At 70.6% G+C, this 55,121-nt stretch carries 56 protein-coding genes and 1 pseudogene (1 of these 57 running past the window's edge); 31 read left to right on the top strand and 26 right to left on the bottom strand.

Features of this window, described 5'->3' with window-relative positions:
* Window positions 1-60, bottom strand: the 5' end (the start) of a protein-coding gene (locus tag ACTIMO_RS14015; RefSeq protein WP_055769577.1) for a DUF3140 domain-containing protein. The gene continues 285 nt to the left of window position 1, outside the view; 60 of the gene's 345 nt are visible here — the first part of the coding sequence; the start codon lies at window positions 58-60; its stop codon lies beyond the left edge, outside the window.
* A 137-nt stretch (window positions 61-197) separates the two neighbouring features.
* Here ACTIMO_RS14015 and ACTIMO_RS14010 point away from each other — a divergent pair, with 137 nt between their 5' ends.
* Entirely contained in the window at window positions 198-737 is a 540-nt protein-coding gene (locus tag ACTIMO_RS14010) for a hypothetical protein (RefSeq protein WP_055769579.1), read from the top strand.
* 112 nt (window positions 738-849) lie between these two features.
* On the opposite strand, the gene ACTIMO_RS14005 is transcribed toward ACTIMO_RS14010, so the two are convergent.
* The 3 genes from ACTIMO_RS14005 to ACTIMO_RS13995 are packed head-to-tail and all read right to left on the bottom strand — an operon-like array spanning window position 850 to window position 3,981.
* A complete protein-coding gene (locus ACTIMO_RS14005) occupies window positions 850-1,986 on the bottom strand; it encodes an FAD-dependent oxidoreductase (RefSeq protein WP_448182785.1) in 1,137 nt (378 codons plus the stop codon).
* Complete coding sequence (locus tag ACTIMO_RS14000; RefSeq protein WP_448182784.1) at window positions 1,979-2,710, bottom strand: class I SAM-dependent methyltransferase; 732 nt, start codon at window positions 2,708-2,710, stop codon at window positions 1,979-1,981. Before ACTIMO_RS14000 ends, ACTIMO_RS14005 begins: the two co-directional genes overlap by 8 nt.
* Window positions 2,707-3,981: a type III polyketide synthase gene (locus tag ACTIMO_RS13995; protein ID WP_448182836.1), complete on the bottom strand. Its 1,275-nt coding sequence runs from the start codon at window positions 3,979-3,981 to the stop codon at window positions 2,707-2,709. Before ACTIMO_RS13995 ends, ACTIMO_RS14000 begins: the two co-directional genes overlap by 4 nt.
* 5 nt (window positions 3,982-3,986) lie before the next feature.
* On the opposite strand from ACTIMO_RS13995, the gene ACTIMO_RS13990 reads away from it, so the two are divergent.
* A complete protein-coding gene (locus tag ACTIMO_RS13990) occupies window positions 3,987-4,934 on the top strand; it encodes an SDR family oxidoreductase (RefSeq protein WP_448182783.1) in 948 nt (315 codons plus the stop codon).
* A gap of 122 nt (window positions 4,935-5,056) precedes the next feature.
* A complete protein-coding gene (locus ACTIMO_RS13985; protein WP_422391270.1) occupies window positions 5,057-5,731 on the top strand; it encodes a hypothetical protein in 675 nt (224 codons plus the stop codon).
* Window positions 5,732-5,838: 107 nt separating this feature from the next.
* Here ACTIMO_RS13985 and ACTIMO_RS13980 read toward each other — a convergent pair whose 3' ends face one another.
* Window positions 5,839-6,537: a transglycosylase family protein gene (locus tag ACTIMO_RS13980; protein WP_448182782.1), complete on the bottom strand. Its 699-nt coding sequence runs from the start codon at window positions 6,535-6,537 to the stop codon at window positions 5,839-5,841.
* 398 nt (window positions 6,538-6,935) lie between these two features.
* Complete coding sequence (gene fdhA / locus ACTIMO_RS13975; protein ID WP_055769592.1) at window positions 6,936-8,153, bottom strand: formaldehyde dehydrogenase, glutathione-independent; 1,218 nt, start codon at window positions 8,151-8,153, stop codon at window positions 6,936-6,938.
* Window positions 8,154-8,360: 207 nt separating this feature from the next.
* On the opposite strand from fdhA, the gene ACTIMO_RS13970 reads away from it, so the two are divergent.
* Window positions 8,361-9,152 carry an SDR family NAD(P)-dependent oxidoreductase gene (locus ACTIMO_RS13970; RefSeq protein WP_448182781.1) on the top strand — a complete coding sequence of 264 codons (792 nt, stop codon included), beginning with the start codon at window positions 8,361-8,363 and terminating at the stop codon, window positions 9,150-9,152.
* A 17-nt stretch (window positions 9,153-9,169) separates the two neighbouring features.
* Here ACTIMO_RS13970 and ACTIMO_RS13965 read toward each other — a convergent pair whose 3' ends face one another.
* Window positions 9,170-9,682 carry a hypothetical protein gene (locus ACTIMO_RS13965; protein WP_448182780.1) on the bottom strand — a complete coding sequence of 171 codons (513 nt, stop codon included), beginning with the start codon at window positions 9,680-9,682 and terminating at the stop codon, window positions 9,170-9,172.
* Window positions 9,683-9,907: 225 nt separating this feature from the next.
* Between ACTIMO_RS13965 and ACTIMO_RS13960 the strand changes: the two genes are divergently transcribed.
* From ACTIMO_RS13960 to ACTIMO_RS13925, 8 genes are all read left to right on the top strand, one after another.
* Window positions 9,908-10,171 (top strand): YegP family protein, encoded by a 264-nt coding sequence (locus ACTIMO_RS13960; RefSeq protein ID WP_235498725.1) that lies wholly within the window; start codon window positions 9,908-9,910, stop codon window positions 10,169-10,171.
* Window positions 10,172-10,323: 152 nt separating this feature from the next.
* Window positions 10,324-13,164, top strand: a complete 2,841-nt coding sequence (acnA, locus tag ACTIMO_RS13955) for an aconitate hydratase (RefSeq protein ID WP_422391273.1) — start codon at window positions 10,324-10,326, stop codon at window positions 13,162-13,164.
* A 113-nt stretch (window positions 13,165-13,277) separates the two neighbouring features.
* Window positions 13,278-13,943, top strand: coding sequence for a GntR family transcriptional regulator (locus tag ACTIMO_RS13950; protein ID WP_055769601.1), 666 nt, complete (start codon window positions 13,278-13,280; stop codon window positions 13,941-13,943).
* A gap of 2 nt (window positions 13,944-13,945) precedes the next feature.
* Window positions 13,946-14,989 carry a nucleoside hydrolase gene (locus ACTIMO_RS13945; RefSeq protein ID WP_448182779.1) on the top strand — a complete coding sequence of 348 codons (1,044 nt, stop codon included), beginning with the start codon at window positions 13,946-13,948 and terminating at the stop codon, window positions 14,987-14,989.
* A 173-nt stretch (window positions 14,990-15,162) separates the two neighbouring features.
* The gene (locus ACTIMO_RS13940) at window positions 15,163-16,002 is read left to right on the top strand and encodes an ECF transporter S component (protein WP_448182778.1); all 840 of its coding nucleotides are present in this window, start codon (window positions 15,163-15,165) and stop codon (window positions 16,000-16,002) included.
* A 2-nt stretch (window positions 16,003-16,004) separates the two neighbouring features.
* Window positions 16,005-16,760, top strand: coding sequence for an energy-coupling factor transporter transmembrane component T (locus ACTIMO_RS13935; protein WP_448182777.1), 756 nt, complete (start codon window positions 16,005-16,007; stop codon window positions 16,758-16,760).
* Window positions 16,761-16,765: 5 nt separating this feature from the next.
* Window positions 16,766-18,307: an ABC transporter ATP-binding protein gene (locus ACTIMO_RS13930; RefSeq protein WP_448182776.1), complete on the top strand. Its 1,542-nt coding sequence runs from the start codon at window positions 16,766-16,768 to the stop codon at window positions 18,305-18,307.
* Between the two features lie 54 nt (window positions 18,308-18,361).
* Window positions 18,362-19,222 carry an alpha/beta fold hydrolase gene (locus ACTIMO_RS13925; protein ID WP_422391276.1) on the top strand — a complete coding sequence of 287 codons (861 nt, stop codon included), beginning with the start codon at window positions 18,362-18,364 and terminating at the stop codon, window positions 19,220-19,222.
* An 18-nt stretch (window positions 19,223-19,240) separates the two neighbouring features.
* On the opposite strand, the gene ACTIMO_RS13920 is transcribed toward ACTIMO_RS13925, so the two are convergent.
* Window positions 19,241-22,540 carry a DEAD/DEAH box helicase gene (locus tag ACTIMO_RS13920; RefSeq protein ID WP_448182775.1) on the bottom strand — a complete coding sequence of 1,100 codons (3,300 nt, stop codon included), beginning with the start codon at window positions 22,538-22,540 and terminating at the stop codon, window positions 19,241-19,243.
* A 161-nt stretch (window positions 22,541-22,701) separates the two neighbouring features.
* Between ACTIMO_RS13920 and ACTIMO_RS13915 the strand changes: the two genes are divergently transcribed.
* Complete coding sequence (locus ACTIMO_RS13915; RefSeq protein WP_448182774.1) at window positions 22,702-24,003, top strand: cation:proton antiporter; 1,302 nt, start codon at window positions 22,702-22,704, stop codon at window positions 24,001-24,003.
* 1 nt (window position 24,004) lies between these two features.
* Here the strand turns inward: ACTIMO_RS13915 and ACTIMO_RS13910 are convergent, their stop codons facing one another.
* Complete coding sequence (locus ACTIMO_RS13910) at window positions 24,005-25,195, bottom strand: benzoate/H(+) symporter BenE family transporter (RefSeq protein ID WP_055769616.1); 1,191 nt, start codon at window positions 25,193-25,195, stop codon at window positions 24,005-24,007.
* An 85-nt stretch (window positions 25,196-25,280) separates the two neighbouring features.
* Here ACTIMO_RS13910 and ACTIMO_RS13905 point away from each other — a divergent pair, with 85 nt between their 5' ends.
* Window positions 25,281-25,832, top strand: coding sequence for a helix-turn-helix domain-containing protein (locus tag ACTIMO_RS13905; protein ID WP_055769618.1), 552 nt, complete (start codon window positions 25,281-25,283; stop codon window positions 25,830-25,832).
* A gap of 45 nt (window positions 25,833-25,877) precedes the next feature.
* Here the strand turns inward: ACTIMO_RS13905 and ACTIMO_RS13900 are convergent, their stop codons facing one another.
* Window positions 25,878-26,054, bottom strand: a complete 177-nt coding sequence (locus tag ACTIMO_RS13900) for a hypothetical protein (protein WP_235498926.1) — start codon at window positions 26,052-26,054, stop codon at window positions 25,878-25,880.
* A gap of 57 nt (window positions 26,055-26,111) precedes the next feature.
* Window positions 26,112-26,428: pseudogene (locus ACTIMO_RS13895) on the bottom strand (SDR family oxidoreductase); the annotation flags it as partial.
* Between the two features lie 275 nt (window positions 26,429-26,703).
* On the opposite strand from ACTIMO_RS13895, the gene ACTIMO_RS13890 reads away from it, so the two are divergent.
* Both ACTIMO_RS13890 and ACTIMO_RS13885 read left to right on the top strand, forming a co-directional pair.
* A complete protein-coding gene (locus ACTIMO_RS13890) occupies window positions 26,704-27,693 on the top strand; it encodes an LLM class flavin-dependent oxidoreductase (RefSeq protein ID WP_055769620.1) in 990 nt (329 codons plus the stop codon).
* A 222-nt stretch (window positions 27,694-27,915) separates the two neighbouring features.
* Window positions 27,916-28,119, top strand: a complete 204-nt coding sequence (locus tag ACTIMO_RS13885) for a cold-shock protein (RefSeq protein ID WP_026533290.1) — start codon at window positions 27,916-27,918, stop codon at window positions 28,117-28,119.
* Between the two features lie 103 nt (window positions 28,120-28,222).
* Here ACTIMO_RS13885 and ACTIMO_RS13880 read toward each other — a convergent pair whose 3' ends face one another.
* A complete protein-coding gene (locus tag ACTIMO_RS13880; protein ID WP_448182835.1) occupies window positions 28,223-31,852 on the bottom strand; it encodes a TM0106 family RecB-like putative nuclease in 3,630 nt (1,209 codons plus the stop codon).
* Between the two features lie 155 nt (window positions 31,853-32,007).
* On the opposite strand from ACTIMO_RS13880, the gene ACTIMO_RS13875 reads away from it, so the two are divergent.
* From ACTIMO_RS13875 to ACTIMO_RS13835, 9 genes are all read left to right on the top strand, one after another.
* On the top strand, window positions 32,008-32,481 hold the full coding sequence (locus ACTIMO_RS13875; RefSeq protein ID WP_055769630.1) for an Asp23/Gls24 family envelope stress response protein: 474 nt from the start codon (window positions 32,008-32,010) through the stop codon (window positions 32,479-32,481).
* A gap of 88 nt (window positions 32,482-32,569) precedes the next feature.
* Window positions 32,570-32,752, top strand: a complete 183-nt coding sequence (locus tag ACTIMO_RS13870) for a DUF2273 domain-containing protein (protein ID WP_055769632.1) — start codon at window positions 32,570-32,572, stop codon at window positions 32,750-32,752.
* A gap of 5 nt (window positions 32,753-32,757) precedes the next feature.
* Window positions 32,758-33,177 (top strand): Asp23/Gls24 family envelope stress response protein, encoded by a 420-nt coding sequence (locus tag ACTIMO_RS13865; protein ID WP_055769634.1) that lies wholly within the window; start codon window positions 32,758-32,760, stop codon window positions 33,175-33,177.
* Window positions 33,174-33,734: a DUF6286 domain-containing protein gene (locus ACTIMO_RS13860; RefSeq protein WP_448182773.1), complete on the top strand. Its 561-nt coding sequence runs from the start codon at window positions 33,174-33,176 to the stop codon at window positions 33,732-33,734. Before ACTIMO_RS13865 ends, ACTIMO_RS13860 begins: the two co-directional genes overlap by 4 nt.
* Window positions 33,735-33,791: 57 nt before the next feature.
* Complete coding sequence (locus ACTIMO_RS13855; protein WP_448182772.1) at window positions 33,792-34,397, top strand: hypothetical protein; 606 nt, start codon at window positions 33,792-33,794, stop codon at window positions 34,395-34,397.
* A 61-nt stretch (window positions 34,398-34,458) separates the two neighbouring features.
* A complete protein-coding gene (locus ACTIMO_RS13850; protein ID WP_055769639.1) occupies window positions 34,459-34,653 on the top strand; it encodes a CsbD family protein in 195 nt (64 codons plus the stop codon).
* A 117-nt stretch (window positions 34,654-34,770) separates the two neighbouring features.
* Window positions 34,771-35,229, top strand: coding sequence for a DUF3817 domain-containing protein (locus ACTIMO_RS13845; protein ID WP_422391281.1), 459 nt, complete (start codon window positions 34,771-34,773; stop codon window positions 35,227-35,229).
* Window positions 35,230-35,236: 7 nt separating this feature from the next.
* The gene (locus ACTIMO_RS13840; protein ID WP_422391282.1) at window positions 35,237-35,716 is read left to right on the top strand and encodes a 2-polyprenylphenol hydroxylase; all 480 of its coding nucleotides are present in this window, start codon (window positions 35,237-35,239) and stop codon (window positions 35,714-35,716) included.
* Entirely contained in the window at window positions 35,709-35,978 is a 270-nt protein-coding gene (locus ACTIMO_RS13835; protein ID WP_448182771.1) for a DUF3253 domain-containing protein, read from the top strand. The genes ACTIMO_RS13840 and ACTIMO_RS13835 overlap by 8 nt, the downstream gene beginning before the upstream one ends.
* 103 nt (window positions 35,979-36,081) lie before the next feature.
* Here the strand turns inward: ACTIMO_RS13835 and ACTIMO_RS13830 are convergent, their stop codons facing one another.
* From ACTIMO_RS13830 to ACTIMO_RS13810, 5 genes are all read right to left on the bottom strand, one after another.
* A complete protein-coding gene (locus tag ACTIMO_RS13830) occupies window positions 36,082-36,318 on the bottom strand; it encodes a hypothetical protein (RefSeq protein WP_448182770.1) in 237 nt (78 codons plus the stop codon).
* Window positions 36,319-36,441: 123 nt separating this feature from the next.
* Window positions 36,442-37,434: a glycoside hydrolase family 43 protein gene (locus ACTIMO_RS13825; RefSeq protein ID WP_448182769.1), complete on the bottom strand. Its 993-nt coding sequence runs from the start codon at window positions 37,432-37,434 to the stop codon at window positions 36,442-36,444.
* Window positions 37,431-38,321 (bottom strand): carbohydrate ABC transporter permease, encoded by an 891-nt coding sequence (locus ACTIMO_RS13820; protein WP_448182768.1) that lies wholly within the window; start codon window positions 38,319-38,321, stop codon window positions 37,431-37,433. Before ACTIMO_RS13820 ends, ACTIMO_RS13825 begins: the two co-directional genes overlap by 4 nt.
* Window positions 38,318-39,262 (bottom strand): carbohydrate ABC transporter permease, encoded by a 945-nt coding sequence (locus ACTIMO_RS13815; RefSeq protein WP_448182767.1) that lies wholly within the window; start codon window positions 39,260-39,262, stop codon window positions 38,318-38,320. The genes ACTIMO_RS13820 and ACTIMO_RS13815 overlap by 4 nt, the downstream gene beginning before the upstream one ends.
* 33 nt (window positions 39,263-39,295) lie before the next feature.
* Window positions 39,296-39,550, bottom strand: coding sequence for a hypothetical protein (locus tag ACTIMO_RS13810; RefSeq protein ID WP_448182766.1), 255 nt, complete (start codon window positions 39,548-39,550; stop codon window positions 39,296-39,298).
* On the opposite strand from ACTIMO_RS13810, the gene ACTIMO_RS13805 reads away from it, so the two are divergent.
* Window positions 39,549-41,309: a glycoside hydrolase family 2 protein gene (locus ACTIMO_RS13805; protein WP_448182765.1), complete on the top strand. Its 1,761-nt coding sequence runs from the start codon at window positions 39,549-39,551 to the stop codon at window positions 41,307-41,309. The genes ACTIMO_RS13810 and ACTIMO_RS13805 overlap by 2 nt on opposite strands.
* Window positions 41,306-42,172, top strand: a complete 867-nt coding sequence (locus ACTIMO_RS13800) for a phytanoyl-CoA dioxygenase family protein (RefSeq protein WP_448182764.1) — start codon at window positions 41,306-41,308, stop codon at window positions 42,170-42,172. The genes ACTIMO_RS13805 and ACTIMO_RS13800 overlap by 4 nt, the downstream gene beginning before the upstream one ends.
* 109 nt (window positions 42,173-42,281) lie before the next feature.
* On the opposite strand, the gene ACTIMO_RS13795 is transcribed toward ACTIMO_RS13800, so the two are convergent.
* Genes ACTIMO_RS13795 through ACTIMO_RS13785 form a run of 3 tightly spaced genes read right to left on the bottom strand, consistent with a single transcriptional unit; the run spans window position 42,282 to window position 44,435 of the window.
* On the bottom strand, window positions 42,282-43,310 hold the full coding sequence (locus ACTIMO_RS13795; protein WP_448182763.1) for an isopenicillin N synthase family dioxygenase: 1,029 nt from the start codon (window positions 43,308-43,310) through the stop codon (window positions 42,282-42,284).
* A 44-nt stretch (window positions 43,311-43,354) separates the two neighbouring features.
* Window positions 43,355-43,789 (bottom strand): YkvA family protein, encoded by a 435-nt coding sequence (locus tag ACTIMO_RS13790; RefSeq protein ID WP_448182762.1) that lies wholly within the window; start codon window positions 43,787-43,789, stop codon window positions 43,355-43,357.
* A 4-nt stretch (window positions 43,790-43,793) separates the two neighbouring features.
* On the bottom strand, window positions 43,794-44,435 hold the full coding sequence (locus tag ACTIMO_RS13785) for a TetR/AcrR family transcriptional regulator (protein WP_055769659.1): 642 nt from the start codon (window positions 44,433-44,435) through the stop codon (window positions 43,794-43,796).
* A gap of 66 nt (window positions 44,436-44,501) precedes the next feature.
* Between ACTIMO_RS13785 and ACTIMO_RS13780 the strand changes: the two genes are divergently transcribed.
* The 3 genes from ACTIMO_RS13780 to ACTIMO_RS13770 all read left to right on the top strand — a co-directional run bounded on the left by ACTIMO_RS13780 (window position 44,502) and on the right by ACTIMO_RS13770 (window position 48,149).
* Complete coding sequence (locus tag ACTIMO_RS13780; protein ID WP_448182761.1) at window positions 44,502-45,377, top strand: ATP-binding cassette domain-containing protein; 876 nt, start codon at window positions 44,502-44,504, stop codon at window positions 45,375-45,377.
* Between the two features lie 3 nt (window positions 45,378-45,380).
* Window positions 45,381-47,723 (top strand): YhgE/Pip family protein, encoded by a 2,343-nt coding sequence (locus tag ACTIMO_RS13775; RefSeq protein ID WP_448182760.1) that lies wholly within the window; start codon window positions 45,381-45,383, stop codon window positions 47,721-47,723.
* Window positions 47,724-47,828: 105 nt separating this feature from the next.
* Entirely contained in the window at window positions 47,829-48,149 is a 321-nt protein-coding gene (locus ACTIMO_RS13770) for a putative quinol monooxygenase (protein WP_448182759.1), read from the top strand.
* A gap of 10 nt (window positions 48,150-48,159) precedes the next feature.
* On the opposite strand, the gene ACTIMO_RS13765 is transcribed toward ACTIMO_RS13770, so the two are convergent.
* Together ACTIMO_RS13765 and ACTIMO_RS13760 are read right to left on the bottom strand one after the other, a co-directional pair.
* Window positions 48,160-48,714, bottom strand: coding sequence for a GNAT family N-acetyltransferase (locus tag ACTIMO_RS13765; RefSeq protein WP_448182758.1), 555 nt, complete (start codon window positions 48,712-48,714; stop codon window positions 48,160-48,162).
* Window positions 48,715-48,939: 225 nt separating this feature from the next.
* Complete coding sequence (locus ACTIMO_RS13760; RefSeq protein WP_448182757.1) at window positions 48,940-50,745, bottom strand: bifunctional metallophosphatase/5'-nucleotidase; 1,806 nt, start codon at window positions 50,743-50,745, stop codon at window positions 48,940-48,942.
* A gap of 160 nt (window positions 50,746-50,905) precedes the next feature.
* On the opposite strand from ACTIMO_RS13760, the gene ACTIMO_RS13755 reads away from it, so the two are divergent.
* Window positions 50,906-51,895 carry an alpha/beta hydrolase gene (locus ACTIMO_RS13755; RefSeq protein ID WP_448182756.1) on the top strand — a complete coding sequence of 330 codons (990 nt, stop codon included), beginning with the start codon at window positions 50,906-50,908 and terminating at the stop codon, window positions 51,893-51,895.
* A gap of 94 nt (window positions 51,896-51,989) precedes the next feature.
* On the opposite strand, the gene ACTIMO_RS13750 is transcribed toward ACTIMO_RS13755, so the two are convergent.
* The 4 genes from ACTIMO_RS13750 to ACTIMO_RS13735 all read right to left on the bottom strand — a co-directional run bounded on the left by ACTIMO_RS13750 (window position 51,990) and on the right by ACTIMO_RS13735 (window position 55,078).
* On the bottom strand, window positions 51,990-52,370 hold the full coding sequence (locus ACTIMO_RS13750; RefSeq protein ID WP_055769672.1) for a hypothetical protein: 381 nt from the start codon (window positions 52,368-52,370) through the stop codon (window positions 51,990-51,992).
* A 165-nt stretch (window positions 52,371-52,535) separates the two neighbouring features.
* Window positions 52,536-53,099, bottom strand: coding sequence for a dihydrofolate reductase family protein (locus ACTIMO_RS13745; RefSeq protein WP_448182755.1), 564 nt, complete (start codon window positions 53,097-53,099; stop codon window positions 52,536-52,538).
* A gap of 243 nt (window positions 53,100-53,342) precedes the next feature.
* Window positions 53,343-54,230, bottom strand: a complete 888-nt coding sequence (locus tag ACTIMO_RS13740; RefSeq protein ID WP_448182754.1) for an alpha/beta fold hydrolase — start codon at window positions 54,228-54,230, stop codon at window positions 53,343-53,345.
* Entirely contained in the window at window positions 54,227-55,078 is an 852-nt protein-coding gene (locus ACTIMO_RS13735) for an SDR family NAD(P)-dependent oxidoreductase (RefSeq protein ID WP_448182753.1), read from the bottom strand. Before ACTIMO_RS13735 ends, ACTIMO_RS13740 begins: the two co-directional genes overlap by 4 nt.
* Between the last annotated feature and the right edge of the window lie 43 nt (window positions 55,079-55,121).

The following is a 55,121-nucleotide window of genomic DNA, read 5'->3' as shown; positions in this document are numbered from 1 at the left end:
GTTCACCGCGTCCTTCCACTGCGGCCAGATCTCGTCCAGGTCATTCGCGTCGTCAGCCATCAGCAGTCCGCCTTCCGTAGCAGTTCCGGGAGAATGATCACACCCCGCCGTTATTCGGGAGCTTCCGATAGCTTATTCCTAAGCATGCTGATAAATGTAGAGGGTAGGTCGAACCAACACCGAAGGAGCTTCACATCATGGCAGGAAACCTTTTGGCACGATCCGCCCACGATCTCGGTGCCGCAGCCTGGTTCGGCGGGACCCTGATGGGCGCCGTCGGACTCAACGGTGCAACGGGCAAGGCGAAGGACCCCAAGGAGCGCACGCGCCTCTCCGCCCTCGGCTGGGCCAAGTGGACCCCGGTGCAGGTCGCCGCGTTCGCCGTGCACGCCGTCGGCGGCATCGGCCTGATCCTCGGCAACAAGGGCCGCGTCGCGTCGCAGGACTCGGTCGGATCCAACACGGTCTGGAAGTCGATCGTCACGCTCGCCGGCATGGCACTCTCGCTCTACTCCGGCATGCTCGGCAAGAAGGTCGGTGAACTGTCCGAGCAGGGCGGTGAGGGCGCGACCGAGCCCCGTCCCGGTGCCAGTGACGAACTGGCCAAGGCCCAGTCGCAGCTCAAGACCACCCAGTGGCTGCTGCCCCTGATCAGCGGCATCGTCGTGGTGATGGGTGCGAAGCAGGGCGAGATGCAGCGCCCCACGAACGTCAAGAAGGGCCTGCTGAAGAAGTAGTCCCGGACACCGGAAACCCCCGCACCTGGACGTCCACCCCGTGGTGGGCTCGTCGCTGGTGGCGGGGGTTTCGCCGTCTGGCAGCCGGTGATGCCTCCGGCCGCACGGGCGCCTACTGCATGGTGAAGGCGCGCGCCACGCCCGTGTGCACGGCGTCGTTCCGGATGAGGGCGGCGAGGACCGCATTCCGGGGGCGCAGGAGAGGCCTGGGCAGCGGACGCCCGAGGGCCATGTTGAGGTGTGCCTTCCGTCGGGCGAGCGCGGCCTGGGCGCGGCGCTCCTTCTCGTACTCCGCGAGCCGCGCGCCGACGTCGTCCCCGTCCCTCAGCGACGCCGCGATGATCGGGACGAGCCGCACCGCGTCGAGCCAGCCGAGATTCATGCCCTGCCCGCCGATGGGGGAGACCTCGTGTGCGGCATCTCCGACCAGGACCGTGCGGCCCGCGACGAAGCGCTCGGCCAGCCGGGACTGCACCTCGAAGGCGCTCAGCATCGAATGGGTCGTCGCGTCGACGGCCACACCCGTCCGGTCGCGGATCAGGGCCGTCAGATGCTCCGCCGTGGGACGATCCACCGGCGACCCGAGGCGCACCACCCAGCGCCGGATGCCTCCGGGCAGGGGGAAGGACTCGACGATCCCTCCCGTCTCGAGGTACAGCACGGCGTCGTGGCCGTCGTCCGTCCCGTCGAGGAAGTCCCCCATCACATAGCAGTCGGGGTAGCGGCGGGAGGGCGCGCGGATGCCTGCGCCGTCCCGGACGGAGCTGCGCGCCCCGTCCGCAGCGACGATGATTCTTGCCTCGAGCACGATGTCCTCGCCCTGGCTGCGGACGACCGTGCGCACGTGGTCGCCGTGGTCCCGCGAGGAGAGCACGGCGACGCCGCGTCGCACGGTACCGGGGAACTCCTCCTGGAGCCTGCGCTCGAGGATCTCCTCCGTGACGGCCTGCGGGACGGCCAGCACGTACTTCTCCTCGCCGGGCAGGGTCGAGAAGGAGACGGTCCCGACATGGCGACCGGCACTCCTGGCCACCCCGTCCCGGATGAGCACGCCCCGTGTCCGCAACTCCTCGGCGATCCCGCCGGCAGCGAGGGCGCGGAGGGCGGGAGGATGGATGCCGATGGCGCGGGAGTGGCTGCTGCGGTCCGCGCGCCGTTCGAGGACGACGGCGTCGAGCCCTGTCTGCCGGAGTAGCAGCGCCGTGTAGAGACCGACCGGTCCGCCTCCGACGACGATCACGTCATGCATGCCGCACCCCGGGGGTCGTGGCACGACGGTCGAGGACGAGCCGGTTGATGAAGGGGGCGGCGGTCCGCACGGTCCAGGCCGGCCGGTCCGCGACGGCCGCGCGCAGCTCCTCCGGCGTGTAGCTCCGGCGGATGGAGGTGAGCCCGTCCTGCCGGATGTAGGAGCCTGGCAGCGGGAGCGTGCCCACCGAGAAGAGGGCGTAGCCCACGGGATGCCGGGCGATGTCGCTGTGGATGGCCACGCGCCGCGCCAGCTGCTCGGTGTCGTCGATCAGGCCCCGGAACTGCGCCGGATCGAGGTGGTGCAGCACGTGGTTGGAGACGACGGCGTCGAAGACAGCGCCCTCGGCGACGAGTTCGTCGCTGAGGGCCCGGCGGAAGGACAGTCCGCGGATCGGCGGCCTCGACGTCGCATAGGCGTGCGCACGCGCGTCGGGATCGATGGCGGTCACCTCGAGGGGGATGCCGTCGAGCGCAGCCCAGCGCGCCAGCGCCCGGGGGACGTCACCTCCGCCGGAGCCGATGTCGAGCAGGGTGTTCGGCCGCTCCGTCGCGAAGGCGGGTCGCAGCACCTGCGTGTACGTGCGGCGCCAGCCGGAGACGGCCGCGTTGACGACACCGAACTGCGCGTAGGTCCGATCGAGAATGGCCGGATCGCAGTCGGGCCGGTCCATCTCCTCGATGGCGTGCGGGTCCCGCTCCGCGAGGAAGCCGCGACGGTTCATGCGCCCGCTTGGGTGAGGATCGGTTCCAGGTCGGCGGGGACGTCCGCGTCGTCGGGTGCGAGGCCCACCGAAGCGCCGTCGACCACGGCGCCCGTCCCCGCGTCGGAGCGGGTTGCGCCGATCCTCGTGAGGAGGGCCGTCTCGACGGTGAGTCCCGGACCGAAGGCCATGGAGCAGATGCGGTTGTTGCCGTCCGAGGCAGGCTTCTCGAGGATGTTCTTCAGGACGAACATCACCGTGGCGCTGCTCATGTTGCCGTAGTCACGCAGGGTCTCGCGCGCGGGGACGAGCTGCTGCTTCGACAGGCCGAGCTTCGCCTCCACCTTGTCGAGGATGCTGCGGCCGCCGGGGTGGATGGCCCAGTGCTCGATCTCCGCGTAGTCGAGCCCCTGCAGCGAGGCATCGCGCGCCAGCAGTGGCTCGAGGGCTCCGACGATGTGCTCGTCGATGATGTGCGGCACATAGGTGCCGAGCACCATCTCGAAGCCCTCGTCGCCGATGTTCCAGGCCATCGATTCCTCTCCGACGGGCGTGAGGACCGTCTCGAAGTGGTCGAGGGTGAGCGCCGGACCGTCGAGCGGGAGGTCCCGTGCGGAGATGATGGCGGCCGCCGCGCCGTCCGCGAAGAGGGAGGAGCCCACGATGGTGTCGGGGTTGTTGGAGGACCGCACATGCAGTGAGCACAGTTCCGCGGAGATCACCAGCACCACGGCCTCGGGATCCGCCTCGCAGAAGGCCTTGGCGGATCGGAGGGCAGGAAAGGCCGCGTAGCACCCCATGAAGCCGAGGTGGTAGCGCTGGACGGACGGCTTCAGGTCGAGGGCGCGGACCACCTTGTAGTCCGGCCCCGGTGCGAAGAACCCGGTGCAGGAGACGGTCACCACGTGGGTGACGTCCGACGCTTCGATCCCGGTGGCGGCGTCGAGCGCCTTCCGTGCGGCCTCGACGAAGAGTCTGGTCCCCTCTGTCGCGTAGACCTCGTTGCGGGTCTTGGTGCTGGGGCTGAGGATGCGGAGCTCCTCCCGGTCGAAGAACACCGGGTCCTCGAACGTCTCCTCCAGCGTGAGCTCCCTGACCGCGGTGTACCGGGTCTCGATCCCCGATGAGTCGAAGGCGGCCCCGACGAGGCGCTGTCCCAGCCGGGTGAGGCCGGGCTGGGCTGCGAAGACGTCGCGGACCTCGGGCTGCACCATGATCGTGTCGGGTACAGCGGTTTCAAGGGATCTCAGGATCACTGTCATAGGTCCATTACTAGAGGACTGACGCGACAAATTCAATGACAGTAGGCTTAGTGTTCACCTCGGCCACCATCGTCAGGAGCACCATGGGCAACGATCCGTCAGGCACCCTCGACCAGAAAGATCCGCGGGGCCCCGTCACGGACGCCTCCACGGAACTGCAGGAGTACCCCGGCTTCACGGAGCGCATGGATCCGCGCCCGGACCACGGGGAGGACAGCTACGCGGGGCACGGGCGCCTCGCCGGTCGCAGGGCCTTCATCACCGGCGGTGATTCCGGCATCGGGCGGGCCGTCGCGCTCGCCTTCGCCCGCGAGGGCGCCGACGTCGCGATCGGCTATCTGCCCGAGGAGGAGGAGGACGGCGCGAGTTGCCTCGACCTCATCCGCGCGGAGGGCCGGACCGCGCTCGCCGTTCCCGGTGACCTGCGCGACGAGGCCTACGCACCGTCCGCGATCGTTACCGTCCTGGCCGGCCTCGGGGGTCTCGACATCCTCGTGAACAATGCGGGCTTCCACATCGCGCAGCCGAACGGCCTGCCCGACATCGATGCCGACCAGCTGCGCCGGACGTTCGAGACCAACGTCTACGGCACCGTCTGGCTGACCCAGGCGGCGTTGCCGCACCTCACGGAGGGCGCCTCGATCATCAACACCACCTCGGTGCAGGGGTACCACCCGTCCACCAGCCTCATGGACTACGCGGCCACGAAGGCTGCGCTCAACAACCTGACCTTCAGCCTCGCCGGCCTGCTGGGGGAGCGCGGGATCCGGGTCAATGCGGTGGCGCCGGGTCCGGTCTGGACACCGCTGCAGCCCGCGACCACCACGAGCGAGAAACTCGAATCGTTCGGCGAGGGCACGCCGCTGGGCCGCATGGGCCAGCCGGCCGAACTCGCCGGAGCGTACGTGTTCCTCGCGTCCAACGACGCCCGTTACGTCTCCGGCGAGATCCTCGGGGTGACCGGGGGCAAGCCGCTCGCCTGACGTGAGCACCTCTGCGGGGAAAGCCCGGCCGGGACCAAGCCGGAGCCGCGTGTGCGCCGAATCACAGCTACCAGCGCCGGAGGCATGACGTCCGGCCTTCGGCTGACATGGATGGGTTGAGCGTGAAACTCCTGACTGCACCACCCCGCAGGCACCGCACGGCCCTGTTCGCCGTGGCCCTCACCGCGTCCCTGGCGCTCGCGGGCTGCGGGGGCGTCGAGGAGAATCCGCTGGGCGTCAATACGCCGACGGCGGGGCAGGCTGCCCCTGCGGACCAGGGCACGCCCGGCGACGGTGCGCAGGCCGCGCCCGTGCTGAACGACCTCGGGGACGACCCGCTCAACGTGGGGATCGACGGGGCGGAACTGTGCGGCGTGCAGCCCGACGACAGCCGCCTGAGGTACACGGTGATGCTCCACAACCCGACGCTCGAGACGTTCACGTTCGGGGAGATGAAGCTCGGTGATCCCCAGGGCCTGAACATCCTCTCGTCGATGGTGCAGACCGCGAACAGGGAGGGGCACCATCACCCGTCCCCGGACGGCGGGGCGCATGGGGAGCACACGGCGACCCCGGAGCCGACGGCCACGCAGGAGCCGATCGGGCCGCCCGTCCCTGCGGCCGGATACCGGTTCGAGCCCGATGCCCACGTCAACATCATCGTCACGGTCGAGCTCGCCGAGGGAGTCACCCACGGCAGCGCGGACAACATCCTCGTGGCCTTCTCCACCCCCGACCGCGACTACTCGGTGGCCCACAACCTCAAGATCGACGTCGACGCCAGCTCCTGCAGCTGACCTACGCCCGGAACGCGGAAAAGCCCCCGACTCCAGAGGAGCGGGGGCTTTCTCGTCGACCTGGGCCGGGCGTCCATGGCATGGACGCCCGGCGGCGGTCGGCCGGACTAGGCCGGGAGCTGCAGGACGTGACCGGTGAAGATCAGGTCCGCGTGGATGACCGTGTCGGTGTTTGCGGCGAAGAGTGCCTGCCAGCCGCCCTCGACGCCGAGCTTGTCGGCGATGGTGCTGAGGGTGTCACCGGACTGGATGGTGTAGGTCTCGCCGCTCAGGGCGACGGGAGCCGCGACCGGAGCCTGGGCAACGGGTGCCGCGACCGGTGCCTGGGCAACGGGTGCCTGGACGACCGGTGCCTGGGCAACGGGCGCCTGGGCAACAGGGGCCTGGACGACGGGCGCCTGCTGGAGCTGGACGGGGGCGGGGGCCGGAGCGGCCTGCGCCGGGATGCCGCCTGGGTTGGCTCCACTGTTCAGACCGAGCTGGGCCGAGCAGGAGGGCCATGCGCCCCAGCCCTGGCCTGCGAGGACATTCTCGGCGACGGCGATCTGCTGCTCGCGTGAGGCGTTCTGGGGTGCACCCTGGCCGCCGAAGGCTGCCCAGGTGGAGGGGGTGAACTGCAGTCCGCCGGAGAAACCGTTGCCGGTGTTGATGCCCCAGTTGCCGCCGCTCTCGCACTGCGCGAGCGCATCCCAGTCGCTGGCGGGGGCGGCGTTGGCTGCGCCGGCTGCTGCACCGAGGCCGAGGCCGGTGAGTGCTACTGCTGCGAGCCCACGACGGGCGCTGGTGCTGAAGGTTTGTGTATTCATGGGGTGACGATGCTCCGAAAGGCCACCCGCACTAGGTCCGTCCCCGGACTTCTTCGCGCCGCTGCTCACCTTGACTGTATAGAGGTCAGGTTCGGCAGCCGCCTGTTGAGCAACGAGCGGTGGAGGGGCGGCGCCGGGCATAGATCGCTGCTCGATTTTCGGCAGCTTTTTCGCTTCCCCGGACGGGGAACTCCCTCCACCGTAAAGTAATTTTCATTCGTTGCCAAACCGGTACGGCGTGGCGCTTGACATCGGTTCAAAATAAGGGAAAGAAGCTGGCCCTCATGAGGATCCTGTGCAACACTGTGGCCCCTCCATCGCCGCGGGGCAGGGGAGAGGCCCCGGATCCGTGATCCGGGGCCTCTCCGGAACCAGTGGGGACGGGACGTCCCGGCTGGTCAGGCCGCTACGTAGCCGTGAGGATCGAGGACGTACTTCGTGGCGGCCCCGGCGTCGAACTCCTCGTAGCCGCGGGGTGCCTCCTCGAGGCCGATCGGCTTGGCGTTGACGGCCTTCGCGATCGAGACGCGGTCATGCAGGATGGCCATCATGAGGCCCCGGTTGTACTTCATCACCGGGCACTGCCCCGTGGTGAAGGACAGGGACTTCGCCCAGCCCGTGCCGAGACTGATCGACAGCGAGCCCACCTTCGCGGCGTCGTCGACCGCACCCGGATCGCCGGTGACGTAGAGGCCGGGGATGCCGAGGGCGCCGCCCGCCGCGGTGACGTCCATGAGGGAGTTCAGGACCGTCGCGGGAGCCTCGGTGGACGACCCCGAGCCGTGTCCCCGTGCCTCGAAGCCCACGGCGTCCACGCCGCAGTCCACCTCCGGCACGCCGAGCAGCTGCTCGATCTGGTCCCGCGGGTCGCCCTTGGAGACGTCGACCGTCTCGCAGCCGAAGCTGCGGGCCTGTGCCAGCCGGTCCTCGTTGAGGTCACCGACGATCACGACGGCGGCGCCGAGGAGCTGCGCCGATGCCGCGGCAGCCAGCCCCACGGGCCCCGCCCCGGCGACGTAGACGGTGGAGCCGACGCCGACGCCCGCGGTGACGGCGCCGTGGAAGCCGGTGGGGAAGATGTCGGAGAGCATCGTCAGGTCGAGGATCTTCTCGAGTGCCTGGTCCCGGTCCGGGAACTTCAGCAGGTTCCAGTCCGCATACGGCACGAGGACGTACTCCGCCTGGCCGCCGACCCATCCGCCCATGTCCACGTAGCCGTAGGCGCTGCCCGGCCGGTCCGGGTTGACGTTGAGGCAGATACCGGTCTTCCGCTCCTTACAGTTGCGGCACCGGCCGCAGGCGATGTTGAAGGGGACCGAACAGATGTCGCCCTTCTTGATGAATTCGACATCACGGCCCACCTCGACCACCTCGCCCGTGATCTCGTGGCCCAGGACGAGGTCGGCGGGCGCCGTGGTGCGGCCGCGCACCATGTGCTGGTCCGATCCGCAGATATTGGTGGTGACGGTCTTGAGGATCACGCCGTGGTGCACCGAGCGTCCGACATTGGCCGGATTCACCCCCGGTCCGTCCTTCAGCTCGAATGTGGGGTAGTCGATGTCGATGACCTCGACCTTCCCTGGTCCCTTGTACGCAACAGCTCTGTTACCGCTCATGGAACATCCTTCTTCCGTGGTGTGCTCAGTGCACCCGGAACCCCGGGTGCCGGAACCGTTCGCCTCGCTGGGCCGCGCGGCACCCGGTAGTGCCGAACCTACACGTCGGGGGGTCGCACGGACGTTGCATGGGCCGGTGCGCTCCCCGGCCGGTGCGGCGGGCCGGCCCCCTTGTCCGCGCGGATCATCCGGGAGAGGGTGGGAGGCATGACCGACACCGTGCTCATCACCGGCGCCACCTCGGGGATCGGGGCCGAGTTCGCCCGTCAGTACGCGGCGCGCGGCTGCGCCCTCGTGCTCGTCGCGCGCGCCTCCGGCCCCCTCGAGGACAGCGCGCGTGAGCTCCGCACGCGATGGGGGGCCGACGTCGAGACGATCGCCGCCGACCTGCTCGACGACGACGGCCTGGCCCGGGTGCTGGCGCGGCTGGGGGCCGGGCGGCGGGATCCCGGCTCAGCCGAGGACGAGGCCCCTGGTCCCGTGTCCGTGCTGGTCAACAACGCCGGCTACGGACTGGTGCGCCCGTTCGCCGACAATCCGCTCGACGACGAGGTGCGCCACCTCCGCATCCACGTGGAAGTGCCGCTCGCCCTCGCCCATGCAGCGCTGCAGTCCATGCGCCCGCGGGGCGCGGGAACCATCATCACCGTCGCCAGCGTCGCCGGGTTCACGCCGAGGGGCACCTACGGCGCAGCGAAGGCCGCGATGATCAGCTTCAGCAGGTGGGCGAACCTGACCTACGGGCCCGAGGGGATCCGCGTCACGGCCGTCTGTCCAGGGTTCGTGCACACCCAGTTCCACCAGCGCATGGGCGCCGACAAGAGCAGCGTCCCCGGGCCCCTGTGGCTCGACGCCGGACTCGTGGTCCGCGAGGGGATCCGGGACGCGGAAGCCGGCAGGGCGGTCTCCGTCCCCAGCGCGCGCTACAAGGTCATCACCACCCTGGCGAAGGTGGCGCCGTCGTCCCTCGTCGCGCGGCTGGCGCAGCGAGGGCGGTAGCGCAGCCGACAGGCCGCTCAGCCCGCGGAGCCCCCGCTGTCCCAGCGATCGGGCTCGGCCGCCGCGTCCTCCGGGTGGCCGTCCTCGGCGGGGTCGTCCGGCGTGCCGTCGCCGTTGAACGCTGCCGGTACCGTCCCGGCGCTGTGCGTTCCCTGCTCGTCGCGGATACTCGCCGACCGATGCGCCGACCCACCCGCGGACGGGTCCAGCACCGCCTCGCGCCGGTCCGCGTCGGGTCGGCCGTCGTTGCCGCCGCCGTCGTAGCCGCTGCCGGCTGATCCTTCACCAGGTCCTTCACCAGGTCCTTCACCAGGTCCTTCACCAGGTCCTTCACCAGGTCCTTCACCGGATCCGGCGTCGTCGGCCTGCGTCGGTGCGCCGGTGCCGTTCCCCGGCTCGGTGATGCCCGTGGGGGACGGCGCCGCCGACTCCTTCTCGCGCGGCGGGACAGGGGCGGCAGGGCCGAGGGGATGCTCTGCGGGAAGGATTGCGCCGTCGGGGTGTCCGGCGGAACTGCTCGGCTCGGTCATGATGCTCCTTCTGCGGACCGCCCTTCGCCGGGGCGTCCGCCCGGGTCGTCGGAAGTGTGGGTGGCATCGGGAACACTACGTGAGGGAAGCCACCCTGTGCAGGAGTGTGTCGCCGATGTCCAGCCCCTGAGGTGCCGGGGATCCGGGCTCGAACCCGAACGGTCGGTAAGTATGCTGAGGAGTGGGGTTCGCAGAGTGGCGAGCCCCGTACAGGGAGGTAGGACGATGGCTGGGTACTTCAAGCTGGTTGATGCGCATGACGACGGGTACAGGGTGAAGCTGACGGCCCCTGACGGTACGCTCGTCGCGGTCTCCACCTTCTACGCCTCCAAGGAGGAGGCGATCGCGGGGATCGAACTCATCCGCGAGATCGCCGGCACGGGACCGATCGTGGATCACAGCAGGGACGAGTCACCCGATCAGGACGAACTCTTCCTCGGCCTCCAGGCGGCATCGCGGCGGAGCGACGCCGTCCCGCACGACGCCTGACGTCTTCCCCGGGACGCCTGCTGCCGTCCCGCACGGCGCCTGACGTGATGGGCGGGTGGGGCCGGGCGACACGGTGTACGACTGTATACATTGACGCCGGTCGTGGAATAGGATGGAGGTATTCCACCATCTCTCTGAAGGGAGCCGACGTCATGACGACTGCGGACTCATTCGGCGCGAAGGGCGTACTCGATGTCGCCGGCGCTGACTACGAAATTTTCAGGCTCAGTGCCGTCGAGGGCGCCGAGAACCTCCCGTTCAGCCTCAAGGTGCTTCTCGAGAACCTGCTCCGCACCGAGGACGGTGCGAACATCACCGCGGATCACGTCCGCGCCCTCGCGCAGTGGGATGCGGCAGCGGAGCCGAGCACCGAGATCCAGTTCACGCCCGCCCGCGTCATCATGCAGGACTTCACCGGCGTCCCCTGCGTCGTCGACCTGGCGACCATGCGCGAGGCCGTCGCCGATCTCGGGGGAGACCCGAAGCGGGTCAACCCGCTGGCTCCCGCCGAGATGGTCATCGACCACTCCGTGCAGATCGACGCCTTCGGCAACGCCGGCGCCCTCGAGCGCAACATGGAGATCGAGTACCAGCGCAACGGCGAGCGGTACCAGTTCCTCCGCTGGGGCCAGACGGCGTTCGACGACTTCAAGGTCGTCCCGCCGGGCATGGGGATCGTCCACCAGGTCAACCTGGAGTACCTGGCCCGCACGGTCATGACCCGCGAGATCGACGGCGTCCTCCGGGCGTACCCCGACACCTGCGTCGGCACCGACTCGCACACCACCATGGTCAACGGCCTCGGGGTACTCGGCTGGGGCGTCGGCGGGATCGAGGCCGAGGCAGCGATGCTCGGCCAGCCCGTCTCCATGCTCATCCCGCGCGTCGTCGGCTTCAGGCTCACCGGTGAGATCCCTGCTGGCGCCACCGCCACGGACGTGGTCCTCACCATCACCCAGATGCTGCGCAAGCACGGCGTGGTCGGCAAGTTCGTCGAGTTCTACGGCGAGGGCGTCGCGTCCGTGCCGCTCGCGAACCGCGCCACCATCGGCAACATGAGCCCGGAGTTCGGCTCCACCGCCGCCATGTTCCCCATCGACGACGTCACCCTCGACTACCTGCGCCTCACCGGCCGTCCGGCGGAGAACGTCGCGCTGGTGGAGGCCTACGCCAAGGAGCAGGGTCTCTGGCACGATCCCTCGCGCGAGATCCGTTTCTCCGAGTACCTCGAGCTGGACCTCTCCACGGTCGTGCCCTCGATCGCCGGACCGAAGCGCCCGCAGGACCGCGTGGAACTCTCGAAGTCGAAGGACCAGTTCCGTGAGGACCTGCGGAACTACTCCAACGATCCCGACCTGGCGTTCGCCCCAGGCGGTACGGTCGACGAGTCCTCGCAGGAGAGCTTCCCCGCGTCGGACTCGCCGAGCTTCACCCCGGGAACGACGTCGTCCGTCACCGACGAGAACGAGGAACCCCGCGAGACCGTCGGAGCGGGTGCCCCGTCGACCCGGCCGTCGAAGAAGGTCGCGGTCACCATGAAGGACGGCCGCGAGTTCGAGCTGGACCACGGCGCCGTCAGCATCGCGTCGATTACCTCCTGCACCAATACGTCCAACCCGTCGGTCATGCTCGCCGCCGCGGTGCTGGCGCGCAACGCCGTCGAGAAGGGCCTCGTGTCCAAGCCATGGGTGAAGACGTCCGTGGCCCCCGGGTCCAAGGTCGTCACCGACTACTACGAGAAGTCGGGCCTGATCCCGTACCTCGAGAAGCTCGGTTTCTTCACGGTGGGTTACGGCTGCGCCACGTGCATCGGCAACTCGGGTCCGCTCGAGGACGAGATCTCGCAGGCCATCCAGGACAACGACCTCGCCGTCACCGCCGTCCTGTCCGGTAACCGCAACTTCGAGGGCCGCATCAACCCGGACGTCAAGATGAACTACCTGGCGTCGCCGCCGCTGGTGGTCGCCTACGCCCTGGCCGGCACCATGGACTTCGACTTCGACAACGAGCCCCTCGGCCAGGACGAGTCCGGCACCGACGTGTTCCTGAAGGACATCTGGCCGAACCCGGTCGAGGTCCAGAAGGTGATCGACGAGTCGATCGACGAGGACATGTTCACCTCGAGCTACGCCACGATCTTCGAGGGCGACGAGCGCTGGCAGTCCCTGCCGACGCCGGCCGGCGACACCTTCGCCTGGGACCCCGAGTCCACGTACGTGCGGAAGCCCCCGTACTTCGAGGGCATGCAGCGCGAGGCGAGCCCGGTCGAGGACATCGCCGGCGCCCGCGTGCTCCTGAAGCTCGGTGACTCGGTCACCACCGACCACATCTCGCCGGCGGGTTCGTTCAAGTCGGACACCCCGGCCGGGCGCTACCTCACCGAGAAGGGCGTGCAGCGCAAGGATTTCAACTCCTACGGCTCCCGCCGAGGCAACCACGAGGTCATGATCCGCGGCACGTTCGCGAACATCCGCATCAAGAACCAGCTCCTCGACGGCGTCGAGGGCGGGTTCACGCGGGACTTCTCGCAGGCCGATGCGCCGCAGGCCGCCGTGTACGACGCCGCGGAGAACTACCGCGCCGCGGGTACGCCGCTCGTGGTCCTCGCCGGCAAGGAGTACGGCTCCGGTTCGTCGCGTGACTGGGCGGCCAAGGGCACCGCACTGCTCGGCGTCAAGGCCGTCATCGCCGAGAGCTACGAGCGCATCCACCGCTCCAACCTCATCGGCATGGGCGTGCTGCCCCTGCAGTACCCCGAGGGGCAGAACGCCGCATCGCTGGGGCTCACCGGCACGGAGACCTTCGCCGTCTCCGGTGTCACCGAGCTCAACGAGGGCCGCACGCCGGGCACGCTCCACGTGACCGCCACCCCGGCCGAGGGCGGCAGCGCCGTCGAGTTCGACGCCGTCCTGCGCATCGACACCCCGGGCGAGGCGGACTACTACCGCAACGGCGGCATCCTGCAGTACGTGCTGCGCCAGCTCGCGAGCTAGCGTCCGCGCGGCCCGGGCCGGGAGTCGTCCTCCCGGCCCGGGCCGTCCGCAGGGCCGCCGGTGTCCTCGGCCCCACTCCCATCCGAACCTTCCAGCCGACCCGAGGGGGCGCCATGGCCGAGTCCGTCGAACTGTCGGCGCGCGTGGACGGCGATGCCATCTTCCGGGTCCTCCGCAGCGAGATCCTCGCCGGCGTCCACCCACCGGGGACCGCCCTGCGAGAGGTGGTCATCTCGGAGCGCTTCGGCGTCTCCCGCACGCCCGTCCGTGAGGCCCTCAGCCGGCTACAGCACGAACGCCTGCTGGAGCGTGCCGCGCGGGGGCTGCAGGTTCCCCAGATCGATGCGCAGGAGGTCATCCAGATCTACGACCTGCGCGTCATGCTGGAGGAGGAGGCCGCCGGCCAGGCCGCCCTCAACCGCGGAGCGGCCGACCTCATGCGCCTGGAGGCGCTGCTGGAACGTGACCGCGCCGTCGTCGACCCGGACGACACCACCAAGGTGACCAACAACCTCGAATTCCACACCTCCCTCTGGTCCGCCGCACGCAACCCCATCCTCATGGACCTCCTGCAGCGGCTGTCCACGCACCTGATCCACACCCCCCGGTCCACGCTGTCGGTCGGCCACCGGTGGCAGGAGGTGCTGCTGGAGCACGAGGCGCTGATCAGTGCCATCGCGGAGCGCCGCAGCGACGACGCGCGGTCGATCGCCCGATCGCACATGGAGACCGCGCGGACCCTCCGGCTGCAGCTGCTGCGCACCACCGCGGCGGACTGACCGTGCCCGACCAGCGCCCTGACCGACAGCGCCTCCTGCTCGACGTCGACACCGGGATCGACGACGCCGTGGCGCTGATGTATCTCCTGGCCACCCCCGGTGTCTCGGTGGAGGCGATCACCTGCACCGCCGGCAACGTCGGCGCCCGCCAGGTGGCCCTCAACAACCTCGCGCTCCTCGAGCTCTGCGGGCACGCCGGTGTGGAGGTGGCCATCGGGAGCGAGGTGCCGCTGGAGATCCCCCTCGTCACCACCGAGGAGACGCACGGTGACCAGGGCATCGGGTACGCCGAACTGCCGCCGCCGCGCGGGCACATCTCCGGGCGGCACGCCGTCGACGTCTGGCTCGAGGCGGTGCGATGCCACCCCGGGCAGATCACGGGCGTGGTCACGGGGCCCCTGACCAACCTCGCCCTCGCCATCCGGGCGGAACCGCAGCTCCCGATGCTCCTGAAGGGGCTCGTGATCATGGGCGGCGCCTTCAACTACCCCGGCAACACGACGCCCGTGGCCGAATGGAACACCCACGTGGACCCGCATGCCGCGAAGGAGGTGTACGCCGCCTACGAGGGCCTTCCCGAGGCGAAGCTGCCGATCGTCTGCGCGCTCGAGACCACGGAGCGGATCGAGTGCACGCCCGCCCACGTCGACGCCGTCGCCCGGGCGGCCGGGGCCGGGCCGGAGGTGCTCGAAGCGGACGGACCCCCGGGCACACGCAGCCGCAGCGGCAACGCCGTCGTCGCCTGCCTGTCCGACGCCCTCAGGTTCTACATGGAGTTCCACCGGCTCTACGACCAGGGGTACGTGGCGCACCTGCACGATCTCTTCGCCGTCATGGTCGCGGCGGGTGAGGCCTCCTTCGAGGAGCGGCTCGTCACCGTCGACGTCGAGACTGAATCATCCCTGACCATCGGCCAGACGGTCGCGGACCTCGCGGGGATGTGGCGGCGTGCGCCGAATGCGCGGATCGTGACCGGCAACGATCCCGAGGCGGTGTTCGACCTGATGGTCCGGCGGCTCGCGGACCTGGCGAGGATGCACGGCTGACCCCCCTCGCAGGGCAACCGGCTCAGAGGCCCGCAGGAGCGCCCCGAGGACCCGGCAGCCCGGCGGGGAGCGCACACCGGCCGGTACACTGGGACCTGCCCGGCGCTGCTGCGCCGGCTGCGCCGAGGTGACATGAGGTGCTTCCCCCTCCTCCGTAGCGCCCAAGGATTATCGTGAGCTCATCCCTGACCCTCCCCGCCGATCGCACGACCGAGCGGCCCCGGCGCCTGCTCCTCGCGCTCGGCGGCGCCCTCATCGTCGCGACGTACCTCTTCCTCGTGATCGTCCAGCCGACGGAGATCGCCGGCGGGATGGGCAGCGCGGCGTCCCTCGTCTCGCTCTTCGGCTTCCTCGGCGGCGGCGCCCTCCTGGTCGGCGGGATCCTGCCGATGCTAACCACCAGCTCCCTCGTCATCATGCCGCTCGGCATCGCCCTGAACATCGCGATCGGCCAGGTGGCAGGGTCGCTCGGGCTGCAGATCTACCTGGACGCGATCGGCACGGTGCTCGTCGCCGTCCTCGCCGGTCCCGCAGCGGGTGCCGCGACCGGTGCGCTGAGCAACGCCGTCTGGGGGCTCTTCAATCCCTTCGCGCTGCCCTTCGCAGCGGGAGCCGCACTCATCGGCCTGCTCGCGGGACTGGCGGCCAAGCACGGCGCGTTCCGGCGTGTGTACCTGGCCCCCGTCGCCGGCCTGGTGGTCGGCGCGATCGGAGGCCTCGTGGCCGCTCCCGTCGCGGTCTTCATGTTCGGCGCGGCGGGCACCTTCGGCACCAATGCCATCATCGCCGTCTTCCGGTCCATGGGGGACAAGCTGCTGGTCGCCGCCACCAAGCAGGGACTGCTCTCCGACTCGCTCGACAAGATCGTGGTGTTCGTCGTCGTCGCCCTGATCGTCTACGCCCTGCCGCAGCGCGCCGTCCGGCAGTTCCCGTTCGCACGGACCCACCGCGTCCTGGGCGCCAGGAGCGGAAAGCGCGCCATGACGACGGCCGGAGCCGGCTCGGTCCGCTGACCATGCCGCGCCGCCGGATCCTCAATCCCCTGACCGAGCTGCTCGCAGCGGTCCTGCTGGTGGTGCTCGTCCTCGTGGTGAACCGGTGGGAGTTCTCCCTGGCGGTGCTGCTGCTCGTCGTCGTGCCCGCCGTCCTGACCTCCGGCAGGGTGCGGCAGATCGGCATCGCCGTCCTCCTGATCGCCGGTCCGCTGCTCCTCTCCTCGCTGCTCCTCCACGGCCTGTTCTTCCCCGAGGGGAGGACGGTCCTGCTCGACCTCGGCCCCGCACGCGTCACCCGGGAGGGACTGGCCTTCGCCGCCGTCATGGGACTGCGCATGAGCGTGTTCACCGGGGTGCTGCTGACGGCCGCCATGACACTCGACGTGCCCGAGCTCCTCGCCACCATGACGCACCGTCGGTGGAACCGGAAGCTCGTGTTCGTGGTGGGTTCCGCCGTCGGGCTCATCCCGCACGTCGCCCTCCGTGCCCAGCAGATCACGCGGGCACAGCAGGCTCGCGGCCTCGTTTTGGGGCGCGGCCCCGTGGCGCGGGTGCGGGCCCTGCTCACGGTGACCACGCCGCTCGTCATCGGCCTCCTCGTCGACGCCTCGGAGCGGAACCGCATGCTCGGGGCGCGCGGCTTCTCCTCGCCGGGCCCGCGCACGAGCTACCTGCCCGACACGGACACGCCCCGCCAGCGCGCCGCACGCCGTGCGATGGTCGTCGGCGTCGGCCTCTTCTCGGTGCTCTGGCTCGGATCCGGGGTGCTCGCGTGATCCGGGTGCAGAGCAGGTCCTTCGCCTACGACGACGGCGTGCCACTGCTCTCGGGCGTGACCGTCACGGTGGAGCCCGGGGAGTACCTCGTCGTTGCGGGCAGCTCCGGATCCGGCAAGACGACGCTCGCGCGCCTGCTCGCGGGCGCGGTGGGGTCCGATGCCGGCGCAGTCTTCCGCGGCTCCCTCACCCTCGACGGCGAGACCGTCCACTTCGAGGGTGGTCCCGCCGATCCGCGGATCGACCCGGCGGTGTGGAGTGCCTCGGTCGCGTTCGTCGCCCAGGGCGCGTGGGGCCAGCTGTCCATGATGTCGGCGACCGTGGGCGAGGAGATCGCCTTCGGGCCCTCCAACCGCGGCGTCCCGCACGAGCGGCTGCGTCGGGAGGTCGACGACGTGGCGGCGGCCCTGAAGCTGACCGAGCTCCTCGACCGCGACCCGCGACGGCTCTCGGGTGGACAGCTCCAGCGGACCATCATCGCGGCAGCGGTGGTCCAGCGACCCCGCGTACTGGTGCTCGACGAGCCGTTCCAGGGCCTCGACGCCGGGGCGGCCGCGGATGTGGCCGCGGCGATCGACGTCCTGCGCGCCGGCGGGACCGGGGTGGTGGTCTGCGCCCCGATGCTGCCACGGACCGCCCCCGAGGGCGCCCGGATCATCGCGCTCGACGGCGGACACGCCGTGTTCGACGGGCTGCTCGCCGAGGCGCGGTGGGCGGGCCTGCGGCGTTACGGCATCGGGACGGACGGGGACGCGCCGCGGATCGGCGCCGCCAGAATGCGCGGGGCACCGACCACCGCGGGACGCACCCTCGTCACGGTGGACGACGTCGTGGTCCGCTATCCGTCACCCGGCGAGCCAGGCGGACCTGGGCGCGGGGAGCGCCGCGGCCGCCGGCGCCCGCCGGGTCCCGGGCGCACCCCCGCCGTCCTCGACGGCGTCAGCCTCCAGGTCCGTGCGGGTGAGATCCTCGCCGTCCGCGGGTCGAACGGATCCGGCAAGACGACGCTCCTGCAGGTGCTCAACGGGCTCCGCCGCCCGGAGAGCGGGCGGGTCACCGTGGACGGGATGCCGATCCTGCGCCGGCCCACCGGCACCCTGGCCGGCGCGGTCGGCTATCTCTTCCAGGACACGGACCAGCAGCTGTTCGAGCGGACGGTCCTCCGCGAGGTGTCCTACGGGCCCAGGGCGGCGGGCCTGCGACGGGTCGATGCGCTCCGTCGTGCCGCCGACGCGCTGGAGGCCGTGGGGCTCTCCGCGGTCGCGGACATCCACCCGTACGAGCTGGCGTTCGTGCAGCGCCGGCTCGTGGCTCTCGCGTCCCTCATCGCCGCGGGCCCGTCCGTCTGGGTCCTGGACGAGCCGACGGGAGGCCTCGACGAATCCGCGCGGACGGGGCTCGCGGCCCTCCTGGTCCAGCACGCGCAGGGCGGCGGTGCGGTGGTGATGGCGACGCACGACGCCGCGTTCTCCGCCGCCGTCGCGCACCGCACCCTCCGGCTCGAGGCCGGCCTGATCCAGGAGGACAGGCCGGACCCGGGCTCCTGATCCGTCCGAGAACCGGCCGCCCCACGAGAGCCGGACTGTGCCTAGGGTGGACGGATGGACGTTCTGCAGGAGAGACACCGGACCATCAGGACGGCCGGGGCGGAGCTCGCGGTCTTCGAGTACGGGCTGGACCCGCAGGAGGGCGTGCCCTCCGTCCTCCTGGTCCACGGGTATCCCGACGACCACCGCGTGTTCCTCCCGGTCCTCCGGGAACTGGCCCGCACACACCACCTCATCGCCTTCGACACGCGGAACGCCGGCCGGTCCCGCCCCGTCGCGGACGGTGGCTTCACCCTGGCGGAGCTCGTCGACGACGTCTTCGCCGTCCTCGATGCGCTCGGGACGCCGTCGGGCATCCGGCTGGTCGGCCATGACTGGGGGTCCATCCAGGGCTGGGCCGTCGTGCAGGACGAACGCGCCGACGGTGTGGTCCTCGACTACACCAGCATCTCCGGGCCCGACCTCCGCCACTTCTCCCGCTGGCTCCGGAGCCGGTTCGCGCAGGCCGGGACGGTCCCGCAGGGTCTCGCCCAGGTGCTGCGCAGCTGGTACGTCGGCGCGTTCCAGCTCCCCGTCCTGCCCGAGCTGTTCTGGAAGCACGTGATGACGCGCCGCTACGAGCTCGCCGCGCGACGCACCGTGGGCGCGGACCCGGTGCGCGGACTCGCCCTCTACCGGACGAACATGGGCGGTGGGGCGCGGCCGCCCCGGCGCCGCCGCGTGACGCTTCCCGTGCACGTGGTCGTGCCGCTCGGCGACCCCTTCCTCTCCCCGCACCTGGTGGACGGTCTGGAGGACTGGGTGGAGGACCTCACGGTGACCACCGTGCCCGGTGGCCACTGGTGGATCGCCGCGCGGCCGCGCGCCTTCGCGGAACTTCTCGACCCCCGGCTGCGGAGGCAGGGCGAACCCTGACGGGTTCGGGTGGGAGGACTACGCCTCCAGCAGCCCCCGGATGTCCTCCGCGGTGAGCGCTGAACTGAACACGGCGTCGTCGTCCATCACCGAGGTGAAGAGCTTCGCCTTCTGCTCCTTGAGCTTCATGACCTTCTCCTCGATGGTGCCCTTGGACACCATGCGGTAGACCATGACGTTCTTGGTCTGGCCGATCCGGTGCGTGCGGTCCACGGCCTGCGCCTCGGACGCCGGGTTCCACCAGGGATCCAGCAGGAAGCAGTAGTCCGCCTCGGTGAGGTTCAGCCCGAACCCGCCGGCCTTGAGACTGATGAGGAAGACAGGCGCGTCCCCCTCCTTGAAGGAGTCGATGACCTCGCCGCGGCTGCGGGTGGAACCGTCGAGGTAGGCGTACGGGATACCGCGGGCGTCCAGCTGCTCGGCGGCCTTCTTCAGGTAGGACGTGAACTGGCTGAAGACGAGGGCGCGGTGCCCCTCGGCGATGATGTCGTCCAGGTTCTCGAAGAGGACCTCGAGCTTCGCGGACGGGACGCCCTCGTGCTCGGGATCCACCAGGGAAGCGTCGAGGCTGAGCATGCGGAGCAGCGTCAGCGACCGGAACACGATCATCCGGTTGCGGTTCATGTCCTCGATCAGGCCCAGGAGTTTCTGCCGCTCGCGCTGGAGGTACGTCTCGTAGATGTGCCGGTGCTCCGGGTGCAGCTCCACCTCCAGGACCTGCTCCTGCTTGGGCGGGAGGTCCGAGGCCACGGCCTCCTTGGTGCGCCGCATCATGAGGGGCCGGATGCGCTTGCGGAGCCGGACGAGCGGGCGGTTGTCGCCGATCTTCTCGATCGGCGTCCGGTAGTCCTCGGTGAACTTCCGCGGGGAGGGGAACAGCCCCGGTGCCACGATGTTGAACAGGGACCACAGCTCCATGAGGTTGTTCTCCATGGGCGTGCCGGTGATCGCGAGCTTGAAGGGGGCGTCGAAGTCCTTCGCCGCCTGGTGCACCTTGGACGCGCGGTTCTTGACGAACTGCGCCTCGTCCAGGACCAGGCCGGACCACGTGAGCTCCTGGTACGCGGGGAAGTCGAGCCGGAAGAGCGTGTAGGACGTGATGACGACGTCGGCGTCGCCGACCTGGTCGCGGATGGTCGAGCCGGAGGCGCCCTGCGTGTCGGTGATCGACACGACCTTCAGCCCCGGCGCGAACCGGTGCGTCTCGTTGGACCAGTTCGGGACCACGGAGGTGGGCGCGACGACGAGGAACGGCTCCGCCGGCGCGGTGCTCTCCTTCGCATGGACCATCAGGGCCAGTGCCTGGAGCGTCTTGCCGAGACCCATGTCGTCCGCGAGGACGCCACCGAGCTGGTGCCGCCACAGGAAGGCGAGCCAGCTGAAGCCCTCGGCCTGGTACGGGCGCATCTCGGCGACCAGGCCGGCGGGCGGCGGGGTCGCGGCGACGTCCTCGAGGGTGAGCAGGCCGCTCACGGCGTCGCGCCAGGACTGCGCCTGCTCCGTCTCCTCCGCGAGGTCCTCGAAGTCCGCCCAGAGCCCGGCCTGGTAGCGGCTGATCTGCAGGCCCGAGTCCGGGTCCCACTCGGCGAGGGACCGCGCCTCCTCGATCAGGTCACGCAGCTGGTCGAAGACGGGCTGCTCGAGGGAGAGGTAGGTGTTGTCGACGAGCTTCAGTTTCTTCCGGCCCTGCGCGAGGGCGCGGAACACCGAGTCGAAGGGGATGGTGCGGCCGCTCACCGTGACCATGACGCCGAGGTCGAACCAGTCGCGGTCGTCGGTCTCGACCGTGCTGATGCGCAGCGTCGGGGTCTCGGTCAGTTCGCGGTAGTCGGGCTTCTCGCCGACCACGTCCACGCGCATCCCCTCGACCTGCAGCAGCCGCGGCAGGGCCTCCTCCGCGAACTCGACGGCCTGCATGTCCTCGAGCCTCAGGTCCTTGAGGGGGAGGGCGCCCAGGGCGGCGCGTGCGGCGCCCGCGAGGGCGTCCTCGGCGTCGGCGTCGCGGTAGCCGTCGTCACTGCCGGGGCCGCCCCGGCGGAAGGGCCGGCGCTGCACGGCGTCGCCCAGCGGGTAGTCGAAGTGCCACCCGAGACTCACCGTCCCGTTGTCGCCGTAGGCGGTGGTCAGGACGAGCACGGGGGGCTGGATCTCAGGGAGGTCCACGGTGTCGTCGCTGCTGGCCACCTGGATGGACTGCCGGAGCTTCGGGTAGTACTCCTGCAGGAAGAGGGAGGTCTCCTCCTCCGGTACCACGACGGGCCGGCCGCGCTGCAGCAGCTCGATGTCCTTCGTCGTCAGGCGACGTGAGGTCGGGGCCAGCGTGATCGCGTCACCGGGGGAGACGGTGTAGATGCCGTGCGTGCTGATGACATGGGCCGTGTCGGAGGGGTGGGGCAGTCCGTCGATGTCGAGGGCCGGGCACAGCTGCAGGCCGCCCTCCTCCGTTCTCGTGGCGTCCAGCTTGAGGGTGGCCCGTCCGGCGAGCTCGATCGAGACCGACTTCTTCGAGCCGACGAAGGCGATGCCGAGACGCTGCGCCTCGTCCAGCAGCTGCCAGAGGAGCGGGTTGCTGAAGTCGTCGAGGTACAGCCAGGAGTCGTTGTTGCCGAAGTAGTTGACACCCGTGCCGCGGTGCAGCGCGGGGAACTGCGAGAACCAGCGGTGCTGGTCGGCGTCGAGCTTCAGTCCGTAGGTCTGGTAGCTGATGCTGCCCCAGGACAGGTTGTTCTTGATCCACTTGCCCTTGCCGTTCTGGCTGACCGGCCGGACACCGAGGCGCGTGTTGAGCATGCGCTGGCCCTGGCGCTCCGCGGCGGACCCCCAGCGCTGCACGGCCACCTCCGGTGTCCGGAGCTCGAACTGCAGGCCGAGCTGCGTCAGGGGGGCTGCGCCGCCCGGCGCGGCCTCGGTCTCGGCGTCGAGCAGGTCCGTGAGCGAGGCCTGCCAGCCCTCCGGTGGTCCGGGGCGGGACGCCGGGCGGGCGCCGAGCTCACGCTCGTGCTGCGCCAGGAGGTTCTCCGTGTTGCTCTGCAGCGCGGTGGCCGCCACGTGCTTGCAGTCGGCGCCGACGGGGCAGCTGCAGAAGTTCTCGAGCGGACGGAAGCGGCCGTCGCCCTTGACCCCCAGCCGCAGCTTCGTCCGGTAGTCGTTGGGCGCCGAGCCGCGCACCTTGCCGGTGAGCAGCTTCGCGTCGGCGTCCCAGGCGAGGGAACTGACGGCGCCGTCCTTCGCGTAGGTCTGCCCGCGCTGGAAGGCCGCGCCTCCCACGATCCGGATGATGTCGGTGACATCGACCATGGGGTGGGTGGAATTGGGCATAATTCCATGCTCTCACGTGGTGGTGACGCTCCCGGGCCACGAGGCATCCTGTTCACCAGGGGCAGGACCGGCGGTGCGTCGGGCGGCTCGACCGGAGCCGGCGCTGCCCTACTGTTGGCGAGGGGACTGATCATCAACGGGGTGGGCGGAAGAGGGCGTACGTGTTCGAGGCAGCGAGCATCATCTATGCAGCGGCAGGACTGGCGGTCCTCGCGGCAGCTCTCCTGCCACGGCTGCTCATGCGGGCCCCCGTCTCGATGCCGATGGTGTTCCTCGCCGCGGGGATCCTGGTCTTCAGTGTCGGCAAGGACCTCCCGAGCCCCGACCCCGTGGCCTACAGCGACGTCACGATCCACCTGAGCGAGGTCTGCGTCATCATCTCGCTGATGGGCGCCGGCCTGGCCCTCGACCGGAAGGTGGGATGGCGTCGCTGGTCCACGACCTGGCGACTCCTCGGCATCGCGATGCCCCTGTGCATCCTCGTCCTGACGCTCATGGGCCTGTGGCTGCTGGGCCTCGGGCTGGCCTCCGCGCTGCTGATCGCGGCGGCGCTCGCCCCGACCGATCCCGTCCTCGCCTCCGAGGTGCAGGTGGGGGAGCCCTCGGAATCCGAGGAGGACCTGGAGGCGGAGGACGAGGTGCGGTTCGGACTGACCTCCGAGGCCGGCCTCAACGACGGCCTCGCCTTCCCGTTCGTGTACCTCGCCATCCTGATGAGCACGGTGGGCATGTCGCCGGCCGCGTGGGGCGTGGAGTGGATCCTGCTCGACGTCCTCTGGCGCATGATCATCGGCTGTGCCTTCGGCTTCGGGATGGGCAAGCTGCTCGGCCGCATCTTCTTCCGCACGCCGATCAAGAGCGTCCGCCTGGCCAACTACTCCGAGGGGTTCGTCGCCCTCGCGGCGACCTTCCTCACCTACGGACTCACGGAGTCGGTGGAGGGCTACGGCTTCATCGCGGTCTTCGTGTGCGCCGTCACCCTCCGCGCCGGAGAGCAGACCCACGGCTACCACGGTGTGCTGCACAGCTACATCGAGCAGCTCGAACGCCTGCTCACCGTCGTGGTGCTGGTCCTGCTGGGCGGGGCCGTGGCGCGAGGCCTGTTCGAGGGCCTGCGACCGCTGGAAGTGGTGGTCGCCGTCGCGTTCATCCTGCTGGTGCGGCCCGTCACGGCGTGGATCAGCCTGGCCCGGGGCAAGACCGGCCCCTGGGAGCGCCGCACGCTCGCCTTCTTCGGGGTGCGCGGCATCGGGTCCGTCTACTACCTCAGCTACGCCCTCTCGAAGGGCGAGTTCGGCGCCGACGAGAGCACGCTGTGGCGCGTCGGGGGGCTCGTGATCGTCATCTCGATCGTCATCCACGGCATCACCGCCGCGCCCGTCATCAACGCCCTCGACCGCGCGCGGCAGCGCAAGGCACGGGAGCAGGGCGACGAGGCGCAGGCGCCGAACACCCCCGTCTGAGTCATCGCCGGGAGGCGGTGCGCTCCAGTGCGGCCCGGACCACGAGGCCCGCGAGGAGGGCCCAGAACGCGCCGCCGATGCCGAGGATCGAGAGGCCCGATGCGGCCAGCAGGAAGGTCACCGCGCCGCTCATCCGGCCGGTCGGGTCGCTGAACGAGGAGGTCACCGCCGTCGCCATGGTGCCGATCAGGGCGAGCCCCGCGACGGCCTCCACGAGTCCGGCCGGTGCGGCGCCCACGATCACGACGAGTGCCCCCGACACAGCTGCAAGGACCAGGTAGGTGATGCCGGCGGTGAGGGCCGCCACCCACCGGCGCCCGCGATCGGCCCCGGCCCCGTCCCCGGCCGAGAGCGCGGCGGACAGCGCGGCGAGATTCACGGCGTGCCCACCGAAGGGTGCGACGACGGCGGTCCCGACGCCGGTGACGGCGAGTGCGGGACGCCACGGCGCGCGGTAGCCGAAGGACGAGAGCACGGCGACGCCGGGCAGGTTCTGCGAGGCCATGGTCACGACGTACAGCGGCAGGGCGATGCCGATGATCGCGGCAGGGTCCAGCACCGGCACGGTGAACGCGAGGGACGGCACCAGGGATTCGGGCGCGATGACCACGCCGTCCCGCACGATCTGCACCCCGATCACCGCGAGGGCCGCGACGAGGGCCAGCGGTACCGCCCACTTCGGCGCGAGCGCCGAGGCGGCGAGCCACACGAGGATGACCGGCAGGACCAGCACCGGGATGGTGCCGATCGACCGGAACGGAGCCAGGCACAGGGGCAGCAGGACCCCGGCGAGCATCGCCTGCGCGAGGTGCTGCGGGATCCGCGCCACCAGCCTCCCGAGCCAGGGGACGGCGCCGGTCAGGGCGATCAGCGCGCCCGTCACGAGGAAGGCGCCGACGGCCGCCGGCCACCCGCCCGCCGGGACGGCCGCGCCCGCGAGCAGCGCCGCCCCGGGGGTGGACCAGGAGAGGGTGACCGGGATGCGGTAGCGGAGGCTGAGCAGCACGATGCCGAGGCCGACGACGGCGGTCAGTGCGAGGAGCCCGGACGCCGCCTGGGCGGGGCTCGCGCCCGTGGCCCTGAGCCCGGCGAGGACGACGGCGAACGACGAGGTGAAGCCGACGAGGGCCGTCACGATCCCGGCCAACACGGGTTCGCCGAGTCCGGACCTCACTGACGTCGCGGTGTGCACCCGGGCCTCCTGTCGCCGCACCGGGGCCTGGAAGGCCTGTCCGGCGGGTGTTCTGTATATGGAACAGCCAGCGTAGGATGCTAGCATGCCCGAGGACAACCCCCGCGCGGATGTGTCGCCCAGAGCGGCCGTGGCCCGCCGCATCACCGCCCTCCGCCAGGAGCGGGGCCTCTCCCTGACGGCGCTCGCGGCCCGGGCGGGGATCGGCAAGGGCACGCTCTCGGAACTCGAGGCCGGGACGCGCAACCCGACCCTGGAGACGCTCTACGCGCTGGCCGGACCGCTCGGGGTCCCCCTGACCGGCCTCGTGGGGGAGGAAGCCGGGCACAGCGTCTCCGACGGCGTCGTCGACGCACGCCTGCTCTCGGTCCGCACGCACGACGACGGCGGCACCACGGAGGTCTTCTGGCTCACCCTCTCGTCCGGCCGGACGAGGATCAGCCCACCGCACCGCAGCGGCACGGTGGAGCACCTCCGCCTCGTCCGCGGCTCCGCGTCGGCGGGGGAGAAGGGCTCGGAGCGGGAGATCGGGCCAGGAGTGTCGATCTCGTGGGCCGGGGACGTGGCGCACACCTACACGTCCCCGCACGGCGCGGAGGGCGTCCTGGTGATCGAGACGCCCGGCAGGACGGGATAGGAGCAGCGCCGGTGGCTAGGCGGTGCGCCTGCTCCGGACGCCGGGTCAGGCGATGCGCGCCTGCTCCAGGCGCCGCTGGATGACCTCGAGCTCGTCGCTGAGGGCCTGCAGGCGGGCGGTGTTCTGTTCGACGGCCAGCTCGCGGACCAGGAGGTCCTGGCGCGCGCGCAGTGCGGTCTCGTCCATCGGCTGGTCTGTGGTCGGCTGGTCGCTTGTCGGCATGGTTCCAGTCAAGCAGACGGCCCGCCCCTGGCGCCGAGATGGCCGGCGGTGCGGCTGGAGCGGTGTGACGTGCGCTCCCGTGATCCCGCCGTCCACCCTGAACCGGCCTGCCGTGACGAAGGATGCATCCTCCGCGGCGAGGAGCGCCCTCGCCGCGGCCGCTCGTCGGGCCAGTCGGGCTCGGCGAACCGGCCCAGCGGCACGTGCACGAGCCGGCGCTACGCCTTCTCGGCGTCACCCGCGAACAGCTCCCTCAGCAGCGGGATGTTGGCCGGCCCGGGGCACAGCGCGTCGACGCGGATGCCCTGCCGGGCGAATCCGACGCCCGGTTCCCGGCTCACGGACAGCACGCCGCCCTTCGATGCGGAGTAGGAGACCGAGTCCTTCCCCTGAGCCTGGAGGGGGGATGGCGTCGTTGCAGCAGTGTCGTTGCAGCAGTGTCGTTGCAGCGGGAGTAAACGCTCGTGAGGTCGACCTCCTGCACACGGCGCGGACGAGAGCGCGGTCGGAGGCACGGACGGCACGCTCCTCCAGGCCCCCACGCGCCCCGCGTGCGCTGCATCGTGGAAATAGATGTGCCCGGGCAACCGTTCCCTTCACAGGCCCATGGCTCCCATCGTCCTGGGCGGCACGCATCGAGAGGCACTCCATGACCATTCCCCTGTCCATCCTGGACCTCGCCCAGGTCGCCGAAGGCTCGACGCCGGCGGAGACGTTCGCGTCGAGCGTCCTCCTCGCGCAGCACGCCGAGGCGTGGGGCTATCGCCGCGTCTGGTACGCCGAGCACCACAACATGGGGAGCATCGCCTCCTCGGCGACGAGCGTCCTGATCGCCCACGTGGCGGCGCACACCTCGACCATCCGGCTCGGGTCGGGCGGCGTCATGCTGCCCAACCACTCGCCGCTGACCATCGCGGAGCAGTTCGGGACCCTCGAGAGCCTCCACCCGGGGCGGATCGACCTGGGGCTCGGGCGTGCACCCGGGAGCGACCAGAACACGGCGCGGGCCCTCCGCCGGGACCCCCTGTCCGCGGACAGCTTTCCCCAGGACGTCCTGGAGCTGCAGGGCTACCTCACGGGTGACACGCGCGTTCCCGGAGTGCAGGCGACACCCGGCCGTGGGACCGACGTGCCGCTGTACATCCTCGGGTCCTCGCTCTTCGGGGCGCGGCTCGCGGCCGCCCTCGGCTTGCCGTTCGCTTTCGCATCGCACTTCGCCCCGCAGGCGCTGCTGGATGCTGCCGCGATCTACCGCAGGGAGTTCAAGCCCTCCGCGCAGGCGGAGAAGCCCCACTTCATCGCGGGGGTCAACGTCATCGCCGCGGACAACCAGGGGGATGCCCACCATGAGTTCCACGAGGCGATGCTGCGTCGGGTCACGCTCCTGCTCGGCCGCGGCCAGACCTTCACGCGCGAGGAGTCGGAGGCGATCCTCGCGTCCCCGGGTGGACAGCAGATGAGCGAGATGGCCCGCTACAGCGCCGTCGGGACACCCGGGGTGGTCCGGGACTACCTGGAGCAGTTCTCCGCGCGGGTGGAGGCCGACGAACTCATCGTCGCCACGCAGGCGGGCACCACCGAGACGTGGTTGCGGTCCTTCGAACTGCTCGCCGGAGCCATGCATCCGGTGGCGGTCTAGGCCTACCAGAAGGTCCCGAAAACAGAAACCTTCAGCTCCCTGCTTGCCAGAACCCTACAAGGTTTGGTTAAGTGGGTCTCGGTTGTAGTGTTGCGCATTTGTATTTCGCGCGGTTTAGCCCTCGCGGGACAAGCCGCGTCTCTGAAAAAGCGGACAAGCACGCCGCGACTGGGGCGTTCCGAAAGTCGGAGCGCGTCTGAATTTCAGAAGGATAAAACAAAAATGGCAACAGGTACCGTGAAGTGGTTCAACGCTGAAAAGGGCTTTGGATTCATTGCTCCCGACGACGGAAGCGCAGATGTGTTCGCACACTTCTCCGCCATCAACGCAAGCGGCTACCGCTCGCTTGATGAGAACCAGAAGGTCAGCTTCGACACCGAGCAGGGCCCCAAGGGTCCCCAGGCGTCGAACATCCAGCCCCTCTAAGGCTCGGATCTTCCACTAGATCTTTTCGCGAGAAGCAGGTCGGACCCCGGTCCGGCCTGCTTCTTCGTTAACGCCCTCTCCGTCGACCGCCGGTCGTGGCGACCTACCGTCGATCCGCGGGTCCGGCCGCTCCGTCGCACAGGCCGATGAACGCACCGAGCTCCTCCAGGGCGGCGGGGGTCGAGGGCATGTGGTGGGTCAGCCGGGGTGAGCGCACGATCACGGCTCGCCACTGTCCGCGCGAGACCGCCACGTTGATCCTGTTCCGGTTCAGCAGGAAACCGATGCCCCGCGGTGCCTCGGCGGCGGACGACGCGGCCATGCTGACGATCACCACCACGGCCTGCTGACCCTGGAACCGATCCACCGTCCCCACCCTCACCCGCGGGTACCCGGCAGCGGCCAGCGCCCCGTGGACGAGCTGCACCTGTGCGTTGTAGGCGGCGACCACCAGGAGGTCTGCCTGGCCCATCGGCCGGGCCGGTGCCCCGGCGTCAGCGACCCACGGCAGGCCGAGGTGCAGCTCGACCTGACGGACGACCTCCGCCGCCTCCTCGGGGGAGGACGTCGCATGATCCGTGTGCTCGACCAGTACACACCCGACTCCCGGCGCCACTCCGCCGAGCAGCCGCGACCCCGCCGCCGGCGCCGTGGAGAGCCGGCCCTCGTAGGCGAAGGTGGAGACCGCACGGCACAGAGCCGGGTGCATCCGCCAGGTGTCCGCGAGGAAGTAGCCGAGATCGGCGGGCAGGGTGGCGTGTCCGTCGGAGAGCCAGCCGAGCGCCGATTCGTCGACCGGCTCGGGGTGGGTTCCCTGGGTGACCTGCGGAAGCTGCTGCGGATCCCCGAGGAGCAGCAGCCGCCGGGCTGCCTGCGCGACCGCCATCGTGTTCGCCAGCGAGAACTGCCCGGCCTCGTCGATGACGAGGAGATCGAGCGATCCGGGCGGCACATTCTTCCCGGTCATGGTCCAGGCCGTCCCCCCGATGAGGCACCCGCCGTCACCGGACACCAGGCGTGCCACGTCCGTGTCCGAGCGCTGCCCCCACGGGAGGTCGGCATCCATGTCCTTCGGCTTCTTCGCCACACGCCCGGGCGGGACGCCGGCGTCGACGGCGCGGCAGAGCAGGTTCTCGACGACCGCATGGGACTGCGCGACGACGCCGATCTTCCAGCCGTCCGCCACCAGCCGGGAGATCACGTCCGCACCGACATGCGTCTTGCCCGTCCCGGGCGGCCCCTGGACGGCGAGGTAGGACTCCGACAGGCGCAGCAGGGCCGCCGTGATCGCCTCGGCGTAGCCGCCGTCCCCGGGGCGGACGGCGGGCAGAGCGCCGCCGTCGAGGAGCCGGGGCGGCACGCGACGCAGAAGGTCCAGGGCGGGTCCGGCGGGGATGTCGGGCAGGGCGCGGCCCACGTGGGCGGCCAGGTCGAGCAGAGCTGCCTGGATGGACCCCGTCATGATCGGTTGGTCCGGTGCCAGGGCCACCGGCAGCTCACTGCGCTCCGGTGCACCGCGCCTCAGTTTCTCCCGGACGGTAGCCGTGGTCAGGCCGGTTCCGTCCTCGGCGAGGTCCACCACCTCGACCCCGAACCACCCGCCACGGCCGGGACCAGTGCTGTCCGTGCTGTCGGCGTCCTCGGGGACTGGGGCGTCGTAGAGGGTGAAGTACGAGCCCCCGGCCCGGAAGTCCGCGCCCGCCTCGAGCCGTGCGGTGACCGACAGGGTGCGCACGGGGTTGGACCGGGCCGTGGGCTTCTCCCAGTCGCTGATCACGTCGACGGTGCGGAAGGGCATCACCTCCCTGGACTGCTCCCACTCCGAGGTCGGTGCTCCGAGGCGGTCGAAGTGGGCCCACCAGAACTGCTTCCGCTCACGCCGGTGATAGCCGACGGCGGCGGCGACCAGGGCCACCGCACGCGGACCGGGCTCCATGGCAGCGGCCGGAGTCAGGCCCGCGAGATAGTCCTGGAGCTGCGTCTCCTCGGCCTCGGGTGGAGCCTGGGGAACGGCATCGGCAGCAGCATCGGTGCTGCTGCCGCCGGCGGGGTCCATCCCGGGTGAATCCGGACCAGCACCGGACGCGGACCGCGACGCCTCCTCGGACTCGGGTGCGAGCCCGAGGAGCCAGTCCCGCAGCTTCAGCGCGGAGAGGCAGTCGTAGCGGTTGTAGTCGCTGATGTCCTCGAGGATCGCCGCAGCCTCCTCGGCGTCACCGGCGTCGCGCGCGGTGCAGTAGGCGGCGTAGGCGACCACGGAGGCGCCCGCGTCCGTCACGTCCCCCGCGCGGAGGGTGGACCCCATGTACAGGGGTTCGAGCTTCTTGATGCTGTAGGACCGCTCGGAGATCCGGAGGCTGTGCCGCACGGTCTCGTAGAGATCCACCAGGACCCCCTCGCGCAGCAGCGTGTCCACGGCGTCCTCACCGATGATGTGCTGGAGCGAGAGCCGGCGCAGGGCGCTCTTCTCATAAGCGGCGTAGTGGTAGATGTGCAGGTCGGGATACTGCCGGCGCCGCTCGTCCACGTAGTCGAGGAACTGCATCAGGGCGGTACGTTCCTCGGCCCGGGAGTGGGCCCAGAAGGGCCGGAAGGGTGGTTCGGCGGAGGCGCCCGGCCCGGCGGCGGGCTGCTCGACGACGCCGAACAGGTACTCGAGGCCCCACCGCCCGTCCGCCGGGTCCTGCCACAGGGGATCGCCCTCGACGTCGAAGAAGATGTCCCCGGGGCTGGGCGCGGGGAGGGCGGCGAGGGTGTGCTCCGGCAGGATCCGGTAGGAGACGGAGTGCTCCGTCCCCTCAGTGTCCCTGGAGGAGACGCTGCCGTCCACGGCTCCCACACCGGTCTGCAGCCGTGCCTGGTCCCGCAGCCGGGTGAGGGACGCGTCGTCCGGTCTCGCGGGCATCGCCGCCAGCTGGTCGATCGTGGTGATGCCCTCACCCCGGAGCCGCGCCCGGCGGTCGCCGGTCATCGAGGCGACGAGCAGCAGGTCCCGCGCGGCGACCACCTGCTCGGCGCAGTAGTCGCACCGACCGCAGGCCGAGTGCCCGCCTTCGCCCCATGCCACCGGCGCGGACCCGCTGCGGTGCGCCTCGACGAGGTCGAGGAAGCGCGCCCGGCGCTCCCGGAAGACGGGCAGCAGGTCCGTGAGGCTGTGGGTGCTCCTCGACCGGTCACCGAGCACGAGTGTCACCTCCGGCGACGTCGGGATGCCGGCTGCCTGCAGCTGGTCCCCGTAGGCGGCGAGCTGCAGCAGCGCTCCCACCTTCGCGTGCCGGGCGAGCTTCGTGTCCCAGACCGCGTACGCTCCGTCCGCCTGGCGCACCAGGAAATCGGAGCGGCCGTGGAACGTGCCGTCGAAGAACGCCGCCTGGAACACCACCGACGCCCCTGAGCCGAGGGCAGTCAGGGACTCCTCGTGCTTGGCCGTGAGGGTGGCGCGATCCATCGAGTCCGCAGGTTCGACGTCGTACACGCCCCGCGGATTACCCGGCGACCAAATGCCGTGGTCGGCCACGAGCTCGTCGAGGATCCTGTGCTCGTGGACGTCGCCGAGGACGGCGGCCCGCTGCAGCATCCCGTCCGGGGCGAAGGAGGCCCGCGGGGCGCGCCCCAGCTTCTCGTCGAGGACGCGCAGCAGGCGGTAGCCGCACTCCGAGGCGGTGACGAGGTCCGTCGCCGAGAACACCAGGTCCCGCCGGTCGGAGCTGCCGTCGGCGTCGAGCAGGAACATGCGCCGGGTCCTTTCGTCGGGAGCGGCCAGTGGATCACGCACCTCCGACCTTCTGTGACGCAGGTCTCGGAACTGGTGCGTGCGGATTGCGGTGGATGGGACGACTTACCTGTGTACGACGCAGCTGAACGCAACGACAGTAAAGGATACGCATCATGGTCGAGACCGCTACCGCCCAGAAGTCCACCACCGGCTCCGAGTCCGCAGCGCCCGTCCGCAAGGGCCCCCTGCAGACCGACAAGGGCAGCACCACCATCGCCGAGACCGTCGTGCAGAAGCTCGCCGGTGTCGCCACCCGCGAGGTGCCCGGCGTCTTCGCGATGGGCAATGCAGCCCGCCGCGCCTTCAACCAGATCACCGAGCGCATCCCCGGCTCGCAGACGAACGTCAGCGGCGGAGTGAGCGTCGAGAAGGGCGAGCGCCAGGCCGCGATCGACGTGAGCATCGTCGTGGAGTACGGCAGCTCGATCGTCGAGGTCAGCGAGAACATCCGTCGCAACGTCGTCAACTCGGTGGAGCGCGCCACGGGGCTCGAGGTCCTCGAGGTCAACGTGAACGTCACCGACGTGCACCTGCCGGGTGACGACGACGAGGACGACTCGTCCAAGAGCGGCACCGAACTCGAGTAGCACCTGCGGCTCCGACCGTGCGGCGGGAGTACCCGCCGCACGGTGCACGGACCGACACCCCCCTCAGCCCACCAGACAGGACAGCATCATGTCGCGCAGCACCATCGGATTATTCGCAGGTCTCCTGCTGGGGATCGTCGCCGTCTTCGGCGGTTTCCTCCAGTTCATCGCCGTCGTCTTCTTCGCGGCGGTGGGCCTGCTCATCGGCCGTTACCTCGAGGGCAGGCTCGACGTCCAGGACCTGCTGAGCCGCCGCAGCTCGAAGGGCTGAGCGCCATGAGTACGCTCGCGGGCCCTGCGCCCGGTGTCCTCGACCCTGCCGGAAGCACGCACGGCGACCCCGCCACGAGGGGCACCCTCGTCACCAAGGAGAAGGTCCTGCGGAAGATCGCCGGACAGGCCGCCTCCGAACTGCCGTTCATCGGCGGACGGAGCGGAGGACTGCTCGGCCTCGGCGCCTCCGGCGACCTCGACGCCCGCCCGCAGGCCGAGGTCGACCTCGACGGGACCACGGCCTTCGTCTCGCTGACCGTCGCGATGCTCTACCCCACGCCGCTGCGTGCGGGTACCGAGCAGCTGCGCAGTCACGTCACGGAGGTCCTTGAGCGCACGACGGCGGTCCACGTGGGCCGTATCGACGTCACCATCGTCTCCCTCGAGACCGGCACGGCCGGTAGGGGAAGGAGCCTCGAATGAGCAGCACACCCACCCGGACGCTGAGGCGCCGCCCCAGCCGTACCGTCCCGGCCACCGTCACGGCGCTGGTCCTGGTCCTCGGCGGGGCCGCGCTCGCGTGGGCCGGTATCGCGGGACTGACCGGTGACACCACCCTCGCCGAGGGCTCGCTCGCGGCGGGTTCCGATCTCGCCTGGGGCTCGCCCGCCCTCTACGCAACCGTCGCGGTGTTGGCGGTCCTCGGGCTGGTGCTGCTGTTCGCGGCCCTGGTGCCCGGGCGACGCACGCTCCTGACGGCCGGATCCACATGGGGTGGACCCGAAGGGACGACGACGGTACTCAGCCGATCGGCGGTGGAGCGTTTCGCCGCCGCACGGGCGGAGCAGATCGATGGCGTCTCGTCGGCCAAGGGCAGTCTCCGGGGCTCCCGGCTGAAGCTGTCCGTCACGACCTATCTCCTGTCCACAGCTGATCTTCAGCAAACGGTCAGGAACGCCGTCCAGTCTTCAGTGGACGACCTGGGTCTGGAAACCGCTCCACGGGTCCGAACGAGTATCCGGACGGAGCACGATGACTGACCCGACGACCGACCTTCATCTGCGCCCCCAACCCACCGCTTCGGAAAGGACACGGCCATGAGGCAGTCACCCGCCGCACTCAACCGATCCTGGCTCGCCATCATCGGTGTGCTGCTCCTGCTCGGTGCCGCCGCACTCGTCGTGGCCACCGCAGGACTCCTCGGCACCGTGATCCCCGGCGCGGCCGCTCCCGAGAACGGGACACCACTGCTCGCCGTCGACCCTGCGGCGACCGCCGCGGCACCCGCCGTCCTCGGTGGCGCCGCCGGCGTCGGCGTCCTGCTGGCCCTCCTGGGGCTGGCCTGGCTCGCGGCGCAGGTCCCCAGGCGTCGTCGGACCCGGACCTACCGGCTCCACGGAGCCGAGGACAACGGGCTCGTCACGATCAACCCGGCCGTCCTCGAGGGAGCACTCAACGCGGACATCGAGCGCCTGCCGGGCGTGGAGAAGTCGCGGAGCGTGCTGCGGGGGAGTTCCACCGCGCCGGACGTCACCATCCGCACCACGGTGGACCACCGTGCGTCCATCGGCGCCACGGTACGCTCCATCCGCGGTGGCGCGGTCGAACGCCTCGCCGGATCGCTCGAGGCGATGCCCCGGACCGTCGCCATCATCGTCGACGTCAGCACCTCGACGTCGAGGACCAGGAACGTTACGCAGTAACGCCCGTCCCGGGATTTCCCGGGATCGGAGAACACCAGCAACCCAGCGGAAGGACACGCACATGAGCTTCATCGACAAGGCGAAGAACAAGGCCGAGGAACTGTCGGGCAAGGCCAAGGAGGCCGTGGGCGACGCCACCGACAACCACGATCTGAAGGCCGAGGGCCAGGCGGACCAGGCGTCGGCGACGACCAAGCAGGCCGGCGAGAACGTGAAGGACGCCGCGACGAACGTCAAGGACGCCTTCAAGTCCTGATCCTGTTCGGCTGAAGCCCCGGAGTGGACGGCTCCGGGGCTTCTCCGTGTCCGGCGTCGGGCACGGACGGGGCGGGATGGAAGAATTGGCGGTACCCACCTGAACCAGGAGCAGACCATGAATCCCCGCACGCTCTTCCGTACCGTCGCCGTGGCCGAGGCGGTGACCTGGGCCTTCCTCCTGCTGGGCATGTTCCTCAAGTACGTCACGCGCACCACGGAGGCCCTCGTGCCACCCGCGGGTGCCGTCCACGGCTTCGTGTTCCTCTGCTTCGTGGTGACCACGGTCTTCATCTGGATCAACCAGCGCTGGTCGGTGATGACGGGCCTGCTCGGCCTCGCTTCCGCGATCGTCCCCTTCGCGACCGTCCCCTTCGAGCGGTGGATCGAACGCCGCGGCCGGCTGGGCGGTGGGTGGCGCCTGGCCCCGGGTGCCGAGGCACCCCGGAATCCCGCGGAGCAGGTGCAGGCCTGGGTGCTGCGGAGCCCGCTCGTGGCCCTGCTCGTCGCGATCGTCGGGATCTCGGTCGTCTTCACCGTCCTGCTGCTCGTCGGCCCGCCCGGTTCGTCGAGCTGAGGCCGGCATGCTGGATCTCGCGGACACCACCGACGACGAACGCTTCTTCCTCCACAGCGGGCGGCGCTGGCGGAAGACCGATCCCAGCCTTCCCGCGGATGTGCGGGCCCGGCTGATGTCCCACCTCGGCCGCGGCCGCTCGGGCGTCCGCACCAGTGCCAAGGGTGACGACGGCGCAGCACTGCCGCGCGCGCGGCGGACCGTGCAGCTCGCGAAGGAGGGACTCGGCGAACGCGGGACCGCCTGGTGGGACCAGACCGCGGCCGAGCGCGAGGCCCGCTGGACCGCCGCCCTCGAGGAACTCGATGCCCTGCACCCGAAACGGCCCGAGCCGGCCGACCGGGTGGATCGCGCGGATCGGGCCCAGCAGTCGAACCACAGTGAGCACCCGGAGCGGGCCGAGCCTCCGAAGCAGCCGGGCCGCGCACAGGGCCGGACCGGGAAGCGCGACGGCGGTTCGGCCCCGCAACATCCCGGGCATGCCTGATCACCCGTCCGAGAGCGAGCTTCGGGCGGAGATCCTCCGCATCGCGGAGCAGCGCGGGCCGGAGAAGACGCTGTGCCCGTCGGACGCGGCGCGGAGTATCGGCGGCGGGACCTGGCGGGACCTCATGCCGGCCGCCCGCCGGCTGGCCTTCGACCTGGCCGCGGAGGGGCGGGTGGAGGTCACGCAGCACGGCGAGGGCGTGGACCGCGATGCCCGCGGTCCCATCCGGATCCGCTGGGCCGGCCCGCCCGGATCGGCGTGACCCTCCCGGGCGGGCGCTCGGCGGGACGGCCGGGACGTACGGAAGCCGCCGTCGGCACCGGTAGGCGCCGACGGCGGCTTCCCGCCACTCTGCCGAAATGCGGCTACGAGGCCTTCGCCGTGCTCCGGCGGACGGCGTAGGTTCCGCCCGCCGCGGCCACGAGGACCAGTCCGCCGCTCAGGGCGATCATGCCGGTGGTGTTCGACGAGGCCTCCCCGGCCACGCCGGTATCCGCGCCGCCGGACAGCATGGCGCCCATCTGGGTCCTGGCCAGGGTTCCGCAGAGCGCGGGGGAGGTGGCGCCCAGGGGGAGGTCCGTCGCAGCCGGCGCCGTCCCCACCGAATCGGTCTCGGCCGTGCAACCCGGGGTGCGCCCCCGGTCCTCATCCTGACGCGGGCCGGCCGCGTGGCACAGCGGCCGGCGGACCCGGTGCATGCCGTGACACCACCCGGATCGCCCGTGTCACTCCTGCGTGAACTGCAGGTCGGAGCCCTGCCACTCGACGGGTTCGGCGTGCATCGACCGGTAGGTGACCGCGGCGTCCCAGCTGTGGAAGAGCAGGTAGGTGGTGCCGTCGGGTGCCGTCGCGAGGTCCTGCCCGCCCGGCCCGATGTAGCGGTCCCCGCCGAACGAGTCGGAGGAGAGGATGGGCTCGGGGGACTTCTCCCACGGGCCTTCCAGTGCCGGGGCGGTTGCATACCCCACGTTGTACGAGCTGTCCCCGTAGAAGTTGCTGGAGTACAGGAGGGCGAAGCCGTCGTCGCGCGGGACCACGGTCGGCGCCTCGACCAGCAGGCCCTCCCAGTCCAGGGTCTGCTTGACGAGCTTCGTGGTCGGTCCTGCCAGCGCCAGGCCGTCGGCCGAGAGCGGTGCCGTCTGGATCCAGGTGTCCTTGTCGCAGCAGTTGCCGTCGTTCTTCCAGACGAGATTCAGGCCGGTGTCCGTGGCGAACGTGCTGGCGTCGATCGCGCCGCCCTCGTCCTCCGGGCACACCAGCATCCGGTCACCGGCCACCGTGAAGGGTCCCGCCGGATCGGTGGACGTCGCCGCGCCGATGCACTGGAGGGCGGGCTCGAAGTTCGTCGTGGTGAAGTACAGGACGAACTGCCCGTCCGCCACCTCGGTCACCTCGGGCGCCCAGGTCTTGCCCGGGATGGTCCAGGACGGCAGCTCCGGCAGGGCGTCGTCGTCGAGCATCTCCCACTCGAGGAGATCGGTCGACGTCGCGACCTGGACGTTCTTCCGGTTGCCGGCGGAGGCGTACGCGTAATAGACGCCGTCCACCTCGAGGATGTCCGGGTCCGCGAACTCCTCGTCGAGAACCCGGGTGGGGTTCGCCTCCTCGGTCGGGGCGGCGTCGTCGGGAGTGTCCGACGGCGAGCAGCCGGCGGTCGCTGCGGCGAGCGCACCGACCGCCAGCAGGCCGAGGACCCGGCGCAGGAGCGGAGGGATCACCCCTTGACCCCGGACCGTGAGACGCCCTCGATGATGAAGCGCTGGAGGAACACGAAGAGCGCGAGGACGGGAAGGCTGGCGATCACGGCACCGGCCATGAGGAGGTCGTACCGGACCGCGTTCGCCGACTGCAGCGTCGACAGGCCGGGGGGCAGCGTCTGCACCTCGGGTGTGAAGAGCACGTAGACGGGCCACAGGAAGTCGTTCCAGTTGCCCAGGAAGGCCAGCAGTGCGAGCGTCGCCATGGCGGGCTTGGCGAGCGGCAGGATGATCCGGGTGAACATCTGGAAGCGGTTGGCGCCGTCGATCCGCGCCGCCTCCTCCAGGTCGTCCGGCAGCGAGACGAAGAACTGCCGCATGAAGAACACACCGAACGCCGAGGCCGCCGTGGGTACGATGATCGCGATCAGCGAGTTCAGCCAGCCGAGTTCGCTGACGAGCAGGTAGTTCGGGATGACCAGGATCACCGGGGGGACCAGCAGGGTGGCGACGATGACCGCGAAGACGATCTTCTTCCCACGGAAGTTCATCCGTGCCAGCGGGTACGCGGCCAGCGACGCGGTGACCACGACGAGCGCGGAGTGGATGATCGCGGCCAGCATGCTGTTCGCGAACCACCGCAGGACCGGCGTGTTGGTCCCTGGCGCGAGGATCTCCTTGTACGCGTCGAGCGAGAAGGGATTCGGGATCCACGACGGCGGGATCGCTGTCGCCTCGCTCCGCGTCTTGAACGACGTCACGATCATGAAGATGAGCGGGCTGACGAAGATCAGCGCCACCAGCGCGAGGAGGACGATTTTCAGGACGGTCCGGGGCTGGAGCCTGCGCTGCGGCTTCTCCGCAGGGCCGGCCCCCCGGGGGGTGCGTGTCTCGACACTCGAGCTCATCGGGCGTCCTTCCGTTCGCGGAACAGCCAGAAGACCACGAGGCTCAGGCAGATGAGGAAGAGGGTCAGGACGTAGCTCATGGCGGCTGCGCTGCCCATCTGGAAGTTACGGAGGCCCGTGTCCGCGATCTGGTAGATCGCGGTGCGGGTCTCCCTGCCCGGGCCGCCCTGGGTGATCAGGTAGGACTGCCCGAACATGTTCACCGACGCGATCAGCGTGGTGAGGGTCACGAAGGACAGCACCGGCCGGAGTCCTGGCAGCGTCACATTGACGAACTGCTGCCACGGACTGGCCCCGTCCATGCGGGCGGCCTCGTAGAGCTCCGAGGGGATGTCCTGCAGGCCGGCCAGGTAGATGACGGCATTGAAGCCGAGGGTCCACCACACGGTCACCCCGACGAGGGCCACCCAGGCGGCCGGGGTGGAGGTGGTCCAGGCGATGTCGTCCGGCAGGCCGATCAGGCCGAGGTAGTAGTTGACGAGGCCGATGTTGTTGTCGAGCAGGTAGCGCCACATCACGGCGACGACGGCGACGCCCAGGACGTAGGGCGCGAAGTAGATGGCGCGGAAGAAGTTGCGGCCCGGGAACTTCTTCGCCATGAGCAGTGCCACGGCGAGCGGGATGGTGAGCAGGAGCGGCACGCTGAACAGGGTGAAGATGCCGGTGGCGCGCATCGATCCCCAGAAGTTGGTGAACTGCCCGCTGCCGGACCGGAAGAGCTCGGCATAGTTCTCGAGGCCGACGAAGGGCTTGAGCGGGCGCGTGTAGTCCCAGGTGTGCAGGCTGATCCAGGCGCCGAAGACGATCGGGACGAGCACGAAGGCGATGAACAGGACCAGGTACGGGGCCAGGAAGAGCCAGGGCGTGGCTGCCGCCTGCTTGCGGATCTCACGGGACGGCGACGCCGTCCCCGGCGGGTGCCCCCTTGCGTGCGGGGGCACCCCCTTCTCGTTCCCTCAGCGTGGTCATGGTGCTTACTCCCCGAACGACGCTTTGTTCTCTTCCATGAGCTTCGAGGCGTTGTCCGCTGCCTCGGTCATGGCGTCCTCCGGCGACTCCTCGCCGAGGACGGCCTTGCTGACGGCGACCTCGAGGGTCTCCGTCTGCACGGCCCCGATGCCGGGGACGGCCGGGAGGAACCGCATGGAGTCGATCTGCTCGGCGATGGGAGCCTGGGGGAGGCCCTCGAGGGCGCCGGCGGCACGGACGGACTCACGGGCGGGGATCATGCCCGAACCGGCCCATTCGGCCGAGTTCTCGTACGACGACGAGGATGCCGGCGTCGCCGACGACTGGTTCGCCGGGGCGACGCCGTTCCCCCTGACCATCACCGTCCCGTATCCGCCGGAGTCCGTCCGATCCGGCGTGAACGACACGACCTTCCACCCCGTGGTCTGGTACCGGCGGACCCTCACCCGGGCGGACTTGGTCGAGAGCGGGAGGTCCGCAGCGGACGACCGTCTGCTGCTGCACTTCGGTGCCGTCGACTACCGGGCCACGGTCTGGATCAACGGCGCCCTCGTCGGGACCCACGAGGGCGGCCAGAGCCCTTTCAGCTTCGACATCACCGAGCATGCGGCCGCCGCCGCCGAGCTGTCCCTGGTGGTGCGAGCCGAGGATGATCCGCACGACGTCGCCCAGCCCCGCGGCAAGCAGGACTGGCTGGAGGACCCCCACGTCATCTGGTACCACCGCACCACGGGCATCTGGCAGCCGGTCTGGCTCGAATCCGTGCCGGCCGCCTTCATCGAGGGCGCCGTCTGGGAGCCGGACGTCCCGAAGGGATCGGTCCGCCTCGAGCTCGAACTCTCGCCGCAGCGGCACACCGCCCGGACCGTGCGCGTGGACCTCAGCTATGCGGGCCATCCGCTCGGCAGCTACACGGCATCGGCCTCGCAGCCCCGTGTCGTCCTCGACTGCGTCATCCCGCACCAGGCCAACGGCCAGGCCTACGAGTCGCTGCTGTGGTCGCCGGAGGATCCCCGCCTCATCGACGCGACGGTGGCCCTGCTCGACGGCGACGGGTCCGTCGTCGACGAGATCTGGTCCTACTTCGGCCTGCGCAGCGTCGGTACCGCCGGGCGCCACTTCCTGCTCAACGACCGCCCCTACTACGTCCGCTCCGTCCTGGAGCAGGGCTACTGGCCGGAGTCGCTCCTCGCGGCGCCCGACGCGCACGCCCTCCGCGAGGAGGTGCAGCTGATCAAGGACCTCGGCTTCAACGCGGCGCGCCTCCACGAGAAGGTCGAGGACCCGCGCTTCCTGTACTGGGCGGACCGGCTGGGCCTGCTCGTCTGGGGCGAGATGGGCAGCACCTTCGAGTTCTCGCCCACCGCCATGGAGCGGGTCTCCCGCGAGTGGGTCAGCGTGGTCCAGCGTGACAGGTCGCACCCCTGCATCGTCACGTGGGTGCCGCTCAACGAGAGCTGGGGGGTGCAGCAGATCGCCCACAGCGCCGAGCAGCGCCACTTCGCCCAGGCCATGTACCACCTCACCAAGGCCCTCGACGGCTCCCGACCCGTCATCTCCAACGACGGCTGGGAGCACGTGGAGTCCGACCTCTTCACGGTCCACGACTACGCCACCACCTACGAGGACCTCCATGCGAGCTACCGGGATGCTGCCGCGTTCGACGCCGTGGCCCGGGGAGTGGGACCGGCGGGCCGCCGGCTGAGCGTGCTGCCGGACCTGCCCCGGGCGGAGCCCGTGATGGTGTCCGAGTTCGGCGGGATCCTCTACGCGCCGAACAGCCCCATCGAAACGTGGGGCTACTCCACGGCGGACTCCGACGAGGACTTCGCCCGGCGCCTGCAGGCGCTCTTCTCCGCGCTCTACGACAGCCCGGTCCTCTCGGGCTTCTGCTACACCCAGCTGACCGACACGCTGCAGGAAGCCAACGGACTGACGGACGAGAACCGGAAGCCGAAGCTACCGGTGGCCGAGATCCGGAAGATCGTCATGGGACCGACCTGGAGGGAACACGCATGAGCGACATCGCAGCAGGGACGCCGCCCCGGGAGATCCCGGTACCGGAGGGCGCGTCCCCCGAGGCGACCGCCGCCGCGCAGGGGCTCTACACCCGCGGGGTGATCGCGCAGCAGGGCGCCTTCACGCGCGAGTGGGCCGCGGGGATGCGCGAGGACATCGATGCCGCCCTCGCCGAGGCACTCGCGCGGCCGGACGGCGCCGTGGGCCGTGGCCCGAAGCGGCACTACGTGGAGATCCACCCGGAACAGCTGCGCGGCTGGGTGGATCTCGTGGACCACCCGTGGGTCCGCATGGTCAGCGAAGCAGTGCTCGGCCCGGACTACGAGATCGTGGAGCTCGGGTTCGACGTCCCCGGGCCCGGGGCGGTCAATCAGCCGTGGCACCGCGACTTCCCCATGCCGGCGGAGACCAGGAAGCACGGGCGGCTCACTTCGCTCGCCTTCAACCTCACCGCGGTGGACACCGAGGAGGACATGGGGCCCTTCGAGGTGGCGCCGGGGACGCAGTGGGACCTGCCGGAGGGCTTCGACCACGAGATGTTCCCGCCGAAGTCCGCCTACCCGCGGTACGAGGCCCTCGCCGAGCGGAAGTATCCGCGCATGGGTGACATCTCGGCGCGCTCCGCGCTGACCATCCACCGCGGCACGAAGAACGAGTCGCAGAAGTCCCGGCCGGTCCTGGTGCTCGGCGTCGACGCGCCGGGAGCCGGGAACGCGGAACACCACTCCATGGCCGTGACGAAGCCGTTCTTCGACGCACTGCCGGAGCGTGTGCGGCGCCATGTTGTGTGCCCGGTCGTCGACGAGCTGACGCCGATCACGCAGAAGCACTCCATCGAGGGCCTCATGATGGGCGAGGCCTGACAGCCTCCCGGAGTACGACGACGACGGCTGCGCCCCCGTGGGTGCCGCCGTCGTCGTTCCCGTGCCCCGCGCCGTGGCGGGTCGATCCTCGCTCCGGACGACGCCCGGCCTACCGGCGGGCGAGCTCCGGATGGTGGAGCTCGGTGACGTCCGGGTGCGCGCGGACGCGTCCCTTCAGGACGTTCGAGCCGTACGAGGACAGCATGGGGTTCTCGGGGTCGTCCGAGATGCCGCGGGCGGCGGCACGCAGTTCCGCCGTCAGCGGTACCGGCTCGATCACGGCATCCAGGCGGGGCGACCAGAAGAACGGGATGGCGTAGCGGTCGACGCCGGGGGCGGGCGCGGTGACGCGGTGGACGGTCGCTGCGAGGTAGCCCTCGGTGGCGACCTCGAGCATCTCGCCGAGGTTCACCACGAGGGCGCCCGGGATCGGCGTGACGGGGACCCACTGCCCGGTCCCGTGCGGGAGGACCTCGAGGCCCCCGACGGCGTCCTGCAGCAGAAGCGTCACGAAGCCGTAGTCGGCGTGGGAGCCGACGCCCTGCGAACCGGCGCCCTCGACCACGCCGCCCACGTAGTGCACGAGCTTCGCCATCCACGCGGGTGAGCCCTCGAACGGCCCCGCGAAGTAGTCCTCCGGCAGGTGGAGGGCGACGGCGATGGCCGAGAGCAGTTCAGCGCCGACCCGGGACATGAGGGCGGCCCACTCCATGGCCCGGACCTCGAGCTCCGGCAGTGCCTCGCGCGGCCACAGGTTCGGGCCCTGCAGGAGCCAGTAGGGCTCGTTCGCGGGGTGGTCGGTGACGGGCTCGCGTTCGGGGGAGAAGTCGATCTGCTCCCGGGCGTCCGGTCGGCCGCGCGTGATCTCGGTGCCCAGTCCGGCGTAGCCGCGGAAGTGCGGTGAGGTGCGGTTGAGGATCGTCAGGCGTTCCTCGAGCGGCAGGGCGAAGAAGCGGCGGGTGATGTCGAAGAGGTCGTCGACCTGCCCGGGCGCCGCGCCGTAGTTGACGATGTGGAAGAAGCCGACGGTGTGGGCGGCGTTGCGCAGTTCCTCGATGAAGCCGGGGGTGAAGGAGCCATCGGTGGAGCGTGCGCTGCTGAGGTCGAGTGTGGGGATCTGCCCCGGTGTGTGCTGCATCTGCAGGAGATTACGCCTCGGCGAAAGACGCGCCCGCGTTTCCGTTACGCCGTATTGCGCTCCTCATCCGGGTCCCTGAGACCGGCCAACGCGCGCACCAGGCGGAGGCCGCCGTCGGACCCCGGCCAGTGGCGCCGCAGTGCGTCCGGGCCCGCGGAGCGCACCACCGCGCGGAGCACGACGGCGATCAGGACGAGGTCGTCCGCGTACCCGACGACGGGCAGGATGTCCGGAACGAGGTCGATCGGCAGCAGGAGGTAGGCGAGCAGCCCCAGGAGCAGCAGGCGGCTCCGCCGAGGCAGTGCACGGTCCGCGGCGAGCCGCCGGACGAGCCGGAGGATGTCCGGGGCGAGGCGCAGTGCGTCGGTCAGCGAGAGCACGTCCGGGTGTCGCCGTGCGTAGACCGCGAGGCAGGCGAGGAAGAGGGCGTAGGCCAGCACCAGGGCGACGACGACCGACAGGGCGGCATGCCGGTCCACGGGTTCAGGCCGCCAGGGCAGCGCGGAGGACGGCGGAGATACTGCCCGTGATCTGCTCCTCCGTGACAGCCTCCGGATCGGCTGCGCACTCCACGGCCATGCCGTTGATGGTGGCCAGCAGGATCGTCGCGAAGACGGTGTAGTGCTCCGGGTCGGAGGGCGCGCCGAACGGTGCGGCCCGCTCCGCGAGGGTCGTGGCGAGCAGTGAGCGGCGGTTGCGCCGGTGCTCCCTGAACACGGCGCCCACGTCGGGGTCGCGACCCGCCTGGAGTGCGAACTCGACGACGAGCGCATGCCACCGCTGTTCGCGCAGGACGCCGCGGGCGAGATGACGAGCTGTCCGCGCGATCGTCTCGTCGAGCGAGGTCAGGTGGTCGAGTTGGCTGAGGACGTCCGCGGCGGTATCGGCGAGGCGTTCGCCCAGGAGGGTCGCGAACAGCTCCTGCTTGGACCCGAAGTTCGAGTAGACGGCGCCCTTCGTGTAGCCGGCGCGCTCGGCGATGGTGTCGAGCCGGGCTGCGACGTAGCCGATCTCCTCGAAGACCTCCAACGCGGCCGCGAGCAGTCCCGCACGCACGTCCTCCCGGCGCGGTCGGCGGCGTGGTCGTCCGGCCGTGGTGTCCGGCATGTCCTTCTGCGTGGTCATCTGCCCTCCTGCAAAGACGATACCATTGGTACTGAATACCGAAAGTATTGAAAATCGAAGGATGCCATGACCCTCTTCCCGCTCGCGCACCGGCCGGATCCCTCCGCGGACGCGCCCCCGGCCGTCATCGTCGACGGCCTCACCCTGCAGGCAGGGAAGAGCACCGTCTTCGAGGGCATCTCCTTCACCGTTCCTGCCGGTGTCCTCGCGGTCCTCGCCGGCCCGTCCGGCACGGGCAGGACCGCCCTTGCGCTCGCACTCGCCGGCCGGCTCGCGCCCTCCGGCGGCCGCCTCTCGGTGCTCGGCCTCGCCCTCCCGCGCCGGGCCGGTGCCGTCCGGCGGCGGGTCGGGATCGCAGCCAACGCCACGGTGGTGCCGCTCGACGAGACCCTCACCGTGCGGCACCACGTGGCCGAGGCACTCACGCTCGCCGGCCCCTGGTGGAAGCCCGCAGCCTCACCCCGGCAGGTCGACAGGACGATCTCCGCGGCCAATGACCTGCTCGGCGCGCTCGAGGACGCCTTCGGCGATGATCCCGCTGCCGCGTCCCTCCACCAGGCCAGGCTCCATCGCGGCGAGCTGATCCGGGACACCGCGCCGATCGCGCGTTTCACCCTCAGCCTGCTCCTCGCGCTCATCCCCTCTCCCGACCTGCTCGTCGTCGACGACGTGGACCAGCTCCGCACCGTCGGGGAGCGGCGGGCCGCCTGGGCAGCGCTGCTCACCGTCGAGCGCACGGCCCGCGCCGGCTCGGGCGCCCTGACCGTCGTCGCCACCTGCCAGGAGCGGCGTGAACTCGACGACGTCCTCGACCCGATGCATCGGGTGAGCGCCCTGCCCCTTCGGCCCGTCGCCGTGCAGGTCCTGGCGACTCCCGCCGCGCCCGCCCCCACTCCAGCGGCCTCCCTCGCTCCCTCGGAACCCACCCCAGAAACCAGGTGACGCGTGTTCTCCCTGATCCGCACCGAACTCTCCCGCTTCCGCACCACCCTGCTGTCCAGGGCCGCGCTCATCGTGATCGCCGTCATCCCCGCCCTCTACGGCGGGCTCTACCTCGCGGCCAACTGGGATCCGACGGGCAACCTCGAGCACCTGACGGCCGCGGTCGTGAACGAGGACCAGCCCGCACCGGCCACCGGACCCGACGGCTCGGACACCACGGTCTCGGCCGGCGAGGACCTCGCCGCCTCGCTGACCTCCTCCGGCGACGCCGGCTTCACCTGGGTCGCGGTGACCCGGGCCGAGGCGGAGGATGGCCTGCAGGACGGGACCTACGCGGCAACCCTCGACATCCCGGCCGACTTCTCCTCCCGCCTCGCCTCGCTCGGTGGTGACTCACCGGATCAGGCGATGCTCGACATCACCACCGACGACGCCGACAGCTTCATCGTCGGCCAGGTGGGCAACACCGTGGCCGCCACCCTGCAGCGCCAGGTGCAGTCGGGCGCCACCGAGGACTACCTCGACGGCATCTACCTGGGCTTCTCGTCCCTGCACGGGAAACTGGTGGAGGCGGGCGAGGGCGCGGACAAGCTCGCCGACGGCGCCCGCAGTGCGGACGAGGGATCCGCTTCCCTCGTCGTCGGCCTGGGGGACATCGTGGACGGGACCGCGCAGCTGTCCACCGGCAGCGCGCAGGTCGCCGCCGGTGCTGCGGACCTCGCGGCCGGGTCCGGTGAACTCTCAGGTGGCCTGGCCGGCCTCGACGCCGCCACGGCGGACCTCGTCCCGCAGTCCCGGCAGCTCTCCGACGGTGCGGCCGCGGCCTCCGCCGGCGCGGCGACCCTGCGCGACGGCGCCGCACAGCTGGCTACCGGAGCGCAGTCCGTCGCCGACGGCGCCACGGCACTCGCCCCGTCCGCCTCCGCCCTCGCGGACGGCACCCGGCAGGTCGCCGACGGCGTCGGTCAGGTGGGGCAGGGTGCCTCGGCACTGTCCGCAGGTGCCGGCCAGGTCCAGGGCGGCGCCGAGCAGGCGGCCGCCGGGTCGAGGTCGGTGGCGGACGGGCTCGCCCGTCTGCAGCAGACCTTCGACGCGCTCACCGACGCCGAGCGACTCACGGCACTCCAGCAGCTCGCCGCAGGAGCGGACGCCGCGGCAGTCGGGTCGGAGCAGGTGGCCGCCGGTGCCGGGACCCTCGCGTCCTCGGCGTCGGACCTCGCCGCCGGCGCGGACGCCGCGGCCACGGGTGCGTCCACCGTGGCCGACGGAGCGGGGAGCCTCGCGACGGGCGCGGGGCAGCTCGCCGCCGGCGCCACCGACGCGTCGGCAGGGGCCGCGCAGGTCGCCCAGGGTGCGGCGGACCTGGCCGACGGGCTGGGTCAGCTCGACGCCGGCACTGCGACGCTCGCCCGGAACACCCCGGCCCTCCGCGACGGGATCGTCGCGGCGTCCGACGGCGCGGACACGCTCGCCGCCGGAGCGTCGACGCTGAGCACGGGTGCGGGCGACGTCGCCGGCGGGGCAGCAGTGCTGGCCGACGGGTCCGGCGAGGCCTACGACGGCGCCACGAGCCTCGAGGGCGGGCTGGGCTCCCTGTCGACGGGCTCACAGGACCTCGCGCAGCAGCTCGGCGAGGGGGCGGGCCAGGTGCCCGACCCCGACGCCGCGGAGCGGGCCGAGCTCGCTTCCGTGGGAGCCTCACCCGTCTCGATCGAACGGACGCACGCCAACGCGGTGGACGCCTACGGCGAGGGCATGGCGCCCTACTTCATCCCCCTGGCGCTCTGGGTCGGCGGGATCGTGACCTACACCGTCCTCCGCGCCGTCTCGCCGCGGGCCCTGGCCTCCTCGGCGTCGTCCTGGCGCGTGTCCGCCGCCGGGTACCTGCAGGGCGCGCTGTTCGCCGTGCTCCAGGCGGGGGTCCTGCTCGCGATCCTGCTGGCCGGCCTCGGCCTGACCACGCCGCACCCGGTGGGCCTGGTCGCCTTCGCCGTCCTCACGGCGCTCGTGTTCACGGCGATCCACCAGGCGCTCGTCGGGCTGCTCGGCGGGGTGGGGCGGCTCGTGGCGCTCGTCCTGCTGATGCTGCAGCTGACCTCCGCCGGGGGCACCTATCCCGTCGCGACGGAGCCCGGCTTCTTCCAGATCCTCAGCCCGCTGCTGCCCATGACGCACGCCGTCACCGGGCTGCGGCACCTCATCGCGGGAGGCGACACCGGCATCGTCTGGGCGTCCGTCGCCCAGCTGCTGATCGTCTTCGTCCTCGCCGCCGCCCTCTCCGTGTACGCGTCGCACCGGCGTCGTTCGTGGACCCTGGAGAAGCTCCACCCCAGCCTGTCGATCTGACAACAGTCCTCCACAGGTGTGCCGTCCGCCTGCGGCGGCCGGTCAGGAGCTTATAGGTTGGAGGGGCATGTCCGAGCAGTTCCTCCACCAGGAAGGCACCATCCCATGATCTTCATCGTCGTCAAGTTCACCGTGAAGCCCGAGTGGAGCGACCGCTGGATCGACCTCACGCGTGACTTCACCGAGGCCACCCGCCGCGAGCCGGGCAACCTCTGGTTCGACTGGTCACGCAGCGTCGAGGACCCCAACCAGTTCATCCTCATCGAGGCGTTCCAGGACGACGCGGCCGAGGCACACGTCAACAGCGACCACTTCTCGCAGACCATGAAGGACATGCCGCAGGCGCTCGTCGAGACGCCGGAGATCATCAGCGAGCGGATCGCCGCCGAGGGCTGGGGCCGCATGGGCGAGCTGACGGTCGAGTAGCGCCCGGACGTCAGACGGCGTCGGGCGCCACCGCGGGGAGGGCCTGCTCCATGATGAAATCGTCCTCGAAGCGGTCCCCCAGCCGAAAGCGCTTGGTCCCCACCACGTCGAAGCCGTGCTTCCGGTAGAACCGGAGGGCGCGGGCGTTCTCCTGGTTCACGCCGAGCCAGATGCCCGGGAGGCCGGACCCGGCGGCGTGCTGCAGCGTGGCCTTCATCAGGGCCGATGACGAGCCGCTGCCGTGCAGGTCGGGGTGGACGTAGAACTTGCTCAGTTCCGCCGTCGGAGTGAGCGAGAGGGCCGCGAGCACGTCCGCGTCCGACGGCTGATCCAGGACCACCATGCTCCAGCCCATCACCCGGTGCCCCTGGCGGATGCACAGGACGGTGTGCCCCGGCCGGGCCAGCACCTCGGCGAAGCGCTCTTCCGAGAGCTGCGTCTCGATGTGCCGCTGGATCTCCTCCGGTGGGGAATCGGGCGGGCAGGCCAGGGGGAACGTGACGGCGGCGCAGACGGCGAGGGCCGCCGCGTCGGCGACGGTCGCCGTCGTGATGTCGATGCTCATGCACCAAATCTAGGACGAACGGCAGCAGGACGCGGACACGGGGTCCACGTCCTGCTGTCATTCGTCCACGGCGTCCGTCGGTTCCGGCGGATGCTTGCGCCGGTGCCGTTCGTCCTGCTCCGTTCGTCCCGGTCCGTTCGTCCCGGTCCGTTCGTCCCGGTCCGTTCGTCCCGGTCCTGCGGACGCACGGCACCGGAACGCCGGGGGCGGCGCCGCCGTGAGCGGTTACTCGACGACGGGCAGGCCGTCGCGGGTGAGCTTCCAGTTCTCCTCGAAGAACGTGCTCGGATCGATCGTGCCCTCGGCGATCAGGTAGTCGATGAGCAGCTGACGGATCTCCGTGGTCTGGTTGACGAGGACCGGAGCCGTGGCGATGTGCGGGAAGTTCCCGCCGCCGGACTGCCGGTAGTTGTTCGTCGCCACCGCGAACCGCTGCGCGGGATCGATCGGCGCACCGGCGTAGCTCAGGTCGACGATGCGCTGTCCCACGGGCCGGCTGATGTCGATGTCATAGCTGACGCCGGACATCATGTCGTAGTTGTAGTCCGGCGTGCCCGCGGCATTGGTCAGCGTGGCCGGGTCCACCGGAGCGCCGACGGCGGTCTGGGTGAAGTACTTGGCCGAGTACTCGAGGTAGTCCTTGACCTGGGCGCCGGTCATCTCGACGCCGAACAGGGTGTTCGGGAAGACGTACAGGCCGGCCATGTCGCGGATGGTGACGGGCCCCTCGGGGATCACCGCCGCGCGGTTGAAGGGCGCGACGATGGACAGGACCGGCAGGTCGGCGTTCGGGGTCCCGTCGAGGGCCGTGTCGACGGCCCTGGCCTGGACGTCGTTGACGAAGTCCATGACGGCGGTGTCGCGGAAGCGCGAGTCGGCCGCTGACATGGTCTCCGTCGCCGTACCGATGGCCGTGTTGACGTAGTCGATCGTCGTCCGGTGCTGCTCGGCCGCGATCGCCGAGATCTTCGGGTCGGCAGGCACGGTGTTGGAGTTCAGCAGCTCGGAGTTCGCCGACGCGACGTCCCACTGGCCCCGTACCTTGACGAGCTCGAAATCCATGACGGACAGGCGCATGCCCCAGTTCTTCGGCTCGGTGAGCAGGACTTGCTCACCGGTCTGCCGGTTGGTGACGAACCGCTCCGGGATCTCCTGGTGCTCGTGACCGGCGAGGATCGCATCGATGCCCGGCACCTGCTCGGCGATCAGCGTCGACGCGTTCTCGATCGGCAGGTCGCCGCCGTAGGAGGACGTGCCCGAGGGGCCGGAGTGCGAGCTGACCACGACGACGTCCGCTCCCGCGGACTTCATCTCCGGAACGTACTTCCTCGCCTGCTCCACCATGTCGAGGAACTCGAGCTGCCCGTCGACGTTGTTCCTGTCCCAGATGGCGCTGCCGGGCGTGGTCAGCCCGAGGATGCCCACCTTGATGGGCTTCTGGCCCTTGAGCTTGAGCGTCTTGATCACGTAGGGCGTGAAGGCGTCCCCGCCGGTGGTCGCGTCCTTGACGTTGGCACCGAGCAGCGGGAAGTCGAGCTGCTCCTCGTAGGTGCGCAGGAGCGGCAGCCCGTAGTTGAACTCGTGGTTGCCGAGCGTGGTGGAGTCGTAGCCCATGGCGTTCATCGCGGCGGCCATGGGGTGCATCTCGCCGGTCTCGTCCACCGGCTGGGTGGTGGCGTAGTAGTCCGTGAGGGACGTTCCCTGGATGGTGTCGCCGTTGTCGATCAGCAGGGTGGACCCGGCGCCGCGGTCTGCGCGGACCTGGTTCACGAGCGTCGAGATCTTGGCGATCCCGACGTCGTTCCCGGCGGCGTCGTCGTAGTCGGCGTTCTTGAAGTAGTCCCAGTTCTCGATGTAGCCGTGGAGATCGCTGGTGCCCATGACGGTGATCGAGACCGTGTTGTCCTTGGGTCCGCTCTTGCCTCCGCCGGGTGCGGCGGTCGCTGCGGGTGCGAGGGTGAGGGCGGCGGCGCAGCCGACGGCAATGGCTGTGAGTGCGCGACGGTGCCCTCGGTTGAGGCTGTGTGACACGGTGAATCAGCTCCTGTTGGTGTGCGGTGGCGTCAGCATACCGGTGACCGATGACACACTGGTGACCGGGACATGACGGCGGATGAACGCCGGATGTCCGCCGCCGAGGACCGGCGGCGGACCGGTCCCCCCACCCGCTCGAGGTCAGGGAGGACCACCAGTGACGACGACGCCGGAGCATCAGGACGAGTACCGCGAGGACCTCCTGAGCGCAGGATACGAAGCGCGGACGCTCCCGCTGGCGAGCGACGACGAGGGCGAGGTGGTGGCGACGCTCGTCCGGCGTCGCACCGCGGGGACCTCGCGCCGGGCGGTCCTGTACGTGCACGGCTTCGTGGACTACTTCTTCCAGACGAACCTCGCCGATGCCTGGCTGGAGGCCGGGTTCGACGTCTACGCACTGGACCTGCGCAAGTACGGCCGGTCGCTCCGCGAGCACCAGACGCCGAACTACATCACCGCGCTCGAGCACTACGACGAGGAACTCGACGCTGCGGCACGCATCATCCGGGAGGACGAGGGCCATGACGTCCTCGTGGTGATGGGGCACTCGACCGGTGGCCTCATCACCACGCTGTGGGCGCACCGGCGGCGCGGCCGGGGGATCATCGACGCGCTCGTGCTCAACAGCCCCTGGTTCGACCTCAACGCGAGCGTGTTCCAGCGCACCGTCGGGACCGCCGCGGTCCACCGGATCGGCGCGCTCAAGCCCCGCACCGTCGTCGGCACGCTCGGGTCCGCGTACGGGCGCTACCTCCACAGCGGCAGCGGAGGGGAGTGGACCTACGACCTCGCGTGGAAGCCGCACGGCGGGTTCCCCGTGGTGGCCGGGTGGCTCGCCGCCGTCCGGCGAGCCCACGCCGAGCTCAACCGCGGGCTAGCCGTCGACTGCCCGGTCCTCGTGGCCTGTTCGGACGCGACGTCGAACCCGGTGAAGGAGCCCGCCAGGATCTCCTCGACGGACGTGGTGCTCGATGTCGCGCACATCGCTGCCCGGTCGCCGCGCCTCGGGCGCCACGTCACGCTGGTGCGGATCCGTGGGGGCATCCACGACCTGGCCCTCTCGCCCGAGCCGGCCCGCTCGGAGTTCTTCACGGAGCTCGCGCGGTGGCGGGACACGTATGTGCCGGAGGCCGGCACCGCGCCGTGAGCCGTTCCCTGCCGTGAGCCGTTCCGTGCGGTGAGGTGAGGTCAGGTGAGGGGGTGGGGCGTGTCGTGAGGTGACGCCGGACGACGGCGGCGGCTCAGGCGAAGCGGCGCATCGCGAGGCGTTCGGCGAACGCCTGCTCCTCGCAGAGCGACGAATGCGCCAGGGTGAAGATCCGGGCGTCGGACCGCAGCTGCCCGATCAGGGCGAGCGCCGTGCGGGCGTCCAGGTCAGCGGCGAGCAGCAGTGCTGCCGTCGCCTGGACCCGCCCCGCGCCGGCGGTCGCCGCGGCGCTCCGCAGCCCGGCGACGGCGTCGTGCCACTGGGTGGGATCCGCACTCCGGAAGGAGCGCTCGATGACGAGGATGCGCTCGTCGAGCAGATCGGTGAAGCGCGAGACGAACGACGCCGCTGCGCGCGGCGAACCGATGTCGGCAGCAAGCCGGGAGACTGCTGCCGTGTCGATGATGGGCTGCATCTCGGGTCCTTTCGAACTGTGCGGACCGACGGGTGGACAGGACTCGGGAGGGCCGTGTCCAGGTCCCCACCGGGATGCCCAGTCTTGCGCGGCTACGTGAAGCTGGGGCGCAGGAATACTCGGGTTTTCATCAAGAAGCGGAGGGGACCGTCCGCCGACCCGCCCTCATCGACCGCCGCGGTTGACGTCGTAGGTCAGCACGGCGAACTGTCCCTGCTGCTCCACGGTGCGCAGGACGAGCCGGTCCGCCCCGACCCGGAGCGGCAGCAACGGCGCCCCGCCGGCGAGCGCGGCGGGTGCGACGGCGAGCTGGATCTCGTCCAGCAGCCCGGCGGAGAGGAACTGGCCGGCCAGGTCGCCGCCGCCGACCACCCAGATGTCCCGCGCGCCTGCCGCTTCGCGGATCCGGTCGATCGATGCGCGGACGTCGCCGGAGACGAGCCGCACGTCGGCTCCCTCGGGGATCGGCAGGTCCCGGGAGGTGAAGACGAACGTGGGGCGCTCGCCGTACAGCGTCGGCCACTTCCCGGGGTCCTCGATCAGCCCCTCGAAGGCGAGCACCCATGCGTAGGTCGTCGACCCCTCCACCAGGACACCCACGGAGTCGAGGAAACGCTCGTGGTGTTCCGGCGGCGGGGGCTCCACGGCGAACAACCAGTCCAGCGAGTCGTGCTCGTCCGCGATGAAGCCGTTGATCGAGGTGGCGGTGGAGAAGATGATCCGGGTCACGCGTCATTGCACCACGCAGCTCCGACGATCAGCACCCACGGCCAGGCGTCGCCAGGCGCCGGGCTGCCCTTCGCCGCTGGTCGGCCCGAACCCGTGATGAACCTGCACCGGCGGGCGTGCCCGGCTGCGCTCCCTCCCACCGACCGGACGCTCCCAGTGGGAACAGTCCGTCCTTCCGGCTGACGACCCCTCCGGTGAGTGGGAGGGACAGCGGCGCCGGGGCGGGCGTGGGCCGCCGTCGGCCTAGGCCGCTGCGGCGTCGACCCGTCCGACGAACTCGCGCACCAGGGCGTCGAACTCCTCCTCCCGCTCGATCTGCGGCATGTGCCCGCAGCGCTCGAACAGGTGGACCTCCGCGTGCGGAAACACCGTGCGGGCGTGGTCGAGGTGCGAGGCCGGCAGCACGCGGTCCTCGTCGCCCCACACCACGAGCGTCGGCTTGTGCTGGGCCGCGACGGTGCGCAGCAGTTCGGTCCGCCAGCGGCGGCGCACCCCGCGGAACGTGCCGAGGTGGCGGGCGACGGCGAGCAGGACGTCGTCGTGCACGGGGTTGCCGCCGACCTGCTGGGCGTGGTCGAGGCGTTCCTCCGTGACGAACCGCTTGTCGAAGAACAGGGCGCGCTCGGTGCGGTAGGCGGCCTTCCGGGACTTGTCCCGCATGAGCCGCCGGCCGAGGGGCCGGATGGCGAGCAGCCGCAGCGCGATGGTGACCTCCTTGCCGAAACCGGCGCTGTTCACGAGGACGAGGCTGCGGACCCGTGCCGGTTCCAGGGCGCTGATCTTCAGGGCCACGGCGCCGCCCAGCGAATTGCCCACCACGTGCAGCGGCCGGTGCTCGCCGAGGGTGTCGAGCCCGGCAATGACGAAGCGGGCCATCGATTCCATGGAGTACCGGCCCTCCGTCCGCTCGGACAGTCCGAACCCCGGCAGGTCCAGGCTGATCACGCGGTGATCGGGGGCAAGCCGTCCGTACAGCCCCTCCCAGTCCTCGAGGCTCCGCCCGATCCCATGGATCAGCAGCACGGGGGGTCGGGTGCGGTCGCCGTCGTCCCGGTAGCGCACCCGCACGCCGTCGACCACCAGCAGGCCGTCGTCGTGCGTGGCGGACCGCTCCACGCGGGCCCCGCTCACCGGCGGATCTTCCGGGCCAGCCGGGCGAGCTTCGTGGCGCGGCGCTCCAGGGTGCCGAAGGACATGGGCGCCAGGCGGGCGACGACGTCGGGGATCTTCGCGCTGAGGCCGATCAGCAGTCGGGGCTTCCGCGCCTTCACGGCCTCGAGCATGAGCTCCGCGGCCTTGTCGGCGGGGAAGGTCAGGAGCTTGTTGAACTCGTCCTTCGCCTTCCTGACGTCGACGTCGCCGAGGTTCCCGCCGATCCGCGCGTTCAGCGCGATGCCGGTCCGGATGCCGCCCGGGTGCACGGAGGTGATACCGATGCCGCGGGGCAGCAGCTCGTTGCGGAGGGCCTCGGTGAAGCCACGGAGGGCGAACTTGCTGGCGGAGTAGGCCGTCTGGCCTGCGGGACCCACCAGGCCGAACAGGCTGGAGACGTTGACGATGTGCCCGCCGGGCGTGATCCTCGGCAGCAGGTGGTGCGTGAGCAGGACGGGCGCATGGAAGTTGATGGCCAGCACCCAGTCGAAGTCGTCCATGCTGATCTGGTCGAAGCGTCCGGCCAGGGCAACGCCTGCGTTGTTGATCAGCAGGTCGATGCGCTCCGTCGCTGCGAGGAGGTCAGCGGCCACCCGCTCGACGGCGTCACGCTCGGCGAGATCGGCCACGAACGTCCGCACGCTGCTGCCCGGGAAGGTGGAGCGGATGGAGGAGGCGACGGCGTCGAGCTTCGCCGCGTCCCGGTCGACGAGCAGCAGGATGCTCCCGCGTTCGGCGAGACCGCGGGCGAGGTGCTCGCCCATGCCTCCCGCTGCTCCGGTGACGACGGCGGTGGCGGCGGTGAACTGGAAGGGCTGGATGCTCACGCGTGGATCTTGCGGCAGAACTACCTGCTCGACGCTCCGACGG

Source organism: Arthrobacter sp. CP30 (genome assembly GCF_053470025.1).
This window is presented reverse-complemented; position numbering and strand designations above follow the sequence as displayed.

Coding starts and splice junctions, on each gene's coding strand:
- ACTIMO_RS13800 (WP_448182764.1), top strand. CDS start 41,306: ATGAGCGACATCGCAGCAGGGACGCCGCCCCGGGAGATCCCGGTACCG.
- ACTIMO_RS13990 (WP_448182783.1), top strand. CDS start 3,987: ATGACAGTAGGCTTAGTGTTCACCTCGGCCACCATCGTCAGGAGCACC.
- ACTIMO_RS13970 (WP_448182781.1), top strand. CDS start 8,361: ATGACCGACACCGTGCTCATCACCGGCGCCACCTCGGGGATCGGGGCC.
- ACTIMO_RS13870 (WP_055769632.1), top strand. CDS start 32,570: ATGTCGCGCAGCACCATCGGATTATTCGCAGGTCTCCTGCTGGGGATC.
- ACTIMO_RS13770 (WP_448182759.1), top strand. CDS start 47,829: ATGATCTTCATCGTCGTCAAGTTCACCGTGAAGCCCGAGTGGAGCGAC.
- ACTIMO_RS13795 (WP_448182763.1), bottom strand. CDS start 43,310: ATGCAGCACACACCGGGGCAGATCCCCACACTCGACCTCAGCAGCGCA.
- ACTIMO_RS14005 (WP_448182785.1), bottom strand. CDS start 1,986: ATGCATGACGTGATCGTCGTCGGAGGCGGACCGGTCGGTCTCTACACG.
- ACTIMO_RS13845 (WP_422391281.1), top strand. CDS start 34,771: ATGAATCCCCGCACGCTCTTCCGTACCGTCGCCGTGGCCGAGGCGGTG.
- ACTIMO_RS13840 (WP_422391282.1), top strand. CDS start 35,237: ATGCTGGATCTCGCGGACACCACCGACGACGAACGCTTCTTCCTCCAC.
- ACTIMO_RS13905 (WP_055769618.1), top strand. CDS start 25,281: ATGCCCGAGGACAACCCCCGCGCGGATGTGTCGCCCAGAGCGGCCGTG.
- ACTIMO_RS13885 (WP_026533290.1), top strand. CDS start 27,916: ATGGCAACAGGTACCGTGAAGTGGTTCAACGCTGAAAAGGGCTTTGGA.
- ACTIMO_RS13920 (WP_448182775.1), bottom strand. CDS start 22,540: ATGCCCAATTCCACCCACCCCATGGTCGATGTCACCGACATCATCCGG.
- ACTIMO_RS13890 (WP_055769620.1), top strand. CDS start 26,704: ATGACCATTCCCCTGTCCATCCTGGACCTCGCCCAGGTCGCCGAAGGC.
- ACTIMO_RS13960 (WP_235498725.1), top strand. CDS start 9,908: ATGGCTGGGTACTTCAAGCTGGTTGATGCGCATGACGACGGGTACAGG.
- ACTIMO_RS13835 (WP_448182771.1), top strand. CDS start 35,709: ATGCCTGATCACCCGTCCGAGAGCGAGCTTCGGGCGGAGATCCTCCGC.
- ACTIMO_RS13810 (WP_448182766.1), bottom strand. CDS start 39,550: ATGATCCCCGCCCGTGAGTCCGTCCGTGCCGCCGGCGCCCTCGAGGGC.
- ACTIMO_RS13925 (WP_422391276.1), top strand. CDS start 18,362: ATGGACGTTCTGCAGGAGAGACACCGGACCATCAGGACGGCCGGGGCG.
- ACTIMO_RS13850 (WP_055769639.1), top strand. CDS start 34,459: ATGAGCTTCATCGACAAGGCGAAGAACAAGGCCGAGGAACTGTCGGGC.
- ACTIMO_RS13805 (WP_448182765.1), top strand. CDS start 39,549: ATGCCCGAACCGGCCCATTCGGCCGAGTTCTCGTACGACGACGAGGAT.
- acnA (WP_422391273.1), top strand. CDS start 10,324: ATGACGACTGCGGACTCATTCGGCGCGAAGGGCGTACTCGATGTCGCC.
- ACTIMO_RS13980 (WP_448182782.1), bottom strand. CDS start 6,537: ATGAATACACAAACCTTCAGCACCAGCGCCCGTCGTGGGCTCGCAGCA.
- ACTIMO_RS13935 (WP_448182777.1), top strand. CDS start 16,005: ATGCCGCGCCGCCGGATCCTCAATCCCCTGACCGAGCTGCTCGCAGCG.
- ACTIMO_RS14000 (WP_448182784.1), bottom strand. CDS start 2,710: ATGAACCGTCGCGGCTTCCTCGCGGAGCGGGACCCGCACGCCATCGAG.
- fdhA (WP_055769592.1), bottom strand. CDS start 8,153: ATGAGCGGTAACAGAGCTGTTGCGTACAAGGGACCAGGGAAGGTCGAG.
- ACTIMO_RS13900 (WP_235498926.1), bottom strand. CDS start 26,054: ATGCCGACAAGCGACCAGCCGACCACAGACCAGCCGATGGACGAGACC.
- ACTIMO_RS13820 (WP_448182768.1), bottom strand. CDS start 38,321: ATGAGCTCGAGTGTCGAGACACGCACCCCCCGGGGGGCCGGCCCTGCG.
- ACTIMO_RS13950 (WP_055769601.1), top strand. CDS start 13,278: ATGGCCGAGTCCGTCGAACTGTCGGCGCGCGTGGACGGCGATGCCATC.
- ACTIMO_RS13860 (WP_448182773.1), top strand. CDS start 33,174: ATGAGCAGCACACCCACCCGGACGCTGAGGCGCCGCCCCAGCCGTACC.
- ACTIMO_RS13765 (WP_448182758.1), bottom strand. CDS start 48,714: ATGAGCATCGACATCACGACGGCGACCGTCGCCGACGCGGCGGCCCTC.
- ACTIMO_RS13865 (WP_055769634.1), top strand. CDS start 32,758: ATGAGTACGCTCGCGGGCCCTGCGCCCGGTGTCCTCGACCCTGCCGGA.
- ACTIMO_RS13785 (WP_055769659.1), bottom strand. CDS start 44,435: ATGACCACGCAGAAGGACATGCCGGACACCACGGCCGGACGACCACGC.
- ACTIMO_RS13965 (WP_448182780.1), bottom strand. CDS start 9,682: ATGACCGAGCCGAGCAGTTCCGCCGGACACCCCGACGGCGCAATCCTT.
- ACTIMO_RS13855 (WP_448182772.1), top strand. CDS start 33,792: ATGAGGCAGTCACCCGCCGCACTCAACCGATCCTGGCTCGCCATCATC.
- ACTIMO_RS13780 (WP_448182761.1), top strand. CDS start 44,502: ATGACCCTCTTCCCGCTCGCGCACCGGCCGGATCCCTCCGCGGACGCG.
- ACTIMO_RS13750 (WP_055769672.1), bottom strand. CDS start 52,370: ATGCAGCCCATCATCGACACGGCAGCAGTCTCCCGGCTTGCTGCCGAC.
- ACTIMO_RS13880 (WP_448182835.1), bottom strand. CDS start 31,852: ATGTTCCTGCTCGACGCCGACGGCAGCTCCGACCGGCGGGACCTGGTG.
- ACTIMO_RS13875 (WP_055769630.1), top strand. CDS start 32,008: ATGGTCGAGACCGCTACCGCCCAGAAGTCCACCACCGGCTCCGAGTCC.
- ACTIMO_RS14010 (WP_055769579.1), top strand. CDS start 198: ATGGCAGGAAACCTTTTGGCACGATCCGCCCACGATCTCGGTGCCGCA.